52 protein-coding genes and 5 pseudogenes (2 of these 57 cut by a window edge) are annotated in these 56,377 nt (G+C 70.9%); 21 read left to right on the forward strand and 36 right to left on the reverse strand.

What is annotated here, in order from left to right; translation table 11 throughout:
* Window positions 1-2,019, forward strand: the 3' portion of a protein-coding gene (locus PV419_RS09195; protein WP_319687337.1) for an ABC transporter permease. It extends 438 nt beyond the left edge of the window; 2,019 of the gene's 2,457 nt are visible here — the last part of the coding sequence; its start codon lies beyond the left edge, outside the window; the stop codon is at window positions 2,017-2,019.
* Between the two features lie 173 nt (window positions 2,020-2,192).
* Window positions 2,193-2,807: a Uma2 family endonuclease gene (locus PV419_RS09200; RefSeq protein WP_319687338.1), complete on the forward strand. Its 615-nt coding sequence runs from the start codon at window positions 2,193-2,195 to the stop codon at window positions 2,805-2,807.
* A gap of 19 nt (window positions 2,808-2,826) precedes the next feature.
* Here PV419_RS09200 and PV419_RS09205 read toward each other — a convergent pair whose 3' ends face one another.
* Window positions 2,827-3,807 carry a LysR substrate-binding domain-containing protein gene (locus PV419_RS09205; RefSeq protein WP_319687340.1) on the reverse strand — a complete coding sequence of 327 codons (981 nt, stop codon included), beginning with the start codon at window positions 3,805-3,807 and terminating at the stop codon, window positions 2,827-2,829.
* Between the two features lie 138 nt (window positions 3,808-3,945).
* On the opposite strand from PV419_RS09205, the gene PV419_RS09210 reads away from it, so the two are divergent.
* From PV419_RS09210 to PV419_RS09220, 3 genes are all read left to right on the forward strand, one after another.
* On the forward strand, window positions 3,946-4,500 hold the full coding sequence (locus PV419_RS09210; RefSeq protein ID WP_319687341.1) for a peroxiredoxin: 555 nt from the start codon (window positions 3,946-3,948) through the stop codon (window positions 4,498-4,500).
* An 11-nt stretch (window positions 4,501-4,511) separates the two neighbouring features.
* The gene (locus tag PV419_RS09215) at window positions 4,512-5,051 is read left to right on the forward strand and encodes an alkyl hydroperoxide reductase (protein WP_319687342.1); all 540 of its coding nucleotides are present in this window, start codon (window positions 4,512-4,514) and stop codon (window positions 5,049-5,051) included.
* A 112-nt stretch (window positions 5,052-5,163) separates the two neighbouring features.
* Window positions 5,164-6,096: a hypothetical protein gene (locus PV419_RS09220; protein ID WP_319687344.1), complete on the forward strand. Its 933-nt coding sequence runs from the start codon at window positions 5,164-5,166 to the stop codon at window positions 6,094-6,096.
* 16 nt (window positions 6,097-6,112) lie between these two features.
* Here the strand turns inward: PV419_RS09220 and PV419_RS09225 are convergent, their stop codons facing one another.
* The 5 genes from PV419_RS09225 to PV419_RS09245 form a co-directional block, all read right to left on the reverse strand.
* On the reverse strand, window positions 6,113-7,627 hold the full coding sequence (locus PV419_RS09225) for an AI-2E family transporter (RefSeq protein ID WP_319687346.1): 1,515 nt from the start codon (window positions 7,625-7,627) through the stop codon (window positions 6,113-6,115).
* 138 nt (window positions 7,628-7,765) lie between these two features.
* Window positions 7,766-8,497, reverse strand: a complete 732-nt coding sequence (locus tag PV419_RS09230) for a transglycosylase SLT domain-containing protein (protein ID WP_319687348.1) — start codon at window positions 8,495-8,497, stop codon at window positions 7,766-7,768.
* 412 nt (window positions 8,498-8,909) lie between these two features.
* A complete protein-coding gene (locus PV419_RS09235) occupies window positions 8,910-10,247 on the reverse strand; it encodes a PhoH family protein (RefSeq protein WP_319687350.1) in 1,338 nt (445 codons plus the stop codon).
* Window positions 10,248-10,651: 404 nt separating this feature from the next.
* On the reverse strand, window positions 10,652-11,413 hold the full coding sequence (locus PV419_RS09240; RefSeq protein WP_319687571.1) for an isoprenyl transferase: 762 nt from the start codon (window positions 11,411-11,413) through the stop codon (window positions 10,652-10,654).
* 332 nt (window positions 11,414-11,745) lie between these two features.
* Window positions 11,746-12,489, reverse strand: coding sequence for an A24 family peptidase (locus PV419_RS09245; RefSeq protein ID WP_319687352.1), 744 nt, complete (start codon window positions 12,487-12,489; stop codon window positions 11,746-11,748).
* Between the two features lie 140 nt (window positions 12,490-12,629).
* On the opposite strand from PV419_RS09245, the gene PV419_RS09250 reads away from it, so the two are divergent.
* Together PV419_RS09250 and PV419_RS09255 are read left to right on the forward strand one after the other, a co-directional pair.
* Complete coding sequence (locus PV419_RS09250; protein WP_415925276.1) at window positions 12,630-13,016, forward strand: DUF192 domain-containing protein; 387 nt, start codon at window positions 12,630-12,632, stop codon at window positions 13,014-13,016.
* Between the two features lie 107 nt (window positions 13,017-13,123).
* Window positions 13,124-13,537 (forward strand): cold shock domain-containing protein, encoded by a 414-nt coding sequence (locus tag PV419_RS09255; RefSeq protein ID WP_319687356.1) that lies wholly within the window; start codon window positions 13,124-13,126, stop codon window positions 13,535-13,537.
* A gap of 64 nt (window positions 13,538-13,601) precedes the next feature.
* Here the strand turns inward: PV419_RS09255 and PV419_RS09260 are convergent, their stop codons facing one another.
* From PV419_RS09260 to PV419_RS09320, 13 genes are all read right to left on the reverse strand, one after another.
* Window positions 13,602-14,927 (reverse strand): SLC13 family permease, encoded by a 1,326-nt coding sequence (locus PV419_RS09260; RefSeq protein ID WP_319687358.1) that lies wholly within the window; start codon window positions 14,925-14,927, stop codon window positions 13,602-13,604.
* Window positions 14,928-14,981: 54 nt separating this feature from the next.
* A complete protein-coding gene (locus tag PV419_RS09265) occupies window positions 14,982-15,608 on the reverse strand; it encodes an OmpA family protein (protein WP_319687360.1) in 627 nt (208 codons plus the stop codon).
* Between the two features lie 7 nt (window positions 15,609-15,615).
* Window positions 15,616-16,209: a hypothetical protein gene (locus tag PV419_RS09270; protein ID WP_319687362.1), complete on the reverse strand. Its 594-nt coding sequence runs from the start codon at window positions 16,207-16,209 to the stop codon at window positions 15,616-15,618.
* 44 nt (window positions 16,210-16,253) lie between these two features.
* The gene (locus tag PV419_RS09275; RefSeq protein ID WP_319687364.1) at window positions 16,254-16,949 is read right to left on the reverse strand and encodes a hypothetical protein; all 696 of its coding nucleotides are present in this window, start codon (window positions 16,947-16,949) and stop codon (window positions 16,254-16,256) included.
* Between the two features lie 8 nt (window positions 16,950-16,957).
* Window positions 16,958-17,122, reverse strand: coding sequence for a membrane protein (locus PV419_RS09280; RefSeq protein ID WP_014176788.1), 165 nt, complete (start codon window positions 17,120-17,122; stop codon window positions 16,958-16,960).
* Window positions 17,123-17,422: 300 nt separating this feature from the next.
* Window positions 17,423-18,316, reverse strand: a complete 894-nt coding sequence (locus PV419_RS09285; protein ID WP_319687367.1) for a DUF5936 domain-containing protein — start codon at window positions 18,314-18,316, stop codon at window positions 17,423-17,425.
* Between the two features lie 14 nt (window positions 18,317-18,330).
* Entirely contained in the window at window positions 18,331-19,269 is a 939-nt protein-coding gene (locus tag PV419_RS09290; protein WP_319687369.1) for a type II secretion system F family protein, read from the reverse strand.
* A gap of 6 nt (window positions 19,270-19,275) precedes the next feature.
* Entirely contained in the window at window positions 19,276-20,634 is a 1,359-nt protein-coding gene (locus PV419_RS09295) for a CpaF family protein (RefSeq protein WP_319687371.1), read from the reverse strand.
* Window positions 20,635-20,710: 76 nt separating this feature from the next.
* The gene (locus PV419_RS53220) at window positions 20,711-21,430 is read right to left on the reverse strand and encodes a TadE/TadG family type IV pilus assembly protein (RefSeq protein WP_415925263.1); all 720 of its coding nucleotides are present in this window, start codon (window positions 21,428-21,430) and stop codon (window positions 20,711-20,713) included.
* The gene (locus PV419_RS09305; protein ID WP_319687373.1) at window positions 21,408-23,192 is read right to left on the reverse strand and encodes an AAA family ATPase; all 1,785 of its coding nucleotides are present in this window, start codon (window positions 23,190-23,192) and stop codon (window positions 21,408-21,410) included. The genes PV419_RS53220 and PV419_RS09305 overlap by 23 nt, the downstream gene beginning before the upstream one ends.
* Window positions 23,193-23,258: 66 nt before the next feature.
* The gene (gene cpaB / locus PV419_RS09310; RefSeq protein WP_319687374.1) at window positions 23,259-23,972 is read right to left on the reverse strand and encodes a Flp pilus assembly protein CpaB; all 714 of its coding nucleotides are present in this window, start codon (window positions 23,970-23,972) and stop codon (window positions 23,259-23,261) included.
* A 25-nt stretch (window positions 23,973-23,997) separates the two neighbouring features.
* Entirely contained in the window at window positions 23,998-24,894 is an 897-nt protein-coding gene (locus PV419_RS09315) for a hypothetical protein (protein ID WP_319687375.1), read from the reverse strand.
* Between the two features lie 330 nt (window positions 24,895-25,224).
* Window positions 25,225-26,175, reverse strand: a complete 951-nt coding sequence (locus PV419_RS09320) for a LysR family transcriptional regulator (protein ID WP_319687376.1) — start codon at window positions 26,173-26,175, stop codon at window positions 25,225-25,227.
* A gap of 73 nt (window positions 26,176-26,248) precedes the next feature.
* On the opposite strand from PV419_RS09320, the gene PV419_RS09325 reads away from it, so the two are divergent.
* Window positions 26,249-26,422: a hypothetical protein gene (locus PV419_RS09325; RefSeq protein ID WP_319687377.1), complete on the forward strand. Its 174-nt coding sequence runs from the start codon at window positions 26,249-26,251 to the stop codon at window positions 26,420-26,422.
* Window positions 26,423-26,465: 43 nt separating this feature from the next.
* The gene (locus tag PV419_RS09330) at window positions 26,466-27,812 is read left to right on the forward strand and encodes an MFS transporter (RefSeq protein WP_319687378.1); all 1,347 of its coding nucleotides are present in this window, start codon (window positions 26,466-26,468) and stop codon (window positions 27,810-27,812) included.
* 61 nt (window positions 27,813-27,873) lie between these two features.
* On the opposite strand, the gene PV419_RS09335 is transcribed toward PV419_RS09330, so the two are convergent.
* Window positions 27,874-28,707, reverse strand: a complete 834-nt coding sequence (locus PV419_RS09335) for an NAD(P)H-binding protein (RefSeq protein WP_319687379.1) — start codon at window positions 28,705-28,707, stop codon at window positions 27,874-27,876.
* Between the two features lie 202 nt (window positions 28,708-28,909).
* On the opposite strand from PV419_RS09335, the pseudogene PV419_RS09340 reads away from it, so the two are divergent.
* Both PV419_RS09340 and PV419_RS09345 read left to right on the forward strand, forming a co-directional pair.
* Window positions 28,910-29,846: pseudogene (locus tag PV419_RS09340) on the forward strand (glycosyl hydrolase family 18 protein).
* Between the two features lie 105 nt (window positions 29,847-29,951).
* Window positions 29,952-32,591 carry a hypothetical protein gene (locus PV419_RS09345; protein ID WP_319687380.1) on the forward strand — a complete coding sequence of 880 codons (2,640 nt, stop codon included), beginning with the start codon at window positions 29,952-29,954 and terminating at the stop codon, window positions 32,589-32,591.
* A gap of 32 nt (window positions 32,592-32,623) precedes the next feature.
* Here PV419_RS09345 and PV419_RS09350 read toward each other — a convergent pair whose 3' ends face one another.
* Together PV419_RS09350 and PV419_RS09355 are read right to left on the reverse strand one after the other, a co-directional pair.
* Complete coding sequence (locus PV419_RS09350) at window positions 32,624-33,934, reverse strand: lipase (protein WP_319687382.1); 1,311 nt, start codon at window positions 33,932-33,934, stop codon at window positions 32,624-32,626.
* A 176-nt stretch (window positions 33,935-34,110) separates the two neighbouring features.
* Entirely contained in the window at window positions 34,111-34,965 is an 855-nt protein-coding gene (locus tag PV419_RS09355; RefSeq protein WP_319687383.1) for a serine protease, read from the reverse strand.
* A gap of 183 nt (window positions 34,966-35,148) precedes the next feature.
* Between PV419_RS09355 and PV419_RS09360 the strand changes: the two genes are divergently transcribed.
* Entirely contained in the window at window positions 35,149-36,492 is a 1,344-nt protein-coding gene (locus PV419_RS09360) for a M14 family metallopeptidase (protein WP_319687384.1), read from the forward strand.
* Window positions 36,493-36,624: 132 nt separating this feature from the next.
* Here PV419_RS09360 and PV419_RS09365 read toward each other — a convergent pair whose 3' ends face one another.
* Window positions 36,625-37,278, reverse strand: coding sequence for a TetR/AcrR family transcriptional regulator (locus PV419_RS09365; RefSeq protein WP_319687385.1), 654 nt, complete (start codon window positions 37,276-37,278; stop codon window positions 36,625-36,627).
* Window positions 37,279-37,434: 156 nt separating this feature from the next.
* Between PV419_RS09365 and abc-f the strand changes: the two genes are divergently transcribed.
* Together abc-f and PV419_RS09375 are read left to right on the forward strand one after the other, a co-directional pair.
* Window positions 37,435-39,054 (forward strand): ribosomal protection-like ABC-F family protein, encoded by a 1,620-nt coding sequence (gene abc-f / locus PV419_RS09370; protein WP_319687386.1) that lies wholly within the window; start codon window positions 37,435-37,437, stop codon window positions 39,052-39,054.
* A 45-nt stretch (window positions 39,055-39,099) separates the two neighbouring features.
* Complete coding sequence (locus PV419_RS09375) at window positions 39,100-39,753, forward strand: CatB-related O-acetyltransferase (RefSeq protein WP_319687387.1); 654 nt, start codon at window positions 39,100-39,102, stop codon at window positions 39,751-39,753.
* A 20-nt stretch (window positions 39,754-39,773) separates the two neighbouring features.
* On the opposite strand, the gene PV419_RS09380 is transcribed toward PV419_RS09375, so the two are convergent.
* Entirely contained in the window at window positions 39,774-39,992 is a 219-nt protein-coding gene (locus PV419_RS09380; RefSeq protein ID WP_319687388.1) for a hypothetical protein, read from the reverse strand.
* A 20-nt stretch (window positions 39,993-40,012) separates the two neighbouring features.
* On the opposite strand from PV419_RS09380, the pseudogene PV419_RS09385 reads away from it, so the two are divergent.
* Window positions 40,013-40,207 (forward strand): annotated as a pseudogene (locus PV419_RS09385) (ABC transporter ATP-binding protein); the annotation flags it as partial.
* 28 nt (window positions 40,208-40,235) lie between these two features.
* Here PV419_RS09385 and PV419_RS09390 read toward each other — a convergent pair.
* The 3 genes from PV419_RS09390 to PV419_RS09400 form a co-directional block, all read right to left on the reverse strand.
* Window positions 40,236-40,817 (reverse strand): AAA family ATPase, encoded by a 582-nt coding sequence (locus PV419_RS09390; RefSeq protein WP_319687389.1) that lies wholly within the window; start codon window positions 40,815-40,817, stop codon window positions 40,236-40,238.
* Window positions 40,818-40,880: 63 nt separating this feature from the next.
* Window positions 40,881-42,200 carry an MFS transporter gene (locus PV419_RS09395; RefSeq protein WP_319687391.1) on the reverse strand — a complete coding sequence of 440 codons (1,320 nt, stop codon included), beginning with the start codon at window positions 42,198-42,200 and terminating at the stop codon, window positions 40,881-40,883.
* 179 nt (window positions 42,201-42,379) lie between these two features.
* Complete coding sequence (locus PV419_RS09400) at window positions 42,380-43,027, reverse strand: bifunctional 4-hydroxy-2-oxoglutarate aldolase/2-dehydro-3-deoxy-phosphogluconate aldolase (RefSeq protein WP_319687392.1); 648 nt, start codon at window positions 43,025-43,027, stop codon at window positions 42,380-42,382.
* Between the two features lie 122 nt (window positions 43,028-43,149).
* Between PV419_RS09400 and PV419_RS09405 the strand changes: the two genes are divergently transcribed.
* Window positions 43,150-43,935 carry a DeoR/GlpR family DNA-binding transcription regulator gene (locus tag PV419_RS09405; protein ID WP_319687394.1) on the forward strand — a complete coding sequence of 262 codons (786 nt, stop codon included), beginning with the start codon at window positions 43,150-43,152 and terminating at the stop codon, window positions 43,933-43,935.
* A gap of 345 nt (window positions 43,936-44,280) precedes the next feature.
* Here the strand turns inward: PV419_RS09405 and PV419_RS09410 are convergent, their stop codons facing one another.
* Window positions 44,281-44,628, reverse strand: a complete 348-nt coding sequence (locus PV419_RS09410) for a hypothetical protein (RefSeq protein WP_319687396.1) — start codon at window positions 44,626-44,628, stop codon at window positions 44,281-44,283.
* Between the two features lie 292 nt (window positions 44,629-44,920).
* On the opposite strand from PV419_RS09410, the gene PV419_RS09415 reads away from it, so the two are divergent.
* Window positions 44,921-45,745 carry a helix-turn-helix transcriptional regulator gene (locus PV419_RS09415; RefSeq protein WP_319687397.1) on the forward strand — a complete coding sequence of 275 codons (825 nt, stop codon included), beginning with the start codon at window positions 44,921-44,923 and terminating at the stop codon, window positions 45,743-45,745.
* Complete coding sequence (locus PV419_RS09420) at window positions 45,732-45,986, forward strand: DUF397 domain-containing protein (RefSeq protein ID WP_319687398.1); 255 nt, start codon at window positions 45,732-45,734, stop codon at window positions 45,984-45,986. The genes PV419_RS09415 and PV419_RS09420 overlap by 14 nt, the downstream gene beginning before the upstream one ends.
* Window positions 45,987-46,000: 14 nt before the next feature.
* Here the strand turns inward: PV419_RS09420 and PV419_RS09425 are convergent.
* The 5 genes and pseudogenes from PV419_RS09425 to PV419_RS09445 all read right to left on the reverse strand — a co-directional run.
* Window positions 46,001-47,197 (reverse strand): annotated as a pseudogene (locus PV419_RS09425) (serine hydrolase domain-containing protein); the annotation flags it as partial.
* Between the two features lie 65 nt (window positions 47,198-47,262).
* Window positions 47,263-47,829 (reverse strand): annotated as a pseudogene (locus PV419_RS09430) (DUF401 family protein); the annotation flags it as partial.
* A 203-nt stretch (window positions 47,830-48,032) separates the two neighbouring features.
* Window positions 48,033-48,446, reverse strand: a complete 414-nt coding sequence (locus PV419_RS09435) for a RidA family protein (protein ID WP_319687399.1) — start codon at window positions 48,444-48,446, stop codon at window positions 48,033-48,035.
* Between the two features lie 39 nt (window positions 48,447-48,485).
* On the reverse strand, window positions 48,486-49,259 hold the full coding sequence (locus PV419_RS09440) for an IclR family transcriptional regulator (protein WP_319687400.1): 774 nt from the start codon (window positions 49,257-49,259) through the stop codon (window positions 48,486-48,488).
* Window positions 49,256-50,320: a sugar kinase gene (locus PV419_RS09445; protein WP_319687402.1), complete on the reverse strand. Its 1,065-nt coding sequence runs from the start codon at window positions 50,318-50,320 to the stop codon at window positions 49,256-49,258. Before PV419_RS09445 ends, PV419_RS09440 begins: the two co-directional genes overlap by 4 nt.
* A gap of 137 nt (window positions 50,321-50,457) precedes the next feature.
* Between PV419_RS09445 and PV419_RS09450 the strand changes: the two genes are divergently transcribed.
* The 3 genes and pseudogenes from PV419_RS09450 (at window position 50,458) to PV419_RS09460 (ending at window position 53,069) form a co-directional block, all read left to right on the forward strand.
* The gene (locus PV419_RS09450) at window positions 50,458-51,756 is read left to right on the forward strand and encodes an amino acid deaminase (protein ID WP_319687403.1); all 1,299 of its coding nucleotides are present in this window, start codon (window positions 50,458-50,460) and stop codon (window positions 51,754-51,756) included.
* Between the two features lie 148 nt (window positions 51,757-51,904).
* Window positions 51,905-51,964 (forward strand): annotated as a pseudogene (locus tag PV419_RS09455) (helix-turn-helix domain-containing protein); the annotation flags it as partial.
* A 412-nt stretch (window positions 51,965-52,376) separates the two neighbouring features.
* On the forward strand, window positions 52,377-53,069 hold the full coding sequence (locus tag PV419_RS09460) for an RNA-guided endonuclease TnpB family protein (protein WP_319687404.1): 693 nt from the start codon (window positions 52,377-52,379) through the stop codon (window positions 53,067-53,069).
* Between the two features lie 113 nt (window positions 53,070-53,182).
* Here PV419_RS09460 and PV419_RS09465 read toward each other — a convergent pair whose 3' ends face one another.
* From PV419_RS09465 to PV419_RS09475, 3 genes are all read right to left on the reverse strand, one after another.
* The gene (locus PV419_RS09465; protein WP_319687405.1) at window positions 53,183-53,872 is read right to left on the reverse strand and encodes a TetR/AcrR family transcriptional regulator; all 690 of its coding nucleotides are present in this window, start codon (window positions 53,870-53,872) and stop codon (window positions 53,183-53,185) included.
* Window positions 53,869-55,884: a CocE/NonD family hydrolase gene (locus PV419_RS09470; protein ID WP_319687406.1), complete on the reverse strand. Its 2,016-nt coding sequence runs from the start codon at window positions 55,882-55,884 to the stop codon at window positions 53,869-53,871. Before PV419_RS09470 ends, PV419_RS09465 begins: the two co-directional genes overlap by 4 nt.
* A gap of 68 nt (window positions 55,885-55,952) precedes the next feature.
* Window positions 55,953-56,377, reverse strand: partial view of an ABC transporter ATP-binding protein gene (locus PV419_RS09475; protein ID WP_319687407.1) — the 3' end only. It continues 1,381 nt past the right edge of the window; 425 of the gene's 1,806 nt are visible here — the last part of the coding sequence; its start codon lies off the right edge, out of view; its stop codon occupies window positions 55,953-55,955.

The following is a 56,377-nucleotide window of genomic DNA, read 5'->3' on the forward strand; positions in this document are numbered from 1 at the left end:
GTCGACCGGATCCCCGCGCCCGGCGAGATGGTGGTCTCCCCCGCCCTGAAGAAGCTGCTCGCCGACGGTGACAGCAAGCTGCTCAGGGAACGCCTCGACGACAAGATCGTCGGCACCATCGGCGACGAGGGGCTGGCCGGCCCGGCCGAGCTCATCTACTACGCGGGCGCCAACCCCGACGCCCTCTGGGCCACCGACAACCGTCTCGACCACTGGGGTGACGACTCCCCGAAGCAGGAGGACCTGGACCCGACCCTGCTCCTGCTGATCGTCGTGGGCTGTGTGGTGCTGCTGCTGCCCGTGGCCATCTTCATCGCCACCGCCGTACGCTTCGGCGGCGAGCGCCGCGACCGCCGGCTCGCCGCGCTGCGCCTGGTGGGCGCCGACAGCCGGATGACGCGGCGGATCGCGGCCGGCGAGGCGCTGGTCGGCTCCCTCCTCGGACTCGCCGTCGGCACCGGGATCTTCCTGCTGGTCAGGCAGTTCATCGGCGGGGTCGCGGTGTTCGGCACCAGCGTCTTTCCCTCCGACGTCCAGCCCTCGGCCACGATCACCGCGCTGATCATGCTCGCGGTGCCCACCTGCGCCGTCGTGGTCACCCAGATCGCGCTGCGCGGTATCACCATCGAACCGCTCGGCGTCGTACGCAACGCCACGCCCAAACCGCGCCGCCTGTGGTGGCGGCTGCTGTTCCCCGTCCTCGGCCTCGCGCTGCTGCTACCGCGCCTCAGCTCGGGAGCGGGGAGCGACAACGCCTCCATGTACCAGGTCGCGGCCGGTGCGGTGCTGATGCTCGTCGGCATCACCGCGCTGCTGCCGTGGCTGGTCGAAGCCGTCGTCAAGCGCTTCGGCGGCGGCCCCGTCCCCTGGCAGCTCGCCACCCGGCGGCTCCAGCTCAGCAGCGGCGCCGCCTCGCGCGCGGTCAGCGGCATCACGGTCGCGGTGGCCGGCGCGATCGCGATCACCATGCTCTTCGCCGCCGCGGAGAGCGACAACACCACCTCCACCGGACAGGACCCGACCCGCGCCGATGTGATGGCGCACACCCCGGTGGACACCGGCGCGCAGGCGCGGGACGCCATCGCGCAGTACACCGGCACCAAGGGCGTACGCGACGCGCTCGGCTTCACCGACGGAATGGTCAGCGACCCGCGCAGCAAGGCCAAGGCCCTGGGCGACATCCCGGTCCAGAGCGTGATGGTCGGCGACTGCCCCACGCTGAAGGAGCTGGCGCGGGTCGGCGACTGCCGCGACGGCGACGTCTTCGTCACCAAGCCCGCCAAGTGGGACGACAAGGACACGTACTTCACCAAACCGGGCGCGACGGTCAACCTCAGCTTCGACGAGGACTACAACCCCTCCCGCAACAAGCCGCTGCTGTGGACGATCCCCAGGTCCGCGCCCGTCGTGGACCCCAAGGAGGACCCGCAGGGCACCGAGCACTCCGGCATCCTGGCCACCCCGGGCGCGCTGGACATCGCCGACCTGAACAACCCCTCGGTGCAGATGATGCTCCGGCTCGACTCGAAGGTCCCGGACGCCATCGAGTACGCCCGCAACACGGCCGCCCGGCTCTCCTCCCAGTCGGACATCTACGAGCTGCACGGCACCAGGCAGTCGGACGAGTTCCGGACCATCAAGCGAGGCCTGTTCATCGGCGCGTCGGCCACCCTGCTGCTGATCGGCGCGAGCATGATCGTCTCCATGCTGGAGCAGCTGCGCGAGCGCAAGAAGCTGCTGTCGGTCCTGGTCGCCTTCGGCACCCGTCGCACCACCCTCGGCTGGTCCGTGCTGTGGCAGACCGCGATCCCGGTGGTGCTGGGCCTGGCCCTGTCGGTCGCGGGCGGAATCGCCCTGGGGGCGATCCTGCTCAAGATGGTCGACATGCCGATCGCCGTGGACTGGGCGAGCGTCACCATGATGACCGGGATCGGCGCGGGCGTGATCCTGCTGGTGACCCTGGTCAGCATGGGGCCGCTGTGGCGCATGATGCGGCCGGACGGGCTCCGTACGGAGTAGCGCACGAGCGGTGCGCTTGTGGCCGCCGGGCCCTTCCCACCTGCGGAAAGGGTCCGGCGGTCGGGTGTTTCGGGGTTTATGCCACCCGTTGGAGTGAATCCCGTGGTACGGGACACATGACGGGGACGCGGCCTACGATGATTGCCTCGACACCAGCCACTGGGAGGCCCGCCATGTCTGCTGCCGCAGTCGAGCAGCCCGTTGATCCCGAGCCGCGCGAGCCGCTGACTCTGCTCGACGAAGCCAACAAGCTCATGGAGCAGCTCCCAGGCTATCGAGTCGAGATCATCGGAGGCGTGCTCACCGTGACCCCCCCGCCTGACGGGCCCCATGCGGACGTGCTGACCGACCTCATGATCCCTTTCATCACAGCGGGCCTCCACGGGCAGGAAACAAGGGTGATCCAGGGGATTGGCCTGTGGCTGCCGAACGGGCCGGACGACTATGCGATTCCGGACCTCTCGATCGTGGACGCCGACTTCAAGGAGCACCACCGCGGGAACAACTGCTATGACCCGGAAGTGTTCCGCCTGGTCGTCGAAGTCACCTCGTCCAACCACAACAACGACCTGCGGAACAAGGTCGTCGCATACGCACAGGCCATGATCCCGGTCTATGTGATCGTCAACCGGAAGCACGGCCGCGTACATCTGCTGACGGACCTCGCGGACAGCGGATACGACACGCACCGCATCTACGCGCCAGGGGAGAAAATCACCCTCCCCGACTCGATCGGCGCCGAGGTCACCCTGGACGTGGCAGCGATCCTGGCCACCGGCCGCCACTGACACACCCGGCTCGCCCTACTCACCCCTTGACGATCCGCACCGGCAACGCCCCCAACGCCTCCCGCAGTGCCCCCGCGAACGCCTCGAACTCCTCCTGCCGCACCGCCCCCGCCCGCATCGCGAGCGCGATCCGGCGCGCGGGCGCCGGGTCCGCGAAGTATCCGGTGGCCAGTTGGTCGCTGCGCCCCGTCTCCAGGCGCAGCGCCGTGCGCGGCAGCAGCGTCACCCCGAGCCCGCCCGCCACCAGCTGCACCAGCGTGGAGAGCCCGGCGGCGCTCGTGGTCACCGGCGCACCCTCCGTACGGCCCGCCTCGCGGCAGATGTCCAGGGCCTGGTCGCGCAGGCAGTGGCCCTCGTCGAGCAGCAGTAGATCCAGCTCCTTCAGCGCCGCGCGAGGGATGTCGCTGCGCCCGCCGAGCCAGTGGTCCCGGGGCGTGACCAGGACGAAGTCCTCGTCGAACAGCGGCAGTTCGACCACGCCGGGGGCGGCCAGCGGGATCGCGAGCAGCAGCAGGTCGAGCCGCCCGTGGGCGAGGCCGTCCAGCAGCGAGGCGGTCTGCTCCTCGTGCACCTGCAGATCGAGCAGCGGATAGCGGTCGTGCACCAGCCGCAGCACGATCGGCAGCAGATACGGCGCCACGGTCGGGATCACCCCGAGCCGCAACACCCCGGTGAACGGCGCCCGCGCCGCCTCCGCCTCCTCCATCAGCGCGCCCACCGCCTCCAGCACCGTGCGCGCCCGCGCCGCGAGCCGCTCCCCCGCCGGGCTGAGCAGCACCTTGCGCGTCGTACGCTCCAGGAGCTGCACCCCGAGCGCCTCCTCCAGCGCGGCGACGGCCCCCGACAGCGCGGGCTGGCTCATGCCGATGGCGGCCGCGGCATCGCGGAAGTGCAGATGCTCTGCGACCGCGGCGAACGCCCTGAGCTGGGAGAGGCTGGGCTGACGGGGCTTGCCCCCGGGTGCGGGCGACTTACCCCCGGGCGTGGGTGAAGCGACCAACTGATAACCACCTCCGATCAACATCACCTAGTCTAGCTATTTCACTGATCAATGCCTCTTGTGCCAGGGTGGTTCAGTCCAACCCAGAGGAAACCACCACATATCGGTTTCCTCCGCTGAACGCTGCAAGGAGAGCGCGTGCTCACTGTCGGTGACAAGTTCCCCACGTACGACCTGACCGCCTGCGTGTCGCTGGAGAGCGGCAAGGAGTTCGAGCAGATCAACCACAAGTCCTACGAGGGCAAGTGGCGCGTGGTTTTCTTCTGGCCCAAGGACTTCACCTTCGTGTGCCCGACCGAGATCGCCGCGTTCGGCAAGCTGAACGACGAGTTCGCCGACCGCGACACGCAGATCCTCGGTGTCTCCGGCGACTCCGAGTTCGTCCACCACGCCTGGCGCAAGGACCACGCCGACCTGCGTGACCTGCCCTTCCCGATGCTGGCCGACTCCAAGCACGAGCTGATGCGGGACTGCGGCGTCGAGGGCGAGGACGGCTTCGCGCAGCGCGCCGTCTTCATCGTCGACCAGAACAACGAAATCCAGTTCACCATGGTGACCGCCGGTTCCGTGGGCCGTAACCCCAAGGAGGTCCTGCGGGTCCTCGACGCCCTGCAGACCGACGAGCTGTGCCCCTGCAACTGGAGCAAGGGCGAGGACACCCTCGACCCGGCCCAGCTCCTCGCGGGCGAGTGAGCTGATCCGACATGGCACTCGACGACCTGAAGTCCGCTCTGCCGGACTACGCCAAGGACCTCAAGCTCAACCTGGGCTCGGTCATCGGCAACTCCAATCTGCCGCAACAGCAGTTGTGGGGCACCGTGCTCGCCTGCGCGATCGCCTCGCGCTCGCCGCGTGTGCTGACGGAGCTCGAGCCGGAGGCCAAGGCCAACCTGAGCCCCGAGGCCTACACCGCCGCCAAGTCGGCCGCCGCCGTCATGGCGATGAACAACGTCTTCTACCGGACCCGGCACCTGCTGTCGGACCCGGAGTACGGCACCCTGCGCGCGGGTCTGCGGATGAACGTCATCGGCAACCCGGGCGTGGAGAGAGTCGACTTCGAGCTCTGGTCGCTGGCGGTCTCCGCGATCAACGGCTGCGGCCAGTGCCTGGACTCGCATGAGCAGGTGCTCCGTAAGGCGGGCGTGGACCGCGAGACGATCCAGGAAGCCTTCAAGATCGCCGCAGTGGTACAGGCGGTCGGCACCACGCTCGACGCCGAGGCGGCCCTGGCCGCGAACGGCTGACGGCACACGAGCGCAAGCGCATAAGGGGCGTTCCCACCGAACCGGTGGGAACGCCCCTCGCGCATGCCCCACCGCCTCCTGATGTCCGACCCCAGCGGTATGGTCACCGGCCATGACCGAAGACACGGACCGCACCGCCGACTTGGCCGAGGCGAGCCGGCTCCTGGCCCAGGTCGCCGACGACGCGGAGTCCGCCGGCGAGGAGGACGAGGAATGGGCGGAGGACACGCGCGCCGTCCGCGAGGCGTACACCCGCGCCCTGCGGACGGACCCGGAGAGCCTGGAGGCGGCCGCGGGACTCGCCGTGCTGGCCGGTGCCGAGCTCCGCTTCCACCTCGTCAACCACGTGGACGGAGCCTGGTGGGAAGAGGACCCGGACCCTCTCCCCGACATACCGGCCGACGACGAGGACGGGCGCCGGCTCGTCGACGAGGCGGTCCGCGCGGCCCGGCACGTCCTGTCCCTGGATCCGGGCAACAACCTCGCCGTCCACCTCGAAGCGCTGGCCCACGAATGCGGGGGCGCACACGACGAGGCACTGGCCGGCTATCTGCGCGCCGTGGAACTCGACCCTTGGGACCACGTCGCACAGGCCCGGGCACAGGCACTCGACGACACGTACGACCCGCCGCGCCACGAGGGATCGGACTCCAATCCGCACTCCCGGCACTTCTGGCTGCTCCGCGACAGCGTGTCGACCAGCAACTCCGGTGACGAGGAGGTGGCGTACTGGCGCCTCGGCGATCCGGACGAGGTGCGGGACGCGATCGAGACGGTGGTGTCGGACAAGGCGCGGTACAACCCTGATCTGCCGTCCGTCCGGGACGGCGGCATCGACCTGATCACCTACGCCCCGGGCCGACCGCCGAGCACCGTCGACCTCTACGACGCGCTGCGCCCCTCACCTTCCGGGTCGCCGACGGTGGACTGGACGGCCGTGAACCTCGAAGAGCCGCCGCCCGGCAAGCGCCTGCCGCCCGGACAGCCGGTGCGCGTCGGCGGCCGTGTGCACTTCGACGGGGAGGGCGAACGCGGCGAGGAGTGAGCGTGGCGGGGGCGGCTCAGACACCCTCGTCGTGCCGCGTCGGCGCGAGCTCCGCCGCCGTCGCCCCGTGCGGCCCCTGAGTCGCGCGCAGCGCGGCCTCCTTGTTGTACGTCAGCAGATAGCCGACGACCGTATTGGCGACCGCCACCAGCGGTACGGCCACCACCGCGCCGCCGATGCCGCCGATCAGCGAGCCGGCCGCGACCGAGAGCACCACGGCCAGCGGGTGCACCCGCACCGCCCGGCCGAGGATGAAGGGCTGCAGGATGTGGCCCTCGATCTGCTGCACGGCCAGCACCACCACGAGCACCATCGCCGCCGTCCACACGCCCTGGGTGACGAGTGCGACCACGACCGCCAGCGCGCCGGAGACGACGGCGCCGACGAGCGGGATGAAGGCGAAGACGAAGATGAAGACGGCGAGCGGGACGGCCATCGGGACGTCGAGGAAGAAGAGGCCGACGCCGATGGCGATGGCGTCGATCAACGCCACCATCACCGTGCCGCGCACATAGGCGGTGAGCGTGGTCCAGGCGCGCGGGCCGGCGCCCGCCACGCCCGCGCGGGCCGGGGCCGGGACGAGCTTGAGGAACCAGGCCCAGATCTTCGGCCCGTCGTACAGCAGGAAGAGCGTGCTGAACATCGCCAGCAGAATGCCGGTCATCACCTCCACGACGACCGTGACGCCTTCGAGCCCGGCGGAGGTCAGCTCCTCGGTGTTGGCGCCGATCGCGTCCCGCAGGCTGTTGGCGATCTGGTTGATCTGCTTCTCGGTGACGTGGAAGGGGCTGTTGAGCAGCCAGTCCCGCAGGTCGTCGATGCCTGCCTGGACCTTGCTGGACAGGTCGTCGACGTTCTCCATGACCTGCCAGACCACGAACCAGACGACCAGGCCCATGATGATGAAGCCGGAGATGAAGGTGATGGCGGTGGCCAGGCCACGGGGGACGCCCCGGTTCCGCAGGCGGGCGACGGTCGGCTCCAGCATCGCGGTGATCAGCAGGGCGACGGTGAAGGAGAGCACCACCAGTTCGACGGCGCTGATGACGGTCATCAGCACATAGACGGTCCCGGCGAGCACCAGCAGCCGCCAGCCGACCTCGGCGGCGACCCGGACGCCCCAGGGCACTGCGGCGACGGGGTCGGGCTTGGCGGAGACGGCGGGGGCGTAGGCGGGCGGGGCGGGCACGCTGGCCGGCTCCCGGCGGGCCGGGGCCTGGCCGTCGACGGCCACGACGTCCAGGGCCACGCCGTCCAGAGCCGGGCGGTCAGCGCCGGCGCCGTGGTCGGCGGGGCTGGTGGGGGCGACGTGGCTGTCGGGGCCGTTTACGCCTTCGGCCTTGCTGCTGCCCTTGCCCTTGTCCGGGGTCTTGTCGGCGCCCTGCCCCCTGTCGGCCCGTTCGCTCGTGCCGTCGTCGGCGTGCGCGTCGTCCCGGTCGGCGGCGTCGGCCTCGGCCTGGCGCTCCAGCCGCTCGGCCAGCCGCGTCAGGCCGGCTCCCATTCTGCCGACCCAGTGTGGCAATGCGGACATCTTGCTTCCCCTACCCCCAGTTCCCCCGTGGTCGTGGGGAAGACGTTACAGGCTGAGGACGCGGGAAACCCCCGGCCGGTTGCGGCCGGGGGTTTCGCGAAGTCGAACGCCGGAGGCGACCGAGTGAGCTCAGAGGCATCAGTAGTAGTGGTTGGCCTGCCAGAACGACCAAGCGCCGCAGGGGCTCTGGTAGCGGTCGTTCATGTAGTTCAGGCCCCACTTGATCTGGGTGGCCGGGTTGGTGCGCCAGTCGGCGCCCACAGAGGACATCTTGGAGCCCGGCAGCGCCTGCACCAGACCGTACGCGCCCGAGGAGGGGTTTTCGGCCCGGTAGTTCCAGGTGCTCTCGTGGTTCACGATGTTGCTGAAGCACTGGAACTGGTCCGCCGGGACGATCTGACGCGCCATGGCCTGGACCTCGGCGACGGTGTACGAGGCCTGCTGCGGGAAGCTGCTGGCGTCGCGGGTGGCGGAACGGCTCGCCTCGAGCTTCTTCTTGGCTTCCTCGCGCTCCTTGGCGAGCTTGGCCTCGGCGGCCGCCTTCTCGGCGGCCAGCTTCTTGGCCTTGGCGTCCTTGGCGGCCTGCTTGCGGGCAGACTCCTCAGCGGACTTCTTCGCCTCCGCGTCGGCCGCGGTGGACTGCACGTCCGCCTGCTGCGTCAGGGATGCGGTCTGCGCCACGGCCTGCTGGCCGGCGGGTATGTCCGCGAGCAACGTCGCGTCGGCGGCGGTCGCCTCGACGGGGTCGGTTGAGCTCTGCTCACCGCCCGCGGCAACACCGACAACAGCGCCCACAGTGGTGACCGCGGTGGCGGAGGCCACAGCGAATCCCCGGACCGAAATCCGGCTCACACGGTTTCCTTCCAGCATCGCCCGCTTAGGTGACCTCGCGGACGCAATCGTGCCCCTGAACGCTGACCTCCCCTTGTTCCGTCCCCTTGTCCTACAGGGGGATGGCTGGTCACGGGAGGCACTGGCCCGGTGGACCCTCCCTCGGGAGAGCCGCAAGGTGCTCGGGCGGCATACGGCGAACGCTGTTTAGTTCTGATACTGCTGTGGTTCCGTACCGCTGGGGGTACTGGTGTGCCGTATGCGGGGCCTGACAGGACCCACACACTGCCGGAAGCGGACGCCTGGAGGCAATTCTCCGTTGAGTGTGAAAGCTCACACCCCGTTTACACCCTAGGATTTCCGGAAATCCGAGCGCACCAAGACACCGCGCGGCTAAGCTCTTTCGGCTCAGCCACGCGGCGTTTTGGGTCACGCTTCCCCCTCAACTACCTCAGATGTGGCCGTCCTCGAGCATTTCGGTCACCAGCGCCGCGATCGGCGACCGTTCGGAGCGGTTGAGGGTGACATGGGCGAACAGCGGGTGCCCCTTGAGCTTCTCGACCACCGCGACGACACCGTCATAGCGCCCGACGCGGAGATTGTCCCGCTGTGCCACGTCATGGGTGAGTACCACCCGGGAGTTGGCGCCGATACGGGACAGAACGGTCAGCAGGACGTTCCGTTCGAGCGACTGCGCCTCATCCACGATCACAAAGGCGTCATGGAGCGAGCGGCCCCGGATATGGGTGAGCGGCAGCACCTCCAGCATCCCGCGCCCCACCACCTCCTCGATCACATCCGAGGTGGTCACCGCCGACAGCGTGTCGAAGACGGCCTGGGCCCACGGGCTCATCTTCTCCGCCTCGCTGCCCGGCAGATAGCCCAACTCCTGCCCGCCCACCGCGTACAGCGGCCGGAAGATCATCACCTTCCGGTGCTGCCGGCGCTCCAGTACCGCCTCCAGACCGGCGCACAGCGCGAGCGCCGACTTGCCCGTGCCGGCCCGGCCACCCATCGAGACGATCCCGATCTCCGGGTCGAGCAGCAGATCCAGCGCGATGCGCTGCTCCGCGCTCCGCCCGTGGATCCCGAACGCCTCGCGGTCGCCGCGCACCAGCCGCACCTGCCCGTCCGGCGTGACCCGGCCGAGCGCCTTGCCGCGCTCCGACTGCAGCACCAGACCGGTGTGCACCGGCAGCTCCGCCGCCTCGGGGACATACGCGGTCTCGGCCGCGAAGAGGTCGTCCACCTGTTCGGCGGGGACGGCCAGCTCGGCCATGCCGGTCCAGCCCGAGTCGGTTATCGCCAGCTCGGCGCGGTACTCCTCGGCGAGGAGCCCCACCGACGACGCCTTGATGCGCAGCGGGAGGTCCTTCGAGACGACCGTGACGTCGTACCCCTCGGCCTGGAGGTTCCTGGCGACCGCGAGGATCCGCGAGTCGTTGTCACCCAACCGGCCGCCATGGGTCAGGAAGGCGGCAGGCAGGATGCCCGGGTCGGAGTGGTTGAGCTCGACACGCAAGGTGCCGCCCAGATCGCCGATCGGGATCGGGGCGTCCAGACGGCCGTGCCGGATGCGGTACTCGTCCAGCAGGCGCAGCGCCTGCCGGGCGAAGTAACCCAGCTCCGGGTGGTGCCTCTTGGACTCCAGCTCGGTGACCACGACGACCGGCAGCACGACCTCGTGCTCGTCGAAGCGGGTCATGGCATTCGGGTCGGCGAGCAGGACGCTGGTGTCGAGGACATAGGTGCGCCGGTCTTGCTCGCGGCGTTTCTTGCTGGTCACCACGGGTGGACGAACCCCCTCGGGAGAGGTTGGGGTGCGACGGCGTCGCGGGAACGAGTCCCCCGGCCCGCAGGCGGGGGACGGACCGGGCTCAGGCCCCGACGGGAGGACCGAGCGCCGGCCCTCCGCGTCATACGCACGATCCGCACAGTCGTCCGTGTGCAAAGGGCCTCCCGGGCGAACGAGCAACATGCCGTCCGCTGGCAGTGCGACACCCCTAGGACAGTTGGGGCAGGGCGTCGACCTGGAAGGGATATTCCCTCGAACGAGCGCGGCCATGCAATGGCATATGACGGCGCGCACATGAACGTTGTGAAACCCGCCCGTTTCCGGAGGGGATGAGGCCGTAGCGGAAACCGTACGGACGCATGAGCCGCGCGGGCCCGACTGCCGTACCGCGTACGGGACTAGAAGCCGTACCGGCGATGACGCGCGGCGTAGTCACGGAGCGCGCGAAGGAAGTCGACCTTGCGGAAAGCGGGCCAGAAGACCTCGCAGAAGTAGTACTCCGAATGGGCGCTCTGCCACAGCATGAACCCCGACAGCCGCTGCTCGCCGCTGGTGCGGATGACGAGGTCCGGGTCGGGCTGGCCGCGCGTGTACAGGTGTTCGGAAATCAGGTCGATGTCGACGACCTCCGCGAGCTCCTCGAACGTGGTGCCCTTGCTCGCGTGGTCGAGCAGCAGCGACCGCACCGCGTCGGCGATCTCCTGCCGGCCGCCGTAGCCGATCGCGACGTTGACGAGTATGCCGTCGATGTGGTCCGTGGCCTGCTCGGCCTCCTTGAGGACCGTCTGGGTACGGGCGGGCAGCAGGTCCATGGTGCCGACGTGGTGCACCCGCCAGCGCCCGTCGGCGGCCAGGTCGCGGACCGCGTTCTCGATGATGCCGAGGAGCGGGATCAGCTCTTCCTCGGGGCGGTCGAGGTTGTCGGTGGACAGCATCCAGAGCGTGACGACTTCGACGTCCGTCTCGTTGCACCAGCCGAGCAGTTCCTGAATCTTGCTCGCGCCCGCCTTGTGCCCCTGCTCGGTCGTCCCCCCGGCCGCCCGGGCCCAGCGGCGGTTTCCGTCGAGGATGACTCCAATGTGCTTGGGCACCTGGGCGTGGTCGAGGCGGCCTTCCACCCGGCGTGCGTAGAGCCCGTACACCAGGTCGCGCAACTTCACGTCTTCCAGCCCCTCAGTGCCTTGCATGGCTTGCGATGGCGGTCCGCCCAAGGCCGCACCCTACTGCGGGCGGGGGGCGCTGGCGAACCGGGTGCGCCCCCTGGCTGCCGCGCCCACCCCGCAGAACATCACGCTCCGTAGCCACTCGATGTGCGCTCCGTCCGGACCGGCGGCCGGTACGCCCCGGAATCGCCCGGAAAGGAAGCGGGCCGGTCCGTGGGGGGGATACGGACCGGCCCGAGGGGGGGCTTCCACCATAACGCTTTGTGAGGGATAGTCCAGGCATCGACGAGGGTGACAATGAATGTCTCCGGGAATGCCGCCGGCTGCCGTCAGGCCGCGAGCCCTCCGAGCACCAGCCCAGCGCAGGCCCCGAGGATCATGAAGGGGCCGAACGCCATCCCGGTTCCGCGAGTCGCCCGGCGCGTCGCGAGCAGCCCGATGGCGTAGCACGAGCCCAGCAGCAGCCCCGCGAAGGCGCCCAGGACCAGCACCGCCCAGCCGTACCAGCCGAGCGCGATCCCCAGCCCCAGGGCCAGCTTCACATCGCCGAACCCCATCCCGCTCGGCCTGATCAGAAAGAGCACGAGGTACGCGCCGCCCAGCGCCGCCCCGCCCAGCAGCGCCCGCCGCCACGACCCGGCGCTGTGCGGCAGCAGTGACGCCACCCCGAGCAGCACGGCCGCCGCGCCCGCCAGAGGCAGCGTCAGCACATCCGGCAGCCGGTGCACCGCCCGGTCCACGCCCGCCAGCAGCACCGTCGGCGGCGCGAGCAGCAGCCACACCGCCAGCTCGGGGCGGTCGCCGACGGCCGCCGCCAGCACCGCGCACACCAGCGCGGTGAGGGCGGCGGTCAGGGGCGCGCCCGTGCCGTAGTCCTGCTCGCCCACCCGGCAGCCCGGGCAGCGGGCGAACCCCAGCCAGCCCCGGGCCGCCCCGGTGAGCGCGTGCCCGCGCGGGCACGCCGCGCGCCACGGCTCCTCGGGCTCCACGGCCAGCCGGTAGCGGGCGCGCGGCACGAACAGTCCGGCCGCCGCGCCGTACGCGGCGGCAAGGATGACCAGGGGTACAGACACGGGCCGAGCCTACGAAAGCGGGGCCGGGTGCGACACTCGCACCGGGCACCGGGCACCGGGCACCGGGCACCGGGCGCCGGAGACGAGACGTACGGAAGGGCGGGGCGGGGATGGGCCGTTGGCGGGACGGTACGGGGACGATGCGCGTGCTCGGCGCCCCACTCGACGCCGTACTCGGGGACGTACGAGACGACGTACGAGACGACGTACTGGGCACGGACGTCCCCCTGGAGGTCGCCGCCTCCTACCGGGCCCGCACCCGCGGGCTGCTCGGCCGGGACGGGGTGACGGGCGCACTGCTGCTCACCCCCGCGAGCAGCGTCCACACCGTCGGGATGCGCTTCGCCATCGACGTCGCCTACCTCGACCGCGGTCTGACCGTCCTTGCCGTACGCACCATGCGCCCCGGCCGGCTCGGGCTGCCCCGGCCCCGCTCGCGCCATGTCCTGGAGGCCGAGGCGGGCGCCATGGAACGCTGGGGGTTGCGGGCCGGCGCCCGCGTCACCATCCGGTGTCCGGGCACATAGCCGCGGCCACATGCGAGCTGTACTCTGTGCCACCGGTGTCATGGTTGGACACCCTCGATCGCGTATCGAGGTCCTTGAGGTAGAGGTACAGGGGTAGGGGTTGCACGGTGACAATCACGGGCAAAATTCTGCGGTTTGACGAGTTTCGCGGCTACGGCTTCATCGCTCCCGACGACGGTGGCGAGGACGTCTTCATGCACGCGAACGACCTGCTGGACGAGAAGCATCTGTTCCAGCCGGGCAGCAAGGTGGAGTTCGTCCCGGAGTACGGCGACAAGGGTCCCAAGGCGTCCGAAGTACGGATCGTCCAGCGGGCGGCCATCGTCCGGACCCATACGCCGGGACCGGCCCCGGACTCGGGCGACGACACCATGTGCGATGTGCTGTCGATCTCCGAGTTCCGGCAGGAGCTGACCGAGGCGCTGGTCGAGGTGGGCGGCACACTGACCGCAGACCAGATCAAGCAGGTACGCAGACGCGTGATCGAACTGGCTCAGGCGCACAACTGGATCGAGTCCTGAGGGACTCAGCAGCACCACACCGAACCGCCGCGCGGGGCATCGCCCCTGTCGCGGCGGTTCCTTTTCAGGACCCGGTGGCCATCAGCATCGCCCACAGCGCGACCGTCGCGGCGACGATCGTGGCCGGCCCGGTCAGCAACCCGAGCCGGGTGAAGTCGCCCAGGCCGGAGCTGCCGCTGGAGCCGCTGGTGTCGCTGGTCTCGCCGTCCATGCCGTATCCGCGGATCTCGCGCCGCCACAGCAAGGTGGCCAGCGAGCCCACATAGGTGAGGTTCGGCCCCAGATTGACGCCGATCAGGACCGCGAGGACCGGGCCGGGCCCGCCCGCGGCGGCGATCGGCAGCAGCGCGAGTGTGGCGGGGAGGTTGTTGACGAGGTTGGCCAGGACCGCCGCGACACCGGCCACCGCGAGCAGCGCGGGCAGCCCGGTGCCGCCGGGGAACAGATGGGTCAGGCCGTTCCCCAGTCCGCCCGCCAGCACCGCCTGGACCACGACCCCCAGCGCGAGCACGAAGAGGCAGAACAGCGGCCCGGTGGCGGCCACGGCGCCCCGCACCGTCGCCCGGCCGCGCGCCACCGCGCGCACCGCGAGGACCAGGGCGCCGGCCCAGGCCGCCCAGGCCGGATCCACCCCGGCGAGCGAGGCGGCGACGAATCCGCAGAGGGTCAACACGAGCACGACCAGGGCGAACACCGGAACCTCGGGGCGCCGGGCGGGCGGCGGGCGCGTGGTCCCGGCGGCCAGGTCGGCGGCGAAGTAGCGGCGGAAGACCAGGTACTCGATGCCGACGGCCACCAGCCACGCGGGCGCCATGAGCACGGCGAACCGCGTGAACGACAGCCCGCTGGCGTCCAGGGCCAGCAGATTGGTCAGATTCGAGACGGGAAGCAGCAGGGACGCGGAGTTCGCCAAGTGAGCGCAGGCGTACAGATGCGGGCGCGCCCGGGCGCCGAGCCGGGTGGCGGTGGCGAACACCACGGGCGTGAGCAGCACCACCGTGGCGTCCAGGCTGAGCACCGCGGTGACCACCGCCGCCACCGCGAAGACCCCGGCCAGCAGCCGGTCCGTACGGCCCCGGCAGGCCCGGGCCACCGCGTCCCCCGCGGCCTCGAAGAGTCCTTCGTCCGCACACATCCGGGCCAGCAGCAGCACCGCGGCCAGAAAACCGACGACCGGCAGCAGCCTGCCGGTGACCTGCCACACCTCCGGGAGCGACACCGCCCCGGCCGCCACCACCAGCCCCGCGGCGGGCACCGCGGCGGCCGCCTCGGGCCACCCCCGGGGCCGTACGACGGCGAAGGCGAGCACGCCCAGCAGCAGGGCGGCGGAAACGGTCTCGGTGAGGGCGGTGCTCAGGGGGGACTCCCGGTCCGGATGCGACAAACACATCCATCATGGGATACGCGCCCGGACGGACCGCCACGGGCCCCCCGCTTCCGGCTCCTATCCCGCGCGGGCGAAGCTGACCTCGACCCGGCGGTTCTTCTTGCGCCCCTCCTCCGTGGAATTGGCCGCGATCGGGTACTGCTCTCCGTAGCCGCGGATCTGGTACTGGACGGAGGAGTTCAGGTTCGCGGAGAGCGCGCGCTGGACGGCGTTGGCCCGTTCCTTGGAGAGCTTGAGGCCGTGGAGGGCGGAGCCGAGGTCGTCGGTGAAGCCGAAGACTCGGACGCTGGTCGCGTTCTGCTTCTCGATCTCCTGGGCGATGGCCCTGATCCGGGCGTTGGCCTCGCCGCCGAGCTTGGAGCTGTCCTTGGCGAACAGCACCTCGGCCTGCAGGGCGAACTTGACCTTGGCGTTGGTGTCCTCGCGGCGCTCGTCGCCGTCGTCGGTCTCGACGACCGACTTGATGTCCAGCACCCGGCCGGGGGCCAGCTTCGCGCTCCCGGCCAGCCGCAGATCGGGGTCCTTGGGGTCGATCTTGACGGGTGGCGTGGTGTCGGCGGGGGCGCCGGGGCCGCTGTCGGCGCGGGCCGCCGGGGCCGGGGCGACCAGGAGCGCGGTGGAGGCGAGCGCGGCGAGAAGCGAGCCCCGGCGGGCGCGGGCGCGGCGGTCGTGGGGTGTGGTCATCGCCGGCTCATCCCGTGAGCTCGATGCTGACCGACGGCATGGTCGGGATCTGGAAGTCGACCTTGGTGACGCTCGACGGCGGGGCCGGGAACTGGGCGAACAGCGGGCGGCTCTCGTCCGGCTTGATCCCCGAGAGCCCCGTCGTACACAGGCACTCCCCGTCGGTGTCCCGCAGCACCAGATAGCGCTTCTTGCCGGCCCCGTCGACGAGCGAGGCGCCGGACACGGACGACCGGGACTTCATCTCGGTCTCCTTGGAGCGCCAGTCCACCGCGTTGAAGAGCTGATCGCCGCGGTTGGTCACCGTCCCGTTCACGGTGACGAACCCGCCGCTGTCCCGGACCGCGGAGTGCAGGGTGACCACGATCCCGTTCGGCCCCTTGATCTCGCCGATGGTCTTGGTCGAATCGGCCGCGGGCTCGCTGTCCTTGCCGTCGTCACCGGTCCCGCTGTCCTTGGCTGCCGTGGACTTCTGGCCCGCGCCGTCGTCCGGCTTCTTGCCGTCGTCGCTGCCGCACCCGGCCACGGCGAGGGCCAGGGCCGCCGCGAGCGCCCCCACGGCGGCCCCCCTCCGGGCCTTCGTCGTGTGCCGCATGCTCATCGCTCGCTGTCCCTTACTCTTCGTTGATTCTTCGTGTCCGCTCGTCAGTCGGCGAGATGGACGGAGAACAGGTCCTTGGCGACGGGGAAGAGATCGAGGTGCTCGGGGTCGATGGTGATGTCCTTGCCCTCGCAGACCAGATCGATGACGGGCTTCTCGTCCTTGCCCCCCTCGTCGCCCTTGCCGTCGTCGCCCTTGCCGTCGTCGCCCTTGCCGTCCCCGGTCGGGTCGGGCAGCGGAGCCGGCTCCTCGTAGGTGCAGCGCGGCTCGACGACCGCCTTGGCCCGCGCGGTCGCGTGCTTGGTCTCCGTACCGGGGATGACCGACTTGCCGACCGCCTTGCGGGTCTTGACCGTGACGGTGAAGGAGACGGGCAGATAGCCCGGGACGCACCCTCCGTCGACGACATCCGCGTCGTTCTCGCCGGCGAACCACTGCGCCTGGTCGCACGGGTCGTGCAGCGGATCGAAGCCCCGGCCGGTGAGCAGGTCCTCCCAGGTCTGCTCGCCGGCGATCGCGTCCAGCAGACCCTTCCGCAACTGGGCGCGGAAGTCCTCGGCCGCGCCGAGCGCCGCCGCGTCGGCCGCGGTCTGGCCGCCGTTGCGGGTGGCGCCCGCCTGGCCGACCGCGAAGAGGGCGAGCGCGAGGAAGAGCAGGCCCGCCACCGCGGTGATGTAGATCGGAAACGCCTGCCCCGCGTCACCGGCCAGGCGGGAGGGGCGGAAGCGGCGAGCGGTCACGGGGCCGGTCAGATGCCGACGACCTCGGAGATCTTGTCGGAGATGGCGTTCGCGATCATGCTGCCGAAGTCCGTCGTCGACAGGACGAGGACGATGGCGACCACCACGGCGATGATGCCCAGGTACTCGATCGAGGTCTGCCCCCGGTCGTTCCGCATGACGCGCTTCCCCATTGTGTTCCCCTCCATGGGTGGCCGTACCGTTCCGGTCCGGCGACTCAACCCCCGTGGTGCCGCTCGCGACACGAGCAAAGTACGCCGAAACACCTGCCCGGGAACAGTGCCTACGGCACCATTGCCTGCCCATTTCGAGGCGTTCGAACCGCGTCGTCAGCTTTCGACTGACGGTCAGGTCAACATTCAGGCTGGCGCGGCCCATCCGATTCACCCCCTCCCGGCCCCGAGGAGTCCTCCGGGACCAACTGTCCCATATTCGATTGCAATCGCGAAGGCGCTTCATCGAATCCAGCGCGGTCAATCCCCCGTGATGGAGCCGAAATCCGTGCCCGAACCGATGAAGAAGCCCGCGATGAGCAGGATCATCGTGCCCGGCACCATGAAGGTCGTGACCACCATGGTCGCCTTGGGCACCGCGCGGGCCGCGCGCCGCCGGGCGTTCTGCGCGTCGGTGCGCCGCATGTCGTTCGCAATGGCGATCAGCGTCTCGACGATCGGCGCCCCGAGCTCCTCACCCTGCTGCAGCGCGGTGACGAACTGAGCGACCTGCTCGGAGTCGTTCCGCTTCCGCAGTTCCTCGAACGCCTGTCTCCGGCTCACCCCCATGTCCATTTGCCGAAGCGTGATGCGAAGTTCATCCGCCCAGGGGCCCTCGTACTTCTCCGCCACCCGGTCCAGCGCCTGCCGGAAACTCAGTCCGGCGCTCACCACGACCGCCAGCACATCCAGAAAGTCCGGCAGCGTCCGCTCGATGGCGGCCCGGCGCTCCCGTACCGCCGCCCAGATGCCGACCTCGATCCAGAACAGCCCGAAGGCGACCAGCACGAGGGCGAGCAGCAACTGCCCCTTCATCAGCATCACCAGCGCGCCGCCGAAGCCGAGGATGCCGTACACCGCGCGCCGCGCCGCATAGCGGTCGACCGTCAGCCCGCCCGGGTTGCCCGCCAGATCGATCCGGCGCCGGACCTTGGAGACCCGCTTCTCGCCCATCAGCCGCAGCACCAACGGGGCGTAGCGCATGCCGAGCCGGTCGACGGCCGAGCCGACCGCCGTCGTACGCGTCGCCCCGACCTCCAGCGCCACCGCCAGGTCGCTGGGCAGCTTGGCCTCGCTGCGGTAGAGCGCGACACCGTACGCGACACCCGCCACCGACAGTCCCGCCACCAGCGCCAGCAGCACACCGATCGCCATGTCCGCCGCCCCTCTCAGACGTCGATCTTCGACATACGGCGGATCAGGAAGAAGCCGATCCCGTACAGCGCGAAGGCCACCACCACCGCGGCCTGGCCCCAGAAGGACGAGGTCATCCGGTCCAGGGAGCCCGCCGCGATCCGGTTCATCAGCAGCAGCGTGCCGACGCCCATCAGCGGGACCACGTACGCGGTGACCGTGACCTGGGACAGCTGGGTGCGGACCTCGCGCCGGGTCTCCTTGCGCTCCTCCAGCGTCTGGGTGAGGTTGCGCAGCGAGCTGACGACGGTTCCGCCCGCGCGGTTGGACAGCACGAGCGTGGTGACCAGGACGACCAGCTCCCGGGAGGGCAGCCGCTCGGCGAGCTCGCCCAGCGCGTCGTCGATCGAGTGGCCGACGGCCAGCTTGTCGGCGACCTTGGCCAGCTCCTCCCCCGCCGGGGCCTCCATCTCGTCGGCCGCCATGCCCAGCGCGGTACGCAGCGCGAGCCCCGCCTGGGTGGCGTTGGCCAGGATCCGTGACAGCTCGGGCAGTTGGTTGATGAACTTCTCGATCCGCTTCTGCCGCTGCCAGGTGAGGAAGGCGAACGCGGACCAGACCGCGACCACGGCCGCGATCGGCCCGAAGAACGCCGCGAGCAGCGACGCCGCCACCACCCACAGGCCGATCGCCGCCCCCGCCGTGTAGACGAAGAACTCCCCAGGAGTGATCTCAAGACCCGTCGAGGCCAGCCGCAGCTCCAGCTTCCGCCCGAGCCGGGTGGAGCGCAGCCGCCGGTCCACCCCCACGAAACGGCGCGGCCGGCCGGACAGCGGCAGCGGCCCCGTATCGGAGAGCCGGTCGAACAGCACCTGCTGGGCCGCCTTGCCCCGGGCGTACGTATGCACGCCCGCGACGCCCAGCGCGCCGCACACCAGCGTCGCCCCGACCGTCACCACCGCCAGTTGGTCCATGCCCGGCTACCTCCGCTCACTCGGGCTGTACGCGGCCCCGCGCACGCTCAGCTGCGCCGGGAACGCGGCGACGCCGAACGCGGGCGGCACCGACTCACTCGCCAGCCGCAGCCGCTCCGCGACCCGTTCCGGCAGCGGGAAGTACGAGAACCGCCCGTGGACGATACGGTCCCCGCCCATCGGCTCGGCGTCGAACCGGCAGACCGTCGCGATGCGGTACTCCTCGTGGCCATGGCTGTCCAGCAGCGCGACCTCGCTGATCCGCCGCGTGCCGTCGGCATGCCGGACGAGCTGCACGATGCAGTCCACCGCGCTGTTGATCTGGTCCCGCAGCGCCTCGTACGGAATCGCCACATCCGACATCGAGGCGAGCGTCTGCAGCCGCATCAGCGCGTCCTCCGCGCTGTTGGCGTGCACGGTGGCCAGCGAGCCGTCGTGGCCGGTGGACATGGCCTGCAGCATGTCCAGGGTCTCCCCGCCGCGCACCTCGCCGACGATGATGCGGTCGGGGCGCATCCGCAGCGAGTTGCGCACCAGGTCGCGAATGGTGATCAGGCCCTTGCCCTCGACGTTGGGCGGGCGGGACTCCAGGCGGATCACATGCGTCTGCTGCAGCTGCAGCTCCGCCGCGTCCTCGACGGTGATGATCCGCTCGCCCTCCGGGATCAGCCCGGAGAGGGAGTTGAGCAGCGTCGTCTTGCCCGAGCCGGTCGGCCCGGAGACCACGACGTTGAACTTCGCCCGCACCAGCGCGGCGAGCAGCAGCAACATCTGCTCGTCCAGCGTCCCCATGCCGATCAGCTCGTGCAGGGTGTAGGCGCGCGGGAAGCGGCGGATGGTGAGCGTGGCGCCGGTGAGCGCGAGCGGCGGGATGATGACGTTGACCCGCTCGCCGGACGGCAGCCGGGCGTCCACCATCGGATTCGACTCGTCCACCCGGCGGTTGACCGTGGAGACGATCCGCTCGATGGTCTGCATCAGCTGCTCCTCGGACGCGAAGCGCACCGGGACCAGCTCGACCCGGCCCGCGCGCTCCACGAAGATCTGGTCCGGGCCGTTGACCATGATCTCGGTGATGGAGGCGTCCTCCAGGAGCGGTTCGAGCACACCGAGGCCCAGCGCCTCGTCCACGACCCGGCGGATCAGCTGGGACCGCTCGGCGGTGGACAGGACCGGGCCCTCGCGGCTGATGATGTGCCCCAGGACGCGCTCCAGGCGCGAGCGCCGCTCGCCGGCGGCGAGCGAGGACATCTCCGCGAGGTCGATCTCCTCGAGCAGCTTGGCGCGGTAGACGGCGACGAGATGCCCGTCCTCCCGCCCCTCACCGGGCCCCTCGGGCGCGGTGATGCGTGCCCGCAGGCTCATCGGTGTCCTCCTTGTGCTGGTATGCGGCTCCGCCGCGTGATGGGCTCCGCTCGCCGGTCCCCTGACGGGCCGTCGGTCAGCCGTCGTCGCACGGCATCGTCGCGCTCCTCTCCGCGCTCCCGAAGCTCACGCCGGGCAGCACCGACGGGATGTCCACCGTCGCGGTCGCCCGCGTCCGGCCGTCCCCGCACGGGGTGACGCCGACATCCGTCCCGTCCGCCAGCCATCCGCTCATCGCCGCCAGCCCCGCGGCCGCCGGGCTCGTCTGCGCCTCATCGAGCGAGGCCGTACGCGCCGCCGCGCGGGCCGCGGTGCCCGCCTGCTGCACGGCGTACGCGGCGAGCCCCAACTGGACGGCGGCCAGCGCGACGAGAAGCAGGACCGGCAGAAAGCCGAGGAACTCGATCGAGGCGGACCCCCGATCGCGGCGCCGGTCGCGACATCGGTCGCGCGCGAAGCGCGCCGAACGCGCGGCACCCGCCGCGCGAGCCGCCCCGCGCCGGGCCACGCGCCGGGCCACCGCCGCACGCAGGGCACTCCCCGCGCACCCGGTCGCCGTCTCACGCCCCCTCGCCTCGGGTGCCACCACCACGCGCCCGGTGCGCACCTCACCCCCGACGGCCGCGGCAGGCCCGGCCACCGCCGCGCGCCGGGGCACCCCGAAGCGCCCCGCCCCCGCCCCAGGGACCACCACGTGCCCGGCCCCCGCACCAGGGGCCACCGGCGCGCGGGTCACCTCGGCGTGTGCCACCACCCCGTGCCCGCTCACCGCCTCACACCCCCTCCGCCTGCTCATCCACCGCTCCCGCGGTCCCCGTCACCGGCCACGGGAAGTCCGCGGCCCCGGGGAAGAGCACCGGGACGTGGACCTTCACCGTGGCCTTCCACATCCCGTCGGCGCCCTGGCCGCAGGTGATCTCGGCGCTGTCCTGCCAGGCGCCCGGGAGGTCCTTCAGCGCCGCCTCCTGGCAGGCGCCCGCGTCGCCGCCCACCGCGGCGCCCGCCCGGGCGGCCTTGTCGGCGGAGTTGCCCGCGAGGGAGTACGTATAGCCGAGCAGCACGAACTGCCAGATGACGGCCAGCACCACCAGCACCAGCGGCAGCACGCCGAGGAATTCGACCGCGACCTGGCCGCGGTCGCCGCCCCGCTTGCGCTGAAAGCGCCTGGAGGGTGTGGAGGGGACCTCCCGCAGGGACTCCGGCCCGGTGCCCGTACCGCCGTCGGCCGCACCCGGACTGCCCCCGGCGGCCGGGGCGTCGCCGCCCGCTCCTATGGCACGGCGCCGCCGCATGCCCGGGAGCGTGCGGTGGTCCGCAGGGCCGGGGTGCACCCCACGAGGCGCGCGTCCGCCACCGGGCCCGCCCCCGGCGGGGCCGGCGCCGGGCGGCTCCAGCAGGCCCAGCTCCCCGGCCAGGCCCCACAGGGCCTGTTTGACGGCCGACTTGGCGTCGAGGTCCTGCATCCGGCCCGAGTCGACGGCCGGCTGCAGCTCCTTGAAGCCGGCCGGGACCACCGTACGGGCCATCCGGGTGCCCGTCGCACGCTCGATCAGCTGCGGCTGGATCTCCGCGCTGCGGGTGTGGCGGTTGACGACGGCGACCGTGTCCTCCGCCTTGCGGACCTGCAGCCGGTCCCAGAGCCGGACCATGCGCTTGGCGGCCCGCACCGCGACCACGTCCGGGGTGGTCACCAGCACCGCGAGGTCCGCGATCTCAACGGTGGCGGCGCCCGCCGAGGTCATCTGCGTACCGCAGTCGACGATCACCACCTCGAAGCCCGAGCGCAGCGCGCTGACGACCTGCCGGGCCGCGCGGTCGTCGACCTCCTCGCCGCGCTCGCCCTCGCCCGGGGCGAGCAGCAGCCCGAGGCCGGTCTGATGGGTGAACACCGCTTCCTGCAGCACCCGCGGCGTGATGTCGTTGATCTGTGCCAGGTCGGCGATCGACCGCCGGAACTGCACATCGAGGTAGGAGGCGATGTCGCCGGACTGCAGGTCCATGTCGACGAGCGCGACCCTGCGCCCCGCCGCCTGCGCGGCCAGCGCGAGCTGCACGGCGGTGACCGTCGTACCGACCCCGCCCTTGGCGCCCGCGACGGCGACCAGCTTCCCGCCGGGTCCGGTGACGAGCGCCTCGCCGCCGCCTCCGAGGTGGCGCCGTACACCGGTGGCCCACTGGGCCGCGGCCTGGACGCGGGCGGCCAGCTCGTCGTACGACAGCGGCAGCCCGGCGATGCCGCGGGCGCCGGAGTCCATGGCGGCGGAGTAGAGCGCGGGCCCGGCGTCCGCCGTCACCAGCACCACGCCCACGGCCGGGAAGCGCAGCGCTATCTCGCGGATGAGTTCGAGCGCGGGGGCCGGGCCGATGCGCTCATGGACCAGGACGACCTCGGGCAGGTCCTCCAGGGAGGCAGCGGCCAGCGCTGCGAGGGTGTCGAGCAGCCGGGTCGAGTCGCCCACCGGCGGGGACGGTTCGACGCCCGGCAACTGGCCGAGCAGCCCGCTGAGCGCGCGGGCGGCGTCGGGGTCGCCGACGCCCGGAAGGATTCTGATCGTCACCGGGGCACCGCCTCACTCATGTTCCTGCGGCACGCCGCTGGACGCCGCTGGTAGTCGTGCTGCTTGTCATTTGTCGCCGTCGTCGCTGTCGAGGGTGTAGGTGCGGTCGCCGGGGGGGATGGTGTCGTCGCCGCCGGGGGCGACGAGGGCGAGGCGTACGTGTGAGGCGAAGGACTCGGCGTACGCCACGCGCTGCGCGTCCTTGGTGTCCAGCGCGAAGGTGATGGGCACCGCCGCCTCGAGGCGCCGGGTGTCGTCCTGGTCCGGCTCCAGCGCGGTGAGCTTGCCGACGTCGATGACCTCCGCGCCCGCGACGATGACCTTGGAGACCGGATCGTCGCGCTGGCTCCTGCCCTCGAAGGTCGCGTAGATGTTCACCTTCGAGCCGGGGTTGATCTTGCCGGCGACGCCGGTCGCCGCGTCGATCATGATGGCGATCTCCTGCTGCCCCGCCTTGAGCGCCGGGCGGTCCACGATCATGTCGTCCTGGAGGAGCGAGCCCTTGCGCAGCGGGGTGACGGCGATCTTGCCGCGTACGTCGGCGAGGTCGGTGACGGCCGTGGACGGCAGCCAGCGCTCGGGCATCGATATCTTCTCGAACTTGCCGGCGTCCAGCGCCTGGTAGGCCGGGACGTCCGACTTGAGCTTGTACGCGGTGGTCTCGGGACCGACCTTCGACTCCACGTCGCGGATGACGGACAGCACTCCGGCGAACGCGCCACCGGCGCACAGGACCGACAGGAGCAGCAGGATGACTCCGCGGCGCTGGCGTGAATTCATGGACGCACAACCTCGTTCGGGGACGTTACCGGCTCGTCAGAGCGGGTCGCTCGGTCTGGGGCAGGGCAAGGATGTCATCGCCGCGCGGCACCGGGGCGGAGCAGAACGCGCAGCGGTCCCCGATGAGTTCGAAGCCGCACCAGTGGCACTCCTCCCTCCGCACGGACGACACCAGCTGGTAGAGGACGGAGAGGTCGGGGATGGCCGCGACGAACTCGATCAGCTTGGGGGTGCCCCACCAGTGGGCCGACTCGTGCGGCAGCGGCACCTCCTGGGTGCCCTGCACCCCCCATCCGGGGGCGAGTTTGACGTTGACCCAGTCGCCGCCCGCGTGGCCGTGGCCATGGCTGTTGAGGTTGCCGCGCGCGACGGTGAGGTGGGTGGCGTACCCGGGCCCGGGCAGCGCGGCCTCGCCGCCCACCTTGACCAGCTGCGGGGTGGGGTGGGCGAGCACGGCGAACTGCGCTCCCGGCACCCAGGACTTGACGTGCGAGGTGAGACTGACGGGCACCCGGTCGAGCCTGGCGACGGAGCCCAGCAGCGCGCCCGCGTGGACGTAGTGCGGCAGCAGGCGCGCGGCGCAGGCGAGCACGCCGGGGCTGAAGTCGCACATCGACAGCTGGCGCAGCTGACGGGCGACCACGGCGACGGCGAGCGGCGGGAGTTCGAGGGGCAGCAGCGCGATGCGGTCGCTCTCCAGGACCGACCGTACGGTGTGCAGGCGGCGGACGAAGGGCGCGGGGGTGGCCGCGGGGTAGACCACGATGAGATAGCCCTGCTGGTCCAGCAGGGCGGCGGTCTCGGCCAGCGCGTCGTCCAACGGCTCCACATCGGGCGGCATCAGCACGACGGCCGACGGGGTCTGGCCGTCGGGCGGCGGAAGCACCAGCTCACGGCTGGTGACTGCTATCGCGGTGGGCACGTCTGCTACCCCGTCTCACGTCGGCGCCGGGGAGAGCGGCGGCCGCAGGTCGTTGCTGCTGTCCTGGTGCGTCAGCACTTTATCCGCGAAAGCCGCGTGAGAGAACACTTCCCCTGAGTTACGGGCCCATGCCGGACCTGTTGACAACCTTATTGGTCTGGACCGCTTTTGACGGGACGAGGCAGACCCGACCACCCCGGGCGCCAACCTCGTACGGAACCCCGGCTTCGAGTCCGGCCTGAGCGGCTGGACCTGCTCCGCCGCCTCCGGGACCACGGTGGCGGGCAACGCCTGGTCCGGCTCGGTCGGCCCGAAGGTCCACGGCCTGCCCTAGCGGGCCGGGCCCCCTTCGTGGGGCCAGTCGTCCATGGCCCGGTGGTCGCGCACCGCCTCTTCCAGCGCACGTATCCCGAGGTCGACAAGCGGGTTCCGGCGGCTGCCCCGGCGCACGCAGGTGAGGATCCGCCGCGTCGGCATGTTCTCGCTCGACACCGGCACCCGTACCACCGCCCGGCCCGCCGGGCCCTCGGCCAGCCGCGGGACCAGCGAGACGCCCAGCCCGTTCCCGACCAGCGACCAGACCGCCGGCCACTGGGTGGCGGCGTGCACGATCCGCGGCGAGAACCCGGCCGCCGCGCACAGCACCCGCACCCGCTGGGCGTGGTCGCAGGTGCCCGGGTCGGCGACGATCCAGTCCTCGGCCGCCGCGTCCTCCAGCCGCACCGACACCGCCCGCGCGAGCGGGTGGTCGGCGGGCACCAGCATGACGTGCGGCTCCTCCAGCAGGGGGCTCTGCTCGAACCGCGCGTCATCCGGCGACGGCCCGCCCTCGATGGGCTCCACGACCGCGAGATCCACCTTGCCCGCCATCAGCAGGTCCATGCTCTCCGCGGTGTCGCACTCGCGCACCTGCACCAGGAGGTCGGGATGGCTGTGCCGCAGCCGCCCGGCCGCGGGGGCGATCAGGCCGCTGATCGCGGTGGTGAAGCCCGCGATGCGCAGTGGTCCGGCCATGCCCGCCCGGTAGGACTCCAGTTCCGCCCGCGCCTCCTCCCACCGGGCCAGCAGCGCGTCGGCGTGGTCGATGAGCAGGTGCCCGGCCGGGGTCAGCCGGACGCCGCGGCCCTGCGGCTCCAGGAGCGGGACCTTGAGCTCGCGCGCGAGTTGGCGCATGTGGTGGGAGACCGCCGACGGGGTGAGGTGCAGGGCCTCTGCGGCCGCGGTGACCGTGCCCTGCTGGTGCACCACGCGGAGCATGTGAAGCCGACGCAGGTCAATCATGAAATTATCTTGCACACATCACCGGCAAAACATGCAATGGACCGCAACGGTTGTGCGGGGTCATCCTGCTGCCATGGACACCAACACGAACACCATCGTTTCCCGGCACACCACCAGGGAGGGTGTCGTGGTCTGGAGCCGCTGCGCCTGCGGACGGCTTCAAATGGCCCTGGTTCCGTACGGCGTCGACGGCAAGGGACTCGCCGCGGGCGGACACGACATCCAGTGCCCCCACCGCGGCCGTTAGCTCACTCCGACGTTCGACAGGCTCTGCGCAGGACGAAGGCGAAATGGCTTCCCCTCCCCGTATCACTCGTTCAACAGCGAACTGGACCCTCATCGGCCTGATCCTGCTGACCCTCAACCTGCGGGCGGCCATCACCGGCATCCCCCCGGTCCTGGGCGAGCTCCAGGACACGTTCGGGCTCAGCGGGCTTGAGGTCAGCGTGCTCACCACCCTGCCGGAGCTGTGCCTGGGCATCTTCTCCGCGCTCGCCCCCGTGCTCGCCCGCCGGTTCGGCACCGAGGCGGCGATCACCGGAGCGCTCCTGGTGATCACGATCGGGCTCCTGCTGCGCGTGTTCCCCGCCCAGTCGGCGCTGTTCGCCGGCACCGTGCTGGCCGGAGCCGGGATGGCCACGGGCAACGTGCTGGTGCCGGCGGTCATCAAGCGCGTGTTCCCCCGTCGCGTGGGATCCCTCACCGGCCTGTCGATGATGCTGTTGTCGGTCGGCGGCGCCGCCGCGGCGGGCCTGGCCGTCCCACTGGACCACATGGGCGGCTGGCGGCCGGCTCTGGCCGTGTGGGCGGTCCCGTCCCTGATCGCGGCCCTGGTGTGGTGCCCGCTCGCGCTCCGCGGGCCGAAGCGGCCGCCGGAACGGCCGGCCGCCCGCGCCTGCGAATCCACGTCCACCGCTCACGCGGAAGCCCGGACAGACACTCACACGGAGACTCGGACGGGGACTCATGCGGAGGAGGGGTCGCTGCTGCGCTCGCCGCTGGCGTGGTCCGTGATGGTCTTCATGGGCATGACGTCGCTGATGTTCTACACGCTGACGTCGTGGCTTCCCGAGATGATGCAAGACCACGGGTTCGCGCCCACCACCGCCGGGATGATGAACTCGGTCGTCATCATCATCGGGATCCCCCTCGGTTTCGTCGTACCGGTGGTCGCCGCCCACCTGCGCGACCAGCGGCCGCTCGTCCTCGGGGTCGTCGCCCTGATGGTGATCGGACTCGGCGGCCTGCTCCTGGCTCCGCGGGCCGGATGGGTCTGGATCACGATCTTCGGGGTCGCCACGGGCAGCGCGTTCCCGATCGCCCTCACGCTCCTCAACCTGCGCTCACCCACTGCCGCGGTCACCGCGCGACTCTCGGGCATGGCTCAGTCCGGCGGGTATCTCCTCGCCGCATCCGGCCCGCTGACCTTCGGCATGCTGCACAGCGTCACCGGCGGCTGGGAGGCGTCGATCTGGCTGCTGCTCCTGCTGCTGGTGCCCGAGCTCGTGTGCGGCCTGCTGGCCGCACGGCCCGGCTTCGTACGGCTGAGCACCACGCGGCCGGAGCACCGTATGGGGCATCTCGCCGAGCCCGCGGTGATCTCCGCCCGGTCCACCGAAGCAGACCGTTCGCACTGAACTCGGAAAGCCAGCCGCCGCTTTCGAGGGAGGACCGAGCGCCCTCCCCCGGTCGGCGCGGTCAACGGAAGGCGGCGGCGTTCTCCGCGGCCCACTGCCGGAACGGCCTGGCCGGGCGGCCGGTGATCCGCTCAACCGTGTCGCGCGCCTTCAGCAGTTCCTCGTTGACGTCCCCTCCCATCAGGTCGAGCACCGCGCTCGCGGCCTCATCCCCCAGGAACGCGGCCATGTCGCGGTGGGCCTCCCCGCGGCTGATCTCGGCGAACGGCACCTCCCGTCCCAGAGCGGCCGCGACCTCTTCGACCTGCCGCCGGGCCGTGACCCGTTCCGGCCCGGTCAGCGCGTACGTCCGGCCGCGATGCCCCGACTCGGTCAACGCCACCCGAGCCACCGCCGCGATGTCCGCGGGGTGGATGGTGGGCAGCCCGATGTCCGCGTACGGCACGCGGACCGTTTCGTGCCCGCGGATCGCTTCCGCCCACCACAGGGCGTTCGACGCGAACTGCGTCGGCCGCAGGATCGTCCAGGCCATGCCGCTGTCCTGGAGCAGCCGCTCGACAGCGAGGTTCTCGCCGGCGGGAGCCAGGTGCGGATGGGTCTGGACGGTGATGGACGACACCAGCACCACATGCTCCACACCGGCCTGCCGAGCGGCCTGGAGGATGTCGGCATCCGGCCCCATCCGCGACACCAGGAACAGCGACCGCACCCCGTCCAGCGCGGGCCTCAGCGAAGCGATCCGCGCGAAATCACCCTCGACGGCCTCGACCCCCGCCGGGAACGCGGCCCGTGCGGCGTCCCGGGTGAGCCCTCGCAATGGCCCCGCAGCGTGCTCTCGCAACTCCCTCAGCAGCGCACTTCCTATGTTTCCGGTCGCTCCGGTCACGAGGATCACGGGCACACTCTCCTGTTCGCCAGACGGTGATCAATCCGGCGTGAACGCTAAAACCTCAACCTCGCTTCAGGTCAACTCGAGGTTCCTGTCAGGGACTTGACAGGAACATTGGTCTGGACCACCGTGGATCACATGCCTCAGGGGCCCCTGAACGCGTCAGCGCACCACTTCCCCCCACATCCCCCCACGCCCGGAGGCACCCGTGGCACGCGCACGATCAGGTACGTTCACCCAAAAACTGCTCGGCGGCATAGCGGTAGCGACCCTTGCCACAAGCGGACTGACAGCCGCCAACACCGCGGGCGCGGCGGAGAAACCCGTCGGCGCCGCGGCCGTCCCCGAGCACGCGGTCACCGGGTACTGGCAGAACTTCGACAACGGCGCGGGCGTGCAGAAGTTGGGCGACGTCCAGGACGAGTACGACATCATCGCCGTAGCCTTCGCCGACGCCACCACCACACCCGGCGCAGGCCGCGGGCACCTCCGTCATCATCTCCATCGGCGGCCAGAACGGCACAGTCTCGATCAGCGACGACGCGTCCGCCGACGCCTTCGCCACCTCCGTCACCAAGCTCATGGACGAGTACGGCTTCGACGGCGTCGACATCGACCTGGAGAACGGCCTCAACGCCACCTACATGAGCAAGGCGCTCAAGGCCATCCACGCCAAGAAGAGCGACGTCGTGGTGACGATGGCGCCGCAGACCGTCGACATGCAGTCGCCGCGGAACGAGTACTTCAAGACCGCCTTGGCGATCAAGGACTTCCTGACGGTGGTCAACATGCAGTACTACAACAGCGGCTCCATGCTGGGCTGCGACGGCAAGGTCTACTCCCAGGGCTCGGTCGACTTCCTCACCGCCCTCGCCTGCATCCAGTTGGAGAACGGCCTCGACCCGTCCCAGGTCGGCCTCGGCGTCCCCGCCTCCACGCGCGGCGCGAGCTCCGGGTACGTGGACCCGGGGGTCGTCACGGCCGCGCTGGACTGCCTCACGAAGGGCACCGGCTGCGGGTCGTTCAAGCCCTCGAAGACGTACCCTGGGCTGCGCGGCGCGATGACCTGGTCGACCAACTGGGACGCGGCGAACGGCAGCGCCTGGTCGAAGGCGGTCGGGCCGCACGTCCACGGTCTGCCGTAGGGCCCGCCCGTTCGAGGGGGGACCGAGCGCTCCCCCCCCTCGAACGGGGATCGGGAAGTGCCAACCGTGATCATGTCGTCAGTGGGTGGCCTTACGGTCATGGCCATGGATCTACAGGGAAAGTCCATCGTATTGATGGGGCGGTTCCACAAGCTGCCACACGCCACGGCGAAGGCCGGGCTGGAGGCGTTGGGCGCGCGGGTGTCGAGTTCGGTTTCCGACCGAACGGATCTGGTCTTCGCCGCACATGACGTGGCAGGCCGCAAGATCGGAGCGGCGACCACACGCGGCATTCCGGTCTATGACGCGAAGGCGTTGCGGGCCGTGCTCAAGGGGGCTGCCAAGCCCTCGGCGGGCGGTGAGTCCGCCACCGGCGAGGCGGGGACCTTCGCGGATCACACGTCGCTGACCTCGGCCGCCGACCCGGCCGCGCTGCTGGGGCTCCTCGAGGAAGCGGACTGGTCCGCCTTCGCAGCCGAGCGGGATCTGCCGCCGCTCCGGGCCCGGTTGCTGGAGCTCGAGCGCACGGACGGGGTCACCGAGGCGCATCGCTTCGCCACCGAGAGGATTCGCGCCCTCGACGACACACGGCTGCAGCATCCGTACGGCCACATCACGGAGATCGAATCGTCCGCCGTCAGCCCGTGCGGACGCTATCTGGCCACCGGAAGCTGGGTCGGCGACGACTACCACCGCGGTGGTGCGTTGCAGATCTGGGAGGTCGCCAGCGGTCGCTGCGTCAACACACTCAGCCGCATCGACGGCGGCGTCGGCTGGCCCGACTACGACGACGTCATCCAGTGGTCGGACGACAGCACCCGCGTCGGACTCGCCTACAACACCAATCAGGTGGGGGTGTTCGACCCCTTCGGTACCGCCACCTACAACACCTGTCCGCTGGCCAGTGCCTCGGTGACGGATGGGGCCAGTCGGCCGCCGACGTGGGCGCTGGCGCCCGATGGTCGGCGCGCGTACGTCTCGACCGGATCCCCCTGCGCGGTCAAGGGCTGCGTCGTCCCGCTCGAGGCGGGCCATCTGTACTGGCTGCCCGCCTACGCACCACCCTCGCACCCGTACCTGCTCACCGAGACGCTTCCCGAAGAGTTCGAGAACGAGGACGCCGAGCTGTGGCTGGATGACGGGGTCGGTTGGTCACGGGACGGCACCCGGCTGTACGCGTATCACGCTCGGCACAAGCGGGATCTGGTCATCGACCTGGCCACCAAGCAGGTGGGCTGGGCGACTGAGGAAAAGGAACCCGAGGCGGTCACGGGGAAGGGCGGCTCGGGCGGAGTGCGGGTCTCCGTGGACTCGACCCGTGTGACCTTCCGCCGGCCCGACACCGGAGGAGCATTGGGCGACTTCACGTTCCTCCGCGAACCACCGGGCCCCCGGCTCCTGGAAGACGGTTCCGTGTTCGAGCGGCACAACGTCAACTTCGCGCTGGACGACCACACCTGGTGCGCGGCCTTCGAGGAAGGTGTGGTCATCGCGCCGCCGGACCGCAGGGAAGACCTGGAGGCGGTGCTGACCTGGTCGGTCGACCGGCGGTTCGCCTGGCCGGTGCGGTGGGGCGGGCTCGATGTCGTGCCGGACGTGCGGACCGCCGCCGACCGGCTCGGGGAGGACGGCCTCGGCTACTACGTCCGGGAGTACGTCGAGGAGCTCGAAGCCGCCGAAGCCGCGCGGACCACGGAAGCGGCGCAGGGCAACGCGGCGGCCCAGGGAATCGGGGCGTGGCCGCCGCCCAACACCGCGACGATGGACGACCTGTTCTCGGCCGTGAAGGAATCCGTCTCCGGGCTCGGGAGCAACTGGGACTTCGCGGTGAACGAGTATCTCAGCGACGCGGCCCGGCTCCGGGCGCGGCGGGGGGAGCCCGAAGGCGCCGCGGAACTGCTCGAGGCGATACCCGGTGCGGACGAGCGCGTCGTGGCCTCGGCTCAGGTGGCCATGATCCTGGCCCGCGCGGGACGGACCGAACAGGCGCGTGCCGTCTTCGCCTTCGCCGAGCCGAGGGCGGAGGCGGCCCTCGGAAAGCGCAACGTCGCCAACGTCGCCTCCTCGGTGGCCGGCGCCTACCACGCCCTGGGCGACACTGCCGCCGCCGACGCGTGGTTCGCCCGCGCGCGGGAAGCCATCGAGCCGGAAATCAACCCATGGGAGAACCGTCTCGCGGTCATCTGGGCGCTCACCGAGTGCGGACGCGTAAACGAGGCCCGGTCGATATGGACGTCCTCCGAGGACCGGCCCAACAGCTTCAGCTCCGAGCCGTGGCTGCTCTGTCTGCTGAGCACCGACCGGCTCGACATCGCGGAAGAGTTCCTCGAGGCGTGCGTCCCGCCCCGGGACCGGCCGTCGAGCATGATCAAGGCACTGGTCGAGCTCGGTCGGCCCGATCTGCTCCGCTCGTGGCTCTCCGACTCGTGGTACATACCGGACGAGGCCTACGAGCGTGCCCAGGCGATCGCCGACGGCGCCCCTCGGCCGTCCCTGCCGCCGACGCCGACCGAGGAGGACATCGCGGCCCTCGCCGAAGCGCACGCCGAGCTGCTCAAGACGCCCCGCGCCAAACGCGAGAGGCCGACCGAGAAGCTCATTGAGCAGGCTGCGGACTGCGGGCACCTCGGCGCCGTGCTGGACCTGCTCGGCGACCTTCCGGCGCATGATTTCAACGACCGGCCGAAAGCCGCGTTCTCCGCGCTGTGGCGCGCCGCCACAGGCCACTACCAGGCCCGGTGGTGATGCCCGCCTGACTCCGCGGCCTCTCTGGCGGGCTACCGGAGGCTGTCGAGCCAGCGCACGATGGCCGCGGTGGCCCGGACGTTGGACCCCAGGTGGCGGGAGCCGTTGTAGTCGACGGCTCCCAGGTCGACGACCGGCGCGGCCACGCCGTGGCGGCGCAGCACCGCCTCGCAGTGCGCGGTGTTGGCGACGGTGGCCTGCTCGTCGCCGCTCGCCATGTAAAGGCGGACCGGCACGCGGGGCGCCCAGTCGCACACGTCGTCGGTGGTGCGCAGGGCGGCGGCCATGGGGCCGGTCGGGTGGCCGAGCAGGTCGCGGCCGTGGGCGGTGAGCAGCTTGTCGAGGGTGGCAGGGGTGCCCTCCATGAGCTGCCGGCCGGTGTGGGCGCCGTCGAACAGGGCCTCGATGGTGTCGGCGTACGGCGCCTGGAACACCTCGGCCGGGCTGTCGTAGAGGTGGTGCAGCCGGTTGAAGGCGACCAGGGTGTAGGCCGCGTACAGCACGCTCGACTTGGGTTCGAGCTCGCCGGCGAGCAGCGCGGGCAGCTCGGCGCCGCCGAAGTCGTACGCCCCGCTGACCGGGGCCAGCGCGCCCAGCCGGAACCAGCGGTCCTCGCCGGACTGCAGGGCCCTGGCCAGGCCCAGGGCCGCCGAGGCGCCCTGGGAGAAGCCGGTGACCGCCACCTCCCGGTCCAGGGTGCGGCCGGTGCGGGGCGCGAAGGCGCGGGCGGCGCGCAGCAGGTCCAGGGACGCGGTGGTCTCGGAGGGGACGTCCATCCAGGGGTGCGGGCCGGGGCCGAGGCCCATGCCGAGGTAGTCGGGGGCGACGGCCGCGTGGCCGGCGGAGGCGTAGGTGATCGGCGGCGCGGGCAGGAAGCCGCCCGTCTGCATCGACGGCGAGTCGTTCTTGTGGCTGCCGGTGCCGTGTGCGAAGGACACCGGGCGCAGCCGGCCCTCGCGGCCGCGCGGCAGGACCAGCAGCCCGCTGGCGGTGGTGGGCCGGCCGTACGGGTCGACCGTGCGGTACACCAACTGGTACGCGTCGACGCCGTACCGGACGGTGCCGGTGTCGAACTTGGCGGAGGTCAGCCAGGTGGTGACGTCGTCGGGCTTCTCCAGCGTGTAGAGGAGATCGAAGGACACCAGGGTGCCCCGGCCGGATCGCGAAGCCGCGTCGGCCGCCACTCCCGTAGCCCCGGCCGTCGTGCCGCCGGGGGCGGCGGCCAGGGCCGGGGCGGCGGATCCGGCCAGCAGCAGCGCGGCGCACAGGGCCGCCACCCGGGTGCCGGTCCTGGCGCCTGTTCGGGTACGCCTCGATCCGGTGCGGCGTGGCGAGTTGCGCATGAGGTCCCCGTCTCTGTTGTCGATGATCAGCGATGAGGACCTCAGCCTCGCGCGGGGCGCTCCCGGGGCGCACTGGTGCCGGCCCCCGGGTTCATGCTGCGCCCGGCCCCCGGTCCGGCCTCGGGAAATCCCGCTGGCGCGGGCGTGGCGGACCGGGGTCCGGGCGCGTACGCGGGCTACGGCTTGGGCAGTTCACACCCCGCCAGGTTCAGATTGATCTTGTTGCCGGCGGCGACGCACTTGGTGATGCCGTAGGTCTCCTGGGCGTAGTTGATCCCCTGGCGCACCGTCACGTTCCCGCTCGCGTCGACCTCGCACGGGTTGTTGAGGGTGCACCGTCCGCCGTCCTCGTTGCCCGTGTTGTTGATGGCGACGACCTTGCCGGTGGCGGAATCGACCACGGGCGAGCCCGAGGTTCCCCCGATCGTGTTACAGGCGGACGTATAGCGGACCGAATCCTTCCAGGTCCATTCATCCTCTTTAAGACGGTAGACAAACCCGTCGATATTGCAGGAGTAGATCTTCTTCCAGTAGCCGGAGACCACTTTGATGCCAGTGCCCTGGACCGGGTGGCTGTCCGACAGTTGCAGTGCCTTGATGCCGTACGTCTGCTGGATCTGGGCGTACGTCGAGCTCAGCTGGTACAGCGACACATCGGTGTCGGTCATCGTCGCGTACGCGATCTTGGTGGCCCGGAGCGTGCCGACGCCGCTGCCGGAGCTGCCCAGCAGGGTGAAGCTCCGGGTGGACGCCTTGTCGACGATCACCTGTCCGGCGCCCGGCATGCCGCTCTCCAGGCAGTGCCCGTTCGAGAGCACGAACGCGCGGTCGCTGTCCGCCGAGTTCGGCATCCGCACCACCGAGCCGGAACAGTTGCTCAGCGCCACGGTGCCCGCGAAGTCGACCGCCTTGGCGCGGGGCGCGTTCGAAGCGTCCGGATCGGCCGCAACGGCCGGGGCGGCGCCCGCGGCGGCGAGGCCCGCGCCGCCCAGCAGCAGCGCGGACAGCGCGCCGATCAGAGGTCTGCGCATGTGGTTCCCCTCCCATGACGAGGCTTCGGACCGCGCCGCGACCGGTCATGTCGCGGCGGCTCGACCCGGAGCCGTACGAATGTTCTCTCGGCTTCGACCATTTCCCACCCTTGACCATGTCATGCGCATGGCCGAACACTGGCGCAGCAGTCGCTCGCCTCAGACCACCCCCCAGGAGAATTCATGCGACTTCGCATCCGCGGCAGACGGGCCACCGCCCTCACCGCCCTGCTGACCCTCGCCCTCGCGGCGCCCGTCGCGGCCCAGGCCGACGGCCCGGACTCCGCGCCCACAGCCGCCACCACGGCCGCCACCTCGGCCGACGAGAGCGTGCGGCAGTACGAGATCGCGGGCCCCGCCACCCCGGCCGAGCGCTCCTCCGTCGCGGCCACCGGCGTGTCCATCGACGAGGTGGACGCCCGCTCCGTGGTGGTCACCGCCGACGCCGCCCAAGCCCGCAAGCTGCGCTCGCTCGGCTATGAGCTCAGCCCCCTGGCCACCCCGCCGGCCCGCACCGAGGGCCGGGCCGTCCGGCCCTTCGACTTCCCGTCCGCGGACGGGAAGTACCACAACTACGCCGAGGCCAACACCGAGATCAACGCCGCGGTCGCCAAGTACCCGAGCATCCTGAGCAAGCGGGTCATCGGCAAGTCGTACGAGGGCCGCGACATCGTCGCGCTGAAGATCAGCGACAACGTGGCCACGGACGAATCCGAGCCCGAGGTCCTGTTCACCGCCCACCAGCACGCCCGTGAGCATCTCACCGTCGAGATGGCCCTCTACCTGGTGCGCGAGTTCACCCAGGGCTACGGCAGCGACTCCCGGGTCACGGGCCTGGTCAACAGCCGCGAGATCTGGATCGTCCCGGACGTGAACCCGGACGGCGGCGAGTACGACATCGCCACCGGTTCCTACCGCAGCTGGCGCAAGAACCGCCAGCCCAACTCCGGCTCCTCCAGTGTCGGCACCGACCTGAACCGCAACTGGGACTTCAAGTGGGGCTGCTGCGGCGGCTCCTCCGGCTCCACCGGCTCCGAGACCTACCGCGGCGCCAAGGCCGAGTCGGCCCCTGAGGTGAAGGTCGTCGCGGACTTCGCGCGCAGCCGGGTCGTCGGCGGCAAACAGCAGATCAAGGCTGCCATCGACTTCCACACCTACAGCGAGCTGGTGCTGTGGCCGTTCGGCTGGACGTACAACGACACCGCGACCGGCATGACGCAGGACGACCACGACGCGTTCGCCGCGGTCGGCAAGAAGATGGCCGCGAGCAACGGCTACACGCCCGAGCAGTCGAGCGACCTGTACATCACGGACGGGACGATCGACGACTGGCTGTGGGGCTCCCAGAAGGTCTTCGCGTACACCTTCGAGATGTACCCGAGCTCCAGCGGCGCGGGCGGCTTCTACCCGCCCGACGAGGTGATCGAGCGGGAGACCGCCCGTAACCGCGACGCGGTGCTCCAACTCCTGGAGAACGCGGACTGCATGTACCGCTCCATCGGCAAGGAAGCGCAGTACTGCTCCTGAGCCATACGGAACAACGCGGGCGCCGTCCCGGCGGGGAGACCCGCCCGGACGGCGCCTCGCGAAGTGGAGTCCACCGAGACGGTCCACTCGACCTTGCCCACCGCGTCGTCACGCCGCATTCGTCAGACACCATCATGAGGGGTCGCCGACCGGTGGGGGCTCGGCGAAGGCGCCGGCGGATGCGGCGAGGGCGGCGGTTCTGGCCGCCTGGTCGGGCAGGTGCGGGTCGGGTGGCGTGCGGAGAAGCACCAGCTGGTGGTACAGGGGCGCGGTGGCCGCGATGAGCAGGCGCCGGGCGTCGGTGCGCGGCGGGAGTTCGCCGCGCCGGACGGCCCGGCTGACGACGATCTCGCAGCGGGCGTACCGGTCCTCCCACAGCCGCCGTTGGGCATGGTCGGCCTTCTCGGAGCGGAACGAGGCGGCGATCATGGCCGCCACAATCGGCGGCTCCGCGGTCAGCGCGTCCTGGATCTCATGGTTCAGCGCCGCCAGGTCCCCTCTCAGGGAGCCGGTGTCCGGGGGCTGCCAGGCGTCGTCGCTCGCCGCGTCCAGGACGTCGGCGAGCAGGCCGCCGACGTCGCCCCAGCGCCGGTACACCGTGGCGCGGTGCACGTCGGCGCGGGCGGCGACGGCCTCCATGGTGAGCCCGTCGTAACCGCGCTCACCCAGCTCCGCGAGGACCGCGTCGAGCACCTGCGTACGGATACGGGCGGTACGGCCGCCGGGGCGGCGCCGGGGCGGTGGCGCCGGCGGGGCGCCCTCCGGTCGTGGTGCTGGGTGAGTCATCGCTCATAGTCCGGTTGCTCGGTGGGACGGCGTCGTGGCACTATCTTAAAGTAACAGCTGTCGCACTAATGGAGTCGTCGATGCTCTTCCGAAGCGTTCACCCGGCCGTGCGGCCCTTGATGGCCGCCTCGTCTTCGAATGCTTTGGAGTGCCCGCATGCCCACACAGATCACGGCGCTCGCCGTCAGCAAGTCCTTCAACGGCAGGCTCGTCCTTGACTCGGTGACCTGCTCGCTCGCCGCGGGTGAGCGCACCGGGATCGTCGGTGAGAACGGATCCGGCAAGACCACCTTGCTGCGTCTGCTCGCCGGGCGTGAACGGCCCGATCAGGGCGAGGTCGTCGTCCAGGCCGCCGGCGGCGTCGGCTATCTGGCCCAGGACGGGCGGCTGTCGCCGGATGCGACCGTCCAGCAGGTCATCGACCGGGCTCTGAGCGATCTGCGCGCCGTCGAAGAGCGGATGCGCCGTCTGGAGGCGGCCATGGCCGAGTGCGACGAGTCGGTCCTGGCCGAGTACGGCGAGTTGATGACGGTCTTCGAGCTGCGCGGCGGCTACGACGCCGACGCCCGCGTGGAGCGTGCCCTGCACGGACTCGGCCTGGGGCTCGTGAGCCGTGACCGTACCGTGGGCGGTCTCTCCGGCGGAGAACAGGTCAGGTTGCGGCTGGCGGCCGTCCTGGCGGCCGCGCCGGAGGTGCTGCTGCTGGACGAGCCGACCAACCATCTCGACGAGAGCGCCCTGAGCTGGCTGGAAGAACACCTGCGCACCCGGCGGGGCACCACGGTGGCGGTCTCCCACGACCGGGCCTTCCTCGAACGCGTCGCCACCAGCCTGCTGGAGGTGGATGCCGACCGGCGCCGCGTCGTCCGGTACGGCAACGGCTACACCGGCTACCTCGCCGAGAAGGCGGCGGCCCGGCAGCGCTGGGCCCAAGCGCACGACCAGTGGCGGGCCGACACCGATCGGCTCCGCGAGGCCGCCGCGACCACCGCCCGCCAGGTGGCCCCCGGCCGTGCGATGAAGGACGGCAACAAGATGGCCTACGACCGGGCGGGCGGCCGGGTGCAGCAGTCGCTGGCCAGCCGGGTGCGCAACGCCGAGGAACGGCTGCGCCGCCTCCTGGCGAACCCGGTCCCGCCCCCGCCGGAGCCGCTGCGCTTCACTCCCGTCCTGCGGACCCGTCGCCTGCGGGGCGTCGTGCTCGGCGCCGCTGACATCGCCGTCACCGACCGGCTCGAGAGCACGAGCCTCACCGTCACGGCGGGCGAGCGCCTGCTGATCACGGGACCGAACGGAGCGGGCAAGAGCACCCTGCTCCGCGTCCTGGCCGGAGAACTCGCCCCCGACCGCGGGAGCGTCACCCGCCGCGGCAGGGTCGGCTACCTCCCCCAGGAGCCGCGCCCCGGGGCACCGGACGAGACCCTGCTGGCCGCCTTCGCCCGCGGCCGGGCCGGTGAGGCCGCCGGGCACGCCGAACGGCTGCTGTCCCTCGGCCTGTTCGACCCCGACCAGCTCTCGGTGCCGGTCGGCCGGCTGTCCACCGGGCAGCGGCAGCGTCTCGCCCTGGCGCGCATGCTCAGCGAGCCGTCAGAGGTCCTGCTGCTCGACGAACCCACCAACCATCTGTCGCCCGCCCTGGTCGAGGACCTGGAAGCCGCCCTGGCCGACTACCACGGCGCCCTCGTCATCGTCAGCCACGACCGCCGGCTGCGCCGGCGCTGGCGGGGCGCCCACCTGGCCATGCGGCCGACACCGGCGTCCGCCGCCAACGTCTGACGCCCCCGAGCCCGCGAACCCCCGCGCAGGAAGGAGATCTTGGTGATGCCGACTGTGCCCGCCGACCCGACCGTGGTGCATCCGATGCCCGGGCAGCCGCGGGTGGTGCTGCTGAAACCGCTGGTCACCTCACCGCTGATCGAGGTCGGGGAGTTCTCCTACTACGACGATCCGGATGACCCGACCGCCTTCGAGACCCGCAACGTGCTGTACCACTACGGGCCGGAAAAGCTGGTCATCGGGAAGTTCTGCGCGCTGGGCGAGGGCGTGCGGTTCATCATGAACGGCGCCAACCACCGCATGGACGGCCCCTCGACGTTCCCCTTCCCGATCATGGGCGGTTCCTGGGCCGAGCACTTCGACCTCATCACCGGCCTGCCCGGCCGGGGCGACACCGTGGTGGGCCATGACGTCTGGTTCGGCTACCGGGCCATGGTGATGCCCGGCATCCGCATCGGCCACGGAGCGGTCATCGCCTCCGGGTCCGTCGTCGTCGACGACGTCCCCGACTACGGCATCGTCGGCGGCAACCCCGCCCGCCTCATACGCCGCCGCTACAGCGACGCGGACATCGACCGACTCCTGGCTCTGGCCTGGTGGGACTGGCCGCTCCAGCACATCACCGAACACCTCCGCACGATCATGTCCGGAAGCGTCGACGACCTGGAGAACGCGGCGCCCGCGCTTCCGCACCGGTGATCCGCCCGCATTCCAGCCCTTCAGAGTTCCAGCACGTCACCGTTCCAGCACGTCACCGTTCCAGCACTTCGGAGTCGAGCCATCAGCATGCCTGCTTCGTCCCACCACCACCCTTCGCCGGCTGGCTTCGCGGCCATGCCGCCCCGCTCACCCACCTCGACCCGGCGGCGCCGCTCGATGACCTGGAGCCGCTGCGCGACATCATCGGCGACGCGCGCGTCGTCGCGATCGACGAGCACTCCCACTTCATCGACGAGTTCTGACCGTCCGACAGAATCTCGACTACTTCGCCACCGTCCTGGAACCCGGCCGTGCGGCCGCCGAACGCCGCCGCGAACACGCGCCATCGCCGACGTCGACCTCACCGCGCACAGCGACGTCCTCACCGGCAACCTCACGCGGCCGTCGTCGCCGCCGTGCCCTCCTGGTCCTCTCCCTCGGCGCGGCCGCCCTCCGCCGCCGCACGGCCTGAGCCAAGGGTGTCAGGTCAGACCGTCCAGCGCGCGGGCGATCGCGACCGCGGTGACGGCGTCGGCCCGGTTGTCGAACACCAGCCGGTGGCCGCTCGACCAGCGGCACACGTTGTTCTGTGCCTTCTCCCAGAAGCTGTCCCAGTCGGCGAGCTTGGACCGGTCCCGTGCGTAGCCACGTGCGCGGATACGTTCGCGGGCGGTGTCCGAGTCCACCTGGACCTGCACCACCACGGGCTCGACATGGCGCGGCCAGTGGTGCCGCTCGGCGACCTCGTCGAGGTAGTCGGGACGGGAGAAGTAGCGACCGAACGGGGCGTCCAGCACGACCGGCCGGCCCGTCGCCAGGTTGTCCCTGGCCAGATCCAGGATCGTCAGGTATTCGAGGTCCATCACCAAGGACTGGTAGTACGGGTTCAGGTCACGCTCGGCCCTGTCCGTACCCGCGAGTTCGAGGAGTGCTTCGGTGAAGCGGTTGCAGGCGGTGTCCTTGTCGATGTAGGCGGCGCCGGACTGCTCGGCGAGCAGCCGGGCCACGCTGGTCTTTCCGGACCCGGCCGGCCCGATCACGAAGAAGGCCCGGGGGATGGTCATATGCGGCTCTCATGGGGTGTTGGGGAACGGGGCGGGCCACGTCCGGCACCGCCCCGTGCCGTGTCAGGCCGAAGCGGCGGCCCGGCGGTCCTTGACGAAGAACAGGTAGGAGATGGCACCGACGAGCAGCAGCACTCCGCCGACGAAGAAGACCAAGGTGTAGTTGTTGTCCGTGGCGTCGAGGATCGCACCAGTGACGATGGGGGCCAGCGCCGCCCCGAGGAATCCGCCGAAGTTCTGAATGGCGCCCAAGGAGGCCACCTGGTGCGGCTCCGCCACATCGGAGGCCAGGGTCCACAGGCAGCCCATCGGCACCTGGGCGGCGAAGTAGCCGAGGGACAGCAGGGCGATCGCGAACGGGGTGCTCTCGACGTACGCCACCGGAAGGACCGCGGCGGCCGCGAGAACCGCGCCGCCGACAATGGGGACCTTGCGGGAGGTGACCGCGGAGTGGCCCCGGCGCATCAGATGACCGGAGAGGAGGCCGCCGAAGAGGACACCGGCGATGCCGCAGAGGTAGGGCAGGGAGGACAGCCAGCCGGTCTCCGCGAGGCTGAAGCCACGGGAGGTCTGCAGGTAGCTGGGCAGCCAGGTCAGGTAGACCCACACCGTGTAGAAGATGCCGAAGGCACCAAGGATCATGAAGAAGGTGTTCCGCTGCCGGAACAGCTGTCCCCAGCTCGCCTTCTCCTCACCCTTGCCCGCCCGGGCCTCGCGGGCCTCGGCCGCCGCCTGCTCGCCCTTGATCAGCGCCATCTCGCGCAGGGTGGGGTCCCGGTAGATACGCAGCCACACCAGCATGACCAGGATGCCCAGCGCGCCCACGGCGAGGAACATGCCGCGCCATCCGAAGTTCAGCATGAGGACGGTGAGGAGCGGCGGGGCGATGGCGTTCGCGATCTGCGATCCCGTGTTGACGATCGAGATCGGCAGGGCGCGCTCGTCCTTGGCGAACCAGGTTTCGTTGACCTTCAGGCTGGCCGTGAAGAAGGGGGACTCTGTCACGCCGAGGGCGACCCGGGCCGCGTAGAGCAGACCGAAGGAGTTGGCAGCCGCCGTGACCATGCCCATCAGCGACCAGAGCCCGGCCGCCCAGGCGTACATCCGCTTGGGGCCGAAGCGGTCGACGAGGTACCCGGCCGGGAGGTTGGCGATGGCGTACGGCCAGGCGAAGGCCGCGAGCAGCAGCCCCATCTCGGTGGAGTTCAGGCCGAACTCGTGGGAGATGGTCGTGTTGGCGACGCTCAGGGTGGCGCGGTCGAGGTAGTTGACGACACCGCCGATCACGAGAAGAGCCACCAGGACCCAGCGAACGCGGATCCCTTTTCTCAGGTCTGCGCCGTCCGTGTCGGGAGGGTCGAGCGTGAGGGATTGCTGGGCCATGGGGAGCTCCTCAGGGAACCACGTTGAGCGGTTGGGGACGGGTACGGGGACGGGACCCAGCCGGGACACGGGGACGGGACGCGGCCGGGGAACGCGGAATGGGGAACGGGACGCGGCCGGGAATCGGGGAGAGGGGCCGGCTCGCGGGCGGAACGGGGAGAGGGAGCGGCTCGCGGGCGTTAGGCCCGCGAGCCCTCGATGGCGCGCAGGATGGTCGAGGCGGCCTCGGTGACGCGCCGGTAGTCGCCGTCGGGACGGGCGGCCTTCGTGACGAAGCTGCCGACCCCCACCGCGACGACGCCGGCGTCGAACCACTCCTTCACGTTGTCCGGGGAGACGCCGCCCGTGGGCATCAGCGGTGCCTGCGGGAGCGGGGCCCGGACCGTCCGGACGTACTGCGGGCCGAGGAACTCGGCCGGGAAGAGTTTCACGATGTCGGCGCCCGCCTGCATCGTGTCGACGATCTCCGACGGGGTGAAGGCCCCGCTGACCGTGACGGCCTGGTAGCGGTTGGCCGTGGCGAGCATCGCCGGGTTCAGGTTGGGGCTGACCAGCAGCCGTGCGCCGGCCGAGACGCAGGTGTGTGCCGCCTGCTCGTCCAGCACCGTGCCGGCGCCGACGACGACCCCGTCGTCGGCGTAGCGGTCGGAGAGCTTCGAGATCACGTCCAGCGCGCCCGGCACGGAGAGGGTGATCTCCAGCGCCCGTATGCCGCCCTCGATCGCCGCTTCCGAGACCGCCAGCGCTTCTTGGGCGCTGTCCAGGCGGACGATGAGAAGCGCACCCGTACGGGTGATCGACTCCAGGGCTTTAAACTTTCCTATCATGGCGGAACACGCTAGAACACAGATTCACATTTTGTCACGACCTGAGCGAGGTGAAGTTAGGCTGATCGCCGCCGGTCCCCGTCGCCGAGCAATCGGGCGGACGCAGTGAACGAGGAGACGCATTGAGCAGGGCACCCCTGATCCCCGAGCAGCGCCATCAGGAACTCCTGCGCCTGCTGAGAAGCAGTGGACTGCTCAGCATCCGCGACCTGACCGCTCGGCTGAACGTCTCCCACATGACGGTGCGCCGGGACATCGCCGCCCTTGAGAAGAGCGGTCAGGTGATCTCGGTGCAGGGCGGGGTGAGGCTGGCGGACTGGACCGGCCACGCGCCGCCCCGCGAACGGGCGTCGCGGGCGGCACTGGAGATGCCCCGCAAGCGGGCCATCGCCGACCGGGCCGCGCGCCTCGTGGAGGACGGCATGGTGGTGTTTCTCGACGCGGGCACCACCTGCCAGTCGGTCGTGCCGTTCCTGGCCGCCCGCAGTGACCTCACCGTCGTCACCAATGACTTCCACGCCGTTCTGGCGCTCTGCGACCTTCCGTCCGTGCACACCATCCACACCGGTGGCGAGGTCGATGTGTCGAGCGGGTCGAGCAGCGGACCGCTCGCCGCCAGGACGATCGGCGCGCTGAACATCGACCTCTTCTTCCTGAGCGCCGGCTCCTGGGACCTGTCCCACGGCGTGACCAGCCACTCGACCGAGAAAGTGCTGCTAAAGCACGCGGTCATGGAGGCATCCTCCTCGGTCGCGCTGCTCGCCGATAGTACGAAGTGGGGCACCGTCGAGCGGTTCAACGTGACCGCCCTTGACAGGCTCGACACCATCGTGACCGACGAGGGGATGCCCTCCACGGTGGCCGACCGCATCGCGGAGGAGGGGCCGACCGTGCTGCGCGCGGACTGAGTGCTACTGGAGCACTGGATGACCAGTCCGATGCCGACGTCGAAGAAGACGGGGCGCCGTCCCTGCGGGGAAAACCGCCGGGCCGGCGCCTCCGGTCGTCTTCAGTACCGCTGTCGGCCGCCCGGGTAGCGGACAGGCTGACGGCACTCAGGCGCATCGGGAGGAAGTGGCTGCTCACCGAGCGCGTAGCACAGAGCCGCGTGCAACTGCTCCGCCTCAGCGGGGGTCAGCTTCAGTTCGGCGATGGCGCGATGCTGCCCTCCTGCGCCGATCCGTAGCGGCAGCGCGAGCCCGCCATCGTGCACCCGACGCAAGCCCCGGCCCGGAACGGGACCGATCTGCCAGTCAGTCACAACCGTCCCCAGCGCTTCCAGGCGCCGGATCCTCGTCCGGGCCGTCGCCTTCGCCGTACGAGGGCAGGCGGGCGCCCCTGCTCTCAGCGACCCGCAACACGTCGCGCAGCGCCTCACACAGCCGTTCCGCGAGGTAGCGCAGTTCTCGCGCGTCGGCCTTGGGGGCGTCCAGCAGCGCCCAGGCGTGATGGAGGAGATCCGCCCCCATGGACATCTGTACGGCCTCGATCGCGTCCGCGCGCCGACTCAGAGGGCTGTTCCCGTCGTCCGACGCCAGGTAACACGGCTTGCCGTCGGGGTCCGACCACGGCAGCAGGCGCAGACCGGTCATCGTGCCCATCCGGACACCTCCACGCCGTGGGTTACCGCCCGAGCCCCGGCCCGATGACAGCCGGACGGCAGTAAGGCGAGAAGTGCACTCACGCATGCGAGGAACCGCCCCATAGGGTCGCTCATGTTCATCAGCTCCATTCAGCTGGTGGGCCACGCCCTCGGGCCGGTGCACCCCGGTCGCGAGGGTTCCGCGTTTCTTCACGCTGTGTGGCGGATTCCTCACAGAATGGAGGCTGTTCTGGCTACGCTGCCAGCAGGGCGCGCCTGACAACGCACCTTTCAACTCGGGGAGTCAGCCCATGAAGATGGATCGAAGGCCACGCACACCCAGGGAGAAGTACGGGGAGGAGCTGCGGCTCCGCCGCATAGCAGCCGGCATGACGCAGGAGGCGCTGAGTGAGATCGTGGTGTGCTCCCCCACGCTGATCAGCCACTTCGAGGCGGGGCGCCGGTTGCCGAGGCCGGACGACGCGGTGCGGATCGACCAGGCGCTGGGGACGGACGGGTTCTTCGCGCGGTGGCTGGAGGACCTGGAGTCGAAGTTCGCCGACCACTTCGCGGTCGCGGCGGAATTGGAGCGGCAGGCGTCAGAGATTCGGTTGTACGGGCTCTCGCTCGTTCCTGGGCTGCTCCAGACCGACGCCTACGCACGTGCGGTGCTGCGCACGGCCAGCCCTAACTACCGCACCGAAGACCTTGACCGGCGCGTCGTCAACCGCATAGAGCGTGCCCGGATCCTCGATAATCCGTTGAGCCCCACTGTGTGGACCCTGTTGGATGAGGCAGTGCTCCGGCGCCGGGTCGGTGGACCGCATGTCATGGCAGAACAACTGTGCAGGATCTCGGACATGGCCGAGGATGGGCGATTGCGGCTGCACGTGCTGCCGTTCGGTATCGGGGCGCACGCTCTCATCGAGAGCATGGTCACCCTCATGAGCTTCACTGATGCCGCACCCGTGGCCTACGTCGAAGGTCTACGCACGGGCAACTTGATGGATGATCCGGCCCTGGTGAGTTCCTGCCAGTCAGCCTACGATCTCGCCATGGGCGATGCGGTGTCGCATCAGGAATCCCTGGCCCTGATCAAGGCTATAGCGGAGGAACACGAACATGGCCAGCACTGATCACACCGTCACCGACGCCTCTACCCTCACCGGCTGGTTCAAGTCCAGCTACAGCGGGCCCAGCAACGGCGACTGCCTCGAAGTAGCGCGGGGCCACGCCACCGTGCCCGTCCGCGACAGCAAAGACCCGCACGGCCCGGCGCTCGTGTTCGAGCCGTCCGCGTGGTCGGCGTTCGTCTCCGCCGTCAGGCGCGGGGAGTTCCCCACCACGAAGGCGGAGTTGATGACGGCCATGACGTAGGGCCGTTCGGAGGCGGTGCCGGTGGGGTTGAGGGAGTAAGCCACGCGACGTTCCAGGTCGCGGGTGGCGAAGACGCCATTGGTCCACCCGGGCAGGGAGCCGGTTTTGCCCCACACGGTGACCCCGTTGTCGAGCGTGACCCGCATCAGGCCGCCGGCGCTGAAGCAACTAATTTTGTTGATGCAGTTCGTGTTGGTCGGCGCGCTGGGCACATCGGGCACGGTGAACACCAGCTTCTGCAAGACGGGCGGGAGGAGTCGGCCGCGGAACAGGGCGGTCATGAACCGGTCGAGATCAGCGGCGGTGGAGATCATTCCGCCCTCGGCCCACGCCCAGGGGCTCTGCTCGGTCACCTCGTCCGTACCGACGTATACGCGAGCGTGCGGTGCGGCGATGGACATGTCATTCGACGAGGGGAGGCTGGTGTTCCGCAGTCCGAGCGGCCGGATGATGCGGCGGGTGAGTTCGTCGTTGAAGGTTCGGCCGGTCACCTTTTCGACCAGCAGGCCGAGGACGAATGTGTTGACGCCGTTGTACTGCTGAACACTGCCGGGCTTGGGCGGCTGCCCCGCCCCTTGGCTCTCGGCGGCTGCGAACGCATTGCGCACCACGTCCTGCGGTGACACGCTCTTCCGCCACCAATCGGGCCCGTCGACAGGCCCGGGTATGCCGGCCGGGGCCGGCAGGCCGCTGGTGTGGTCCAGGAGCTCGCGCACGGTGACCGTGCCGTATGCGGCCGGGATGAGATCGGGCAGATAGCGCCGGACGGGCACGTCGATGGCGATCCGGCGCTCGGCAGCCAGCTGGAGCACAACCGTGCTGGTGAAGATCTTCGTCACGCTGCCGATACGGAAGTGAGCGTCGCGGGAGACCTCCCCCGCGGTTCCGGTCCACGGCACCGCTTGGCCGTTCCCCGCCACCCTCACCAGTGCACCGGCGACAACCCGATCGGGCAGACGGGTGAGCAGATCTCGCATCGGTGCAGGATCGAACGAGTCGGCGACAGCCGCCCGTTGCGGAACCGCAGCAGACGCCATCGCGGCGGGAACGCACACACCTGCTGTGATAGCGGCGAGGGCGACGCCGGCCACGGCCAGGCGGCGGAGGGCGGAAGGGCGGTGGTGCATCGGGCTGCTCCCAGGGGTGGTGGCCACAGAGTCAGGAAACGGTGAACCGCCGGCAACTCTGCCTGGCCTGACATCAGGTGCCATCGGGGATCACCCTGAGCAGTCCCCGAGGCACCCCTGACAACCCCTCGCGACCTGCCGGCCACGCCCTAGATCACCAGGCTCAGCAGCCCCGCGACCACAAAGCCCGCGACCGACAGCACCGACTCCAGCACGGTCCACGACTTGAGCGTGTCCCGCTCGGAGATGCCGAAGTACTTCGCGACCATCCAGAACCCACCGTCGTTGACGTGCGAGGCGAAGATCGAGCCCGCCGAGATGGCCATGATGACCAGCGCCAGATGCGCCTGCGAGTAGTGGCCCTCGGTCAGCATCGGGGAGACGATCCCCGCCGTGGTGACGATCGCGACCGTCGCCGAGCCCTGCGCGACGCGCAGCACCACCGAGATCAGCCAGGCCAGCAGGATGACCGGCAGGCCCGCGCTGTCGAAGGCGTCGGCCAGCGCCTGGGCCACCCCGCTGCCCTTGAGCACCGCGCCGAAGACGCCGCCCGCGCCCACGACCAGCAGGATGTTGCCGATCGGCTTGAGGGAGGCGGTGGAGACGGTCTCCAGGGACTTGCGGGACCAGCCGCGCCGGATGCCCAGCAGGTAGTAGGCCAGCAGCAGGGCGATGGTCAGCGCCACGAAGGGGTGGCCGAAGAACTCGATCACCGCCGCGCGGCGGGGGGCCGCGCGGGGGGACTGGGGGTGCGGGTGCGGAGGTTCAGAGCGCTGGATTCCGGCCACGGTGGGGCGGCGGGCGGTCAGGCGGGGCCGCGGTGGCGGGCGGGGTGACGGGCGGTCGGGGACGGGGCCGGTGGCGGGCGGGGTGGCGGGAGGGCCGGCCCGCCCGCCACACGAGGGGGAGCAGCCGGTCGTCAGCCGAGGACGGCGAGCGCGTCGATCTCGACGAGCAGCCCGGCGGGAAGGCCGACGTAGACGGTCGTACGGGCCGACGGGGCCTCCTTCAGGTCCGCGAAGAACTCGTTGTAGATCTCGTTGAACTCGGCGAAGTGGGCGGTGTCGGTGAGGTAGACACGCACCATCACCGCGTCCTCCCAGCTCGCCCCGCCCGTCTCCAGGACGGCCTGCACATTGCGCAGGGTCTGCAGGCTCTGCTCGCGCAGCGTCGGCCCGACGGGGGCGGGCGCCTGGCCCGGGACCGCCGGGCCGAAGCCGACCTGTCCGGCGACCTGGAGGATGTTGCCCTTCTTGACGCCGTGCGAGAACTTGGCGGGCGGCGTGGTGTGGGTGTCCGGGGTGATCGCGGTCTTCTGGAGCTGCTCGCTCATGGGGTGGCTTCCTTGGTTCAGCTGTCGGTTACTTGTCTTCTACTTGTCTGCGGGGGCCGGCTCGTCCGGCGGGGCGCTTCCGGAGTACTCGCGGCTGATCGCGTCCGCGGTACGGCGCACCAGCGGCAGCAGCGCGAGCAGTTCGTCGGCCGAGACCACGACACTCGGCGCGGAGACCGAACACGCGGCGACGACCCTCCCGTCCGCACCCCTGATGGGTGCCCCGACGCAGTTGATCGACTCCTCGTGGCCGCCGAGATCAGTGGCCCAGCCCTGCTCCCGTACGGTCGCCAACTCCTTCAGGAAGGCGGCGGAGTTCGGGGTGGAGCGCGGGGTGTAAGCGGGGTACTGAAGCCTCTCGGCCACCGCGCGCCGCTCCGCCTCGGGCAGATCGGCCAGCAGCAGCTTGGCGACCGCGGCGACGGTGATGGCGACGGGCTTACCGATCCGCGAGTACATCCGGACCGGGTAGCGGCTCTCCACCTTGTCGATGTAGAGCACCTCGTTCTCCTCGTACACGGCGAGGTGGACGGTGTGCCCGCACCGCCCGTTGAGCTCGACCAGATACGGGTGGGCGATCTCGCGCACGTCCAGGTTCTCCACCGCCTGCTGCGCGAGCGCGAAGAGACGGGCGCCGAGCCGGTAGCGCTGGTCCTGCTGCCGGTAGACCATGCCGTGCTCGCGCAGGGTGCGCAGCAGCCGCAGCGCGGTCGACTTGTGCACGCCGAGCCGCGTGGCCACCTGCTCCAGGTTGGCCGGGCCCTCCGCCAGCAGCGGCAGGATGGTCAGCGCTCGGTCGACGGTCTGGCTCATGGGTTGGGTACCTCCGCGCATACGGTCCCGGCGTCCGTCCAGCCGGGGCCGAACCGCAGTGTGCCCCACGCGCCGGGGTCGAGGGCGACCAGGTGGTCGGCGCGCTCGCGCGAGGGCGGGGCGCCGAGGTCGCCGGGGACGGTGAGGGCGGCGGCGGCCATCAGGTGGCCGTGGCGCAGCCGATCGGCGACGGGCAGCCCGCGCAGGGTGCCGGACAGAAACCCGGCGGCGAAGGCGTCACCCGCGCCGACGGACGCGACCACGTCGACGTCCAGGGCCGGTTCGAAGGTGACCGCGTCGCCGCCGTCCGGCTGCCGGGCGTACGCCGTGGCGCCCGCGCTGCCCTGCTTCACCACCACCACCGCCGGCTCGGGCAGGGCCGCCCGGACCGCGTCCGCGCCGCGCAGCCCCCAGGCGGCCTCGGCCTCGTCGTCGCCGACGAAGACGAGGTCGCAGCCGCGGGCGAGGTCCAGAAGACACTCCGCGCCGCCGCCGCGCCACAGCGCCGTGCGGTAGTTGACGTCGAACGAGACGAGGGGGCGGCCCGGGGCGGGGGCGGTGAGCTCCCGCATCAGGGTGTGGCAGTCGGCGGAGAGGGCCGGGGTGATCCCGGTGAGGTGGAGGACGCGGCCCGACCACGCCCACTGCCGGGGCACCAGGCCCGGGGACATGGCCGAGGCGGCGGACCCGGCCCGGTAGTAGACGACCTCGGAGAGCGGCTGCGCCCCTTCGCCTTCGTCCCCCTCGACGAGCGCCCGCTCCCCCGCCGTGCGGAAGTAGATGCCGGTGGGGCGGTCGGGGTCGCGCTGGACGTATGAGACATCCACGCCTGCGGCGGCGATCTCCGCGACGAGGTGGTCCCCGAAGCCGTCCCCGCCGACGCGGCTGATCCACCGGGCGGTGTGCCCGCCGCGCGCGAGCCCGCAGGCGACGTTGGACTCCGCGCCGCCGATCCCCCGCGAGAACGTTGGCACATCGGCGAGCCGGCCCGGCTTGGACGGCCGGAAGGTGACCATCGACTCGCCGAGACACACGACGTCGACATGGAGGGCTGCGGACACGGTGGGGCTCACTCCTTGCTGTGCTGGGGGGTGACGCGCACCGTTGACCGGGTGCTTGGCGGGATGCTAGACAGCCGTAAGCGCCATACGCAATGAGCGTTGCACATACTGCAACATAAATCCTCACGGGAGGCTCCATGGCCGCCGACCACGCCGCCGACACGCCCGACTCACCCGTCGGACGCCTCGCCCGTGAACGCGTCGACCACCGCTTCAAGGGCCTGCCCCCGGACGCCGAAGGCCGCACCGTCGGCGAGCTGGCCGCCGAGCGCCGCTCCCTGTTCACCGGCGGCTTCACCACCCCCGTCCTGGTGCTGTCCGCCGAGGCCCTGGAGCACAACCTCGCCGTCATGGAGCGCTACTCCGCCACCCACCAACTGGCCTTCGCCCCGCACGGCAAGACCTCCCTCGCCCCCCAGCTCTTCGAGCGCCAACTCGCCCACGGCGCCTGGGGCATCACCGCCGCCGTCCCCACCCATGTGCGCACCTACCGCGCCTTCGGCATCCAGCGGATTTTCCTCGCCAACGAGGTCGTGGACGCCACCGCCCTCGGCTGGCTCGCCCGCGAGCTGGACTCCGACCCCGGCTTCCGCTTCATCGCGTACGTCGACTCCCCGCGCGGCGTCGAGCTGATGGACGCGGCCCTGCGGGAGGCCGGCGCCCGCCGCCCCCTCGACGTCGTCGTCGAACTCGGTGCGGGCCCCGGCGCCCGCACCGGCGCCCGTACGGAGGCCGACTGCACGGCCGTCGCCGACGCGGTGGCCGCCACCGACACCCTCCGCCTCGTCGGCGTCGCCGGCTACGAGGGCGAGGTACCGAAGCCGGACGGCGAGCGGGTACGGGCGTGGCTGCGCCGGCTCACCGCGCTGGCCGTCGCCTTCGACGGCGAGGGCCGGTTCGCGGACGCGGACGAGATCGTGGTCAGCGCGGGCGGCAGCGCGTGGTTCGACGCGGTCTCGGACGTCTTCGCCCAGCTACCGAAGCTGTCGGGCCCGGTCCTGAAGCTGCTGCGCTCCGGCGCGTACGTCTCCCACGACGACGGCCACTACCGCCACATCACCCCCTTCAACCGCGTCCCCGACGAGGGCGCCCTGCACCCCGCCTTCCGCCTCTGGGCCCAGGTCGTCTCCCGCCCCGAACCGGGCCAGGCCTTCCTCAACGCGGGCAAGCGCGACGCGGCCTACGACCTCGACCTGCCCCAACCCCAGCTCATCCGCTCCCCGGACGGCACCGAGCGCCCCGCCACCGGCCTCACCGTCACCCGCCTGTCCGACCAGCACACCTGGCTCGCGGTCGAGCAGGGCACACACCTGGAAGTCGGCGACTGGGTGGGCCTCGGCCTCTCCCACCCCTGCACGAGCTTCGACAAGTGGCAGCTGATCCCGGTCGCCGAGGCGGACGGCACGGTCACGGACTACATCCGCACGTTCTTCTGATCCGCCGTGACTCCACCCCAAACCGCGTTCCTCAATCGCGGGATTGGCTCGCCAGCCCGTCCGGGCACGCACATGGTCAACTTCGCCGTTGAATTCCCCGAGCTCGGCTGATGTGCGTCGGTGAAAACTTCATGTCGCATTTGGTTACATGCGTGTGTACCCGAGCGCTTCTCAGCGCGACAAGCTGGCGAACGCGTTCGGGTGCGCCCGCGTTGTATGGAATGACGCCCTCCGTCTCCGTCGCGATGCCTATGCCAAAGGTCTTCCGCGTTCGAAGGCGGCCGAGCTGTCCAAACGGGTCATCACGGACGCCAAGAAGACCCCCGAGCGCGCCTGGCTCCGCGAGGTGTCAGCCGTGGTGCTCCAGCAGTCCCTGCGCGACCTGGAGGCCGCGTACAGCAACTTCTTCGCCTCGAAGAACGGCACCCGCAAGGGCCCGGCGATGGGACCGCCGAAGATGAAAAAGAAGACCGCCCGGCAGGCGGTCCGGTTCACCACGAACGCCCGCTGGTGCATCACCGAAGGCCGGAAGCTGAGGCTGCCAAAGATCGGCGACCTCCAGGTGCGCTGGTCCCGCCAACTGCCCTCCGCCCCCTCGTCCGTGACCGTCCTCCTACGCCGTGCTGCGCGGCCGGAAGATCGCCTCTCCGAAGTTCTTCCGCCACCAGGAACGCAAAGTCAAGCGCGCCCAGCGTGCCCTATCCCGCAAACAGAAAGGATCGAACAACCGGCGCAAGGCCAAGCGGGCCGTCGCCAGAATCCATGCCCGCATCGCCGACCAGCGACGCGACTTCATCGAGCAGGAGACCACCCGCATCGTCCGCGAGAGCCAAGCGGTCTATGTGGAGGACCTGAACCTGAAGCGCATGGCCACCCGGCGAGGCAGGCTCGGCAAGAGCGTCCACGACCAGTCCCTCGGCACCTTCCTCCGCACCCTTGAAGCCAAGCGCACACGGTACGGGCGGACGTTCATTAAGGTCGACCGGTGGTTCCCCTCCACCCAGCTGTGCTCCAACTCGAGGTGCGGATCCCTCACTGGTCCCAAGGGCCGCGAACAGCTCCACATCCGTACCTGGACCTGCACAGGATGCGGAACCCGCCATGACCGGGACGAGAACGCCGAGGCCAACATGCGCGCCGCTGGACGGAAACGCGCCGCTGAAACGCGGCGCGAGGCGGAGCGTCAAAACGCCTGTGGAGAGCACCTCAGACCCCGCACGCCGGGGCAGCGCTCGTCGAACCAGGAACCCGCCCGAAGCCCCGCCGCTGCACGCGGCAGGGCAGGCGGGAATCACCCACGATCACGCGGGTGAGGACGTCAATACTGCCCGCACCACCACTACGCGCTGTACCCGCGCCTCGCCGAGGGCGCCGACATCACCTCGACATCGGTGCGGCGCACCGAAGTCGGCCGCACCACGCCATATCAACTGCTGCCATCGTGCCCCGTCCCCAGCTCCACCTCCACCAGCCGGTACAGGTGCCGCCGGGCGGCCTGCGTGGTCAGCGGCGGGGCCTGGCGCAGCCGCTGCAGGGCCAGGCCGTCCGCGAGGGCGGCGAAGCGGACGGCGAAGTCGGCCGGGTCGGCGCAGCGGAAGTCGCCCTCGGCCAGGCCCCGTGCGACCAGGGAGCGGATCTCGCCGTGCCAGCTCTCATAGCGCTCGGCCTGGCCGCGGACGAACGCCTGGTCGCGGTCGCCCGCGTGCCAGTAGTCGAACCACATCCGCCAGTGCCGGTCGGTGTCGTCGGTGAACAGCGCGTCGATGAGCAGCCGCAGCCCCTCGGCGCCGCTGGTGGCCCGGGCGGCGGCCTCGCTGAGCGCCGCGTAGTAGCGCTCGATGTGCAACACCATCGCCTCGGAGAGGACTTCCTGGACGCTCTCGAAGTGGTAAGTGACCGTGCCGACCGAGACCCCCGCCGCGGCCGCCACATGTCGCACGCCCACCGCCGCCGAACCGCGCTCCACGATGAGCGGTACGGCGGCCTCCACGATCAGGCGGCGGCGCACCTCGGTGGGCTGCCGGGTGCGCTCGGAGGCGGCGACGGCCCGCCGGGCGGCCTTGGGGCGCGCGGCTCGTTCGGCGCCCTCGGGGCGCTCGGCCGCGGACGACGTCATGCCGAGGTCCTGGGGGTGGTGTGGTGCCAGGTGCGCTTGGCCACTGTCTCTCCGTTCGCGCGTGCTTCGAGGCTGCTGTCCATGATGAATTCCGTGGCCGTCGCGCGGAGTTCGGTGCTGGTGACCACGCTTGCGTCCCAGTCGCCGCGCCGCAGCCGGATGGTCCACTGGGAGCTTGCCACGGCCGACAGCGGGTCGCCGCCGCGGATCCGGTAGGTCTCCAGTGCGCTCTCCTCGTACCGCAGGCCGTCGGGGTAGGTGCGGGAGCCCCCGTAGTTGGGATCCACCTCCAGGGTCCATCCCCCGGTCGCGACGTCGTGCCGTACCACCCGCTCGGGCCGGGGCCTGGCGGGCGGCTCGGTGGTCACCGGGAGCGGCGGGGCCTGCTCCGGCTCCTCGAAGGTGACCGGCGGGCGGCCGGCGTCTGCGCCCGGGTCGCGTACGGGCAGGAGTACGGCGCTGTCCGCGGGGCGCACGCTCAGCGCGCCGCGCTCGCCGTGCGGCCAGACCCACGGCCAGTACTGGTCACAGACGGCGACGCGGATGCGGTGGCCGGGCGGGAAGGCGTACCCGATGGCGTTCAGCTCGAACTCCACGTCCTCGTACGTCCCCGGCGCCCACTCCACCGCCTTGTCCCGGCCGTGCCGGGACAGCAGGTTGAGCACGCCCCGGGTGACCAGGGTCGAGGAGCCGTCCGGGGCGATGTCGCAGATGCGCGCGATGACATGCGCGCGCGGTGTGGCGCTGTCCAGGCGCAGCCGGACGCACGGGCGGCCCAGGATCTCCACGCGCGTCGTGAGCGGCGCGGAGTCGAAGCAGACCGAGCGGCCGTCCTCCTCGCGCTGGTCGGGCGGCAGGTCGGTGGCGTTGCCGAAGGGGAAGAAGCGGCCCGCGTCGATGCCGGTGTGCAGCGGGGAGCGCACGGTCACCGGCTCCGCGCCGTCGCCGCCCAGCGGTCGCTCGTCCCAGGTGACGGCCGGGGTGGGCCAGGCGTCGTCGGCGACCCAGCGGCCGGGCATGGTGGGGTAGTGGGTCGCGGGCGGGACCGGGTCGTTGATCCAGGAGCGCAGGGCCGGCTCGTCCATCACCCCTGTCTCCACACCCTTGAGCCAGTGGTCCCACCAGCGCAGCGTCTCCTGCAGAAAGCCGATCGCGGGGCCCGGCGGCAGGCCCCGGTCGGGGTACTGGTGCGACCAGGGCCCGATCAGCCCCCGTACGGGCGCGTCGAGGTGCTCGACCAGCCGCGGCACGGTGTCCCGGTACGGGTCGGCCCAGCCGCCCACCGCGAGGACCGCCGCGTCGATGGCGCCGTAGTCCTCGCAGACGCTGCCGTGCCGCCAGTAGCCGTCCCGCTCCTGGTGCGCCAGCCAGGTGTGCAGATACGGCTCCAGCGCCTCCAGCCGCTCCCGCCACATGGGCAGCCACCGGTCCTCGCCCACGTTTGCCGGGTCCGGCGGGCGGGCCGTGAACGCGAGCATGGTGCCGGCCCAGGCGAGCATGTCGATGCCGAGGACGGCGCCGCCGGTGTAGTGGACGTCGTTGTCGTAACGGTCGTCGGTCGAGCAGACGGTGACGATCGCCTTCAGCGGCTCGGGGCGCAGGGCGGCGATCTGGAGGGAGTTGAACCCGCCCCACGAGATGCCGAACATGCCGACCTTGCCCGTGCACCACGGCTGCGCGGCCAGCCACTCCACGACATCGACCCCGTCGGCGAGTTCGGTCTCGGTGTACTCGTCGAGCATCACACCCTCCGAGTCCCCGCTGCCGCGCAGATCGACCCGGACGGAGGCGTAGCCGTGTCCGGCGTACCAGGGGTGGCGCTGCGCGTCGCGCGGGGCGGTCCAGTCGCTCTTGCGGTACGGCAGGTACTCCAGCAGCGCGGGAACGGGGTCCGCGACGGCGGCGGTGTCGGCAGGTCGCCAGATGCGCGCGTGCAGCCGGGTGCCGTCCCGGGTGGGGATCCAGACGTCCTCCGCCTGGACCTCGCGGTCGAACTGCTCGCGGTACCTCAACTTCGCTCCTCTTTTGCGCCTAAACCGGCGCCGCTCTCGCGGACCTGGTTGGCCTCGGTGGGGGTTGCTCAATTGATGGTTGCGCCCGTCCTGGGCGGCAGGCCGAGGGACCGCCGCGCATAGTCAGGGGCCGCCGGGCGCCAGCGGCGGATGCGGTGGCCGGCGCCCAGGTCGGTCCATGTGTCGTCCGGCTCCGCGGCGTCCTGCCAGTCGTCAGCCGGCCCCACGTCCGTGTGCGCGTCCCCGTCCGGGTCCAGCGCCGCGGCCATGAGGCGGCGCGTGTACGGGTGGCCGGGGGCGGCGAAGACCGCCTCCGTCGGGCCCTCTTCGACCACCACCCCGTGCCGCAGCACGACGACCCGGTCGGCGATCCCCCGCACCACGGCCAGGTCGTGGCTGATGAACAGACACGCGAGCGCGCGCTCACGCCGCAGGTCGTCCAGCAGGCGCAGCACCTCGGCCTGGACGGAGACGTCGAGCGCGGTGGTGATCT

This window comes from Streptomyces sp. ME19-01-6, assembly GCF_033793745.1.
Lineage (GTDB): Bacteria > Actinomycetota > Actinomycetes > Streptomycetales > Streptomycetaceae > Streptomyces.

What these genes read in the sequence shown, in the direction of transcription:
- PV419_RS09200 (WP_319687338.1), top strand. Translation starts at nt 2,193, where the DNA reads ATGTCTGCTGCCGCAGTCGAGCAGCCCGTTGATCCCGAGCCGCGCGAG.
- PV419_RS09215 (WP_319687342.1), top strand. Translation starts at nt 4,512, where the DNA reads ATGGCACTCGACGACCTGAAGTCCGCTCTGCCGGACTACGCCAAGGAC.
- PV419_RS09220 (WP_319687344.1), top strand. Translation starts at nt 5,164, where the DNA reads ATGACCGAAGACACGGACCGCACCGCCGACTTGGCCGAGGCGAGCCGG.
- PV419_RS09225 (WP_319687346.1), bottom strand. Translation starts at nt 7,627, where the DNA reads ATGTCCGCATTGCCACACTGGGTCGGCAGAATGGGAGCCGGCCTGACG.
- PV419_RS09230 (WP_319687348.1), bottom strand. Translation starts at nt 8,497, where the DNA reads ATGCTGGAAGGAAACCGTGTGAGCCGGATTTCGGTCCGGGGATTCGCT.
- PV419_RS09250 (WP_415925276.1), top strand. Translation starts at nt 12,630, where the DNA reads ATGCGCGTGCTCGGCGCCCCACTCGACGCCGTACTCGGGGACGTACGA.
- PV419_RS09260 (WP_319687358.1), bottom strand. Translation starts at nt 14,927, where the DNA reads ATGTGTTTGTCGCATCCGGACCGGGAGTCCCCCCTGAGCACCGCCCTC.
- PV419_RS09265 (WP_319687360.1), bottom strand. Translation starts at nt 15,608, where the DNA reads ATGACCACACCCCACGACCGCCGCGCCCGCGCCCGCCGGGGCTCGCTT.
- PV419_RS09270 (WP_319687362.1), bottom strand. Translation starts at nt 16,209, where the DNA reads ATGAGCATGCGGCACACGACGAAGGCCCGGAGGGGGGCCGCCGTGGGG.
- PV419_RS09280 (WP_014176788.1), bottom strand. Translation starts at nt 17,122, where the DNA reads ATGGGGAAGCGCGTCATGCGGAACGACCGGGGGCAGACCTCGATCGAG.
- PV419_RS09285 (WP_319687367.1), bottom strand. Translation starts at nt 18,316, where the DNA reads ATGGCGATCGGTGTGCTGCTGGCGCTGGTGGCGGGACTGTCGGTGGCG.
- PV419_RS09290 (WP_319687369.1), bottom strand. Translation starts at nt 19,269, where the DNA reads ATGGACCAACTGGCGGTGGTGACGGTCGGGGCGACGCTGGTGTGCGGC.
- PV419_RS09295 (WP_319687371.1), bottom strand. Translation starts at nt 20,634, where the DNA reads ATGAGCCTGCGGGCACGCATCACCGCGCCCGAGGGGCCCGGTGAGGGG.
- PV419_RS53220 (WP_415925263.1), bottom strand. Translation starts at nt 21,430, where the DNA reads ATGAGCAGGCGGAGGGGGTGTGAGGCGGTGAGCGGGCACGGGGTGGTG.
- cpaB (WP_319687374.1), bottom strand. Translation starts at nt 23,972, where the DNA reads ATGAATTCACGCCAGCGCCGCGGAGTCATCCTGCTGCTCCTGTCGGTC.
- PV419_RS09320 (WP_319687376.1), bottom strand. Translation starts at nt 26,175, where the DNA reads ATGATTGACCTGCGTCGGCTTCACATGCTCCGCGTGGTGCACCAGCAG.
- PV419_RS09325 (WP_319687377.1), top strand. Translation starts at nt 26,249, where the DNA reads ATGGACACCAACACGAACACCATCGTTTCCCGGCACACCACCAGGGAG.
- PV419_RS09330 (WP_319687378.1), top strand. Translation starts at nt 26,466, where the DNA reads ATGGCTTCCCCTCCCCGTATCACTCGTTCAACAGCGAACTGGACCCTC.
- PV419_RS09345 (WP_319687380.1), top strand. Translation starts at nt 29,952, where the DNA reads ATGGATCTACAGGGAAAGTCCATCGTATTGATGGGGCGGTTCCACAAG.
- PV419_RS09350 (WP_319687382.1), bottom strand. Translation starts at nt 33,934, where the DNA reads ATGCGCAACTCGCCACGCCGCACCGGATCGAGGCGTACCCGAACAGGC.
- PV419_RS09355 (WP_319687383.1), bottom strand. Translation starts at nt 34,965, where the DNA reads ATGCGCAGACCTCTGATCGGCGCGCTGTCCGCGCTGCTGCTGGGCGGC.
- PV419_RS09360 (WP_319687384.1), top strand. Translation starts at nt 35,149, where the DNA reads ATGCGACTTCGCATCCGCGGCAGACGGGCCACCGCCCTCACCGCCCTG.
- PV419_RS09365 (WP_319687385.1), bottom strand. Translation starts at nt 37,278, where the DNA reads ATGACTCACCCAGCACCACGACCGGAGGGCGCCCCGCCGGCGCCACCG.
- abc-f (WP_319687386.1), top strand. Translation starts at nt 37,435, where the DNA reads ATGCCCACACAGATCACGGCGCTCGCCGTCAGCAAGTCCTTCAACGGC.
- PV419_RS09375 (WP_319687387.1), top strand. Translation starts at nt 39,100, where the DNA reads ATGCCGACTGTGCCCGCCGACCCGACCGTGGTGCATCCGATGCCCGGG.
- PV419_RS09390 (WP_319687389.1), bottom strand. Translation starts at nt 40,817, where the DNA reads ATGACCATCCCCCGGGCCTTCTTCGTGATCGGGCCGGCCGGGTCCGGA.
- PV419_RS09395 (WP_319687391.1), bottom strand. Translation starts at nt 42,200, where the DNA reads ATGGCCCAGCAATCCCTCACGCTCGACCCTCCCGACACGGACGGCGCA.
- PV419_RS09400 (WP_319687392.1), bottom strand. Translation starts at nt 43,027, where the DNA reads ATGATAGGAAAGTTTAAAGCCCTGGAGTCGATCACCCGTACGGGTGCG.
- PV419_RS09410 (WP_319687396.1), bottom strand. Translation starts at nt 44,628, where the DNA reads ATGGGCACGATGACCGGTCTGCGCCTGCTGCCGTGGTCGGACCCCGAC.
- PV419_RS09415 (WP_319687397.1), top strand. Translation starts at nt 44,921, where the DNA reads ATGAAGATGGATCGAAGGCCACGCACACCCAGGGAGAAGTACGGGGAG.
- PV419_RS09420 (WP_319687398.1), top strand. Translation starts at nt 45,732, where the DNA reads ATGGCCAGCACTGATCACACCGTCACCGACGCCTCTACCCTCACCGGC.
- PV419_RS09435 (WP_319687399.1), bottom strand. Translation starts at nt 48,446, where the DNA reads ATGAGCGAGCAGCTCCAGAAGACCGCGATCACCCCGGACACCCACACC.
- PV419_RS09440 (WP_319687400.1), bottom strand. Translation starts at nt 49,259, where the DNA reads ATGAGCCAGACCGTCGACCGAGCGCTGACCATCCTGCCGCTGCTGGCG.
- PV419_RS09450 (WP_319687403.1), top strand. Translation starts at nt 50,458, where the DNA reads ATGGCCGCCGACCACGCCGCCGACACGCCCGACTCACCCGTCGGACGC.
- PV419_RS09465 (WP_319687405.1), bottom strand. Translation starts at nt 53,872, where the DNA reads ATGACGTCGTCCGCGGCCGAGCGCCCCGAGGGCGCCGAACGAGCCGCG.